Genomic DNA, 57671 nt, shown 5'->3' with positions numbered 1-57671 from the left:
GCCCTGTCGAAGGCGCTCCTGCTCGACAGCGACGACATGTCGTCACACGCGCTTCCGCCGGCCGGGCACGGGGCGACGGAGCTGCTGGGTGTGCGTGCGAGCGGACTCGACCCCGAGCGCCGGCTCGTCACCCTCGACGACGGCTCGGCGCTTCCGTACGACCGCCTCGTCCTCGCCACCGGCTCCCGGGCAAGACGGCTGTCCGAGCTGCCCGGGGAGTTCACCCTGCGCGGGCTCGACGACGCCCTCCGGCTGCGTGGCCGGCTGGCGGACCGGCCGTCGGTCGTCGTGGTGGGCGGAGGCGCGCTCGGCATGGAGATCGCCTCCGGATGCCTGGCCGCCGGCTGCCGGGTCACCCTGGTCTCCCAAGGGGTTCCCCTGATCGCCCAGCTCGGTCCGTACCTCGCCGACGTGTTCGTCAAGGCCGCGCTGGACCTGGGGCTCACCCTCGTCGAAACCGGTTCGGCACGGCTCGAACAGCGCGCGGGGGAGGCCCGAGTGGTGCTCGACGACGGCGCCGTCGTCGAAGCGGACATCCTCCTGACCGCCGTCGGCGACGTGCCCAACACGGAATGGCTCGCGGACACGGGGTTCACGGCGAAGGGCGTCGTCCCGGTCGACTCGCGAGGACTGGTCCGCCCCGGCATCGCCGCGGTGGGTGACCTCGCGGCCTTCCCCACGCCGCACGGGCTGCGCCGCGTCCCCCTCTGGAGCAGCGCGATCGAACAGGCGAAGACCGCCGCGAGGGCACTCGTACACGGCGACGACGCACCGCCGCTGCGGTTCCAGACGTACTTCTGGACCGAGCAGTTCGGGCTGAGCCTGAAGGTGGTGGGCGATCTGCCGCTGGACGGGGAACCGGCGTACGTCGACGGCGGGCCCGGTGGCGGGCCGGCGCTGATGCGTTGGTCGCACGCCGACGGCACCGGTGTGGCCGCGGCGCTCAACTATCGGATCCCCGTCCCCCGGCTGCGTCGTACTGCCCGGGCGGCCACGTAGGGTTTGGTGCATGGGCGACCAGGAAGAGGGCACCACGGGATCGGGGTTGGACCGACTGGCGTCGGTCAACCTCAACCTGCTGGTGCCCCTCCTCGCGGTCCTGGAGGAACGTTCGGTGACCAAGGCGGCGGAACGGGTCGGTCTGTCCCAGCCGGCGATGAGTCACGCCCTCACGAGGATGCGGCGGCTGCTGGGCGACGACCTCGTCGTCCGTCAGGGTGCGGGAGTCACGCTGACCCCGCGGGCACTGGAGCTGATCGCGCCGCTGCGCAGCGCCCTGCAACAGACCGCGCAGATCGTGAACTTCCCCGTCTTCGACCCCGCCAAGGACCAGCGCGTCGTCACCGTCGCCATGACGAACAGCACGGCGTTCGTCGTCGGCCCCCGGCTGATGCGGCTCGTCGCCGAGCGCGCTCCGCATGTCACGTTGCGGGTGCGTACGATCACGGTGCCGAACGAGGCCACCTTCACCGACAAGGGGGTCGACGTCGCGCTGATCTCCGAGGGACACTTCTCGCCCTACCCGCGCGAGCGCCTGTACAACGACCGCTGTGTGGTCGTGGCCTCGCCGGACTCACCGCCGGAAGCGGGCGCGCTCGACCTCCTGACCACCCAGCCGCACATCGTCGTAGACACCGATCGGCGCGTCTTCCCGTATCCGGTACTGGAGGAGCAGGGGATCCCCTATCGCGTCGGCCTGTGGATCTCCGACTTCCTGCTGGTGCCGTTCCTGGTCGCACGCGCGAGCGGCGTCGCCCTCCTGCGCCACCAGGTCGCCGCCACCATGCGGACGCTTGCCGATCTGCGGATCGAGGAGTTCCCGTTCCCGCTTCCCGGGCTGGGGATCGACATGGTCTGGAACCCCCGACTGTCTGACCACCACTTCATCGAGTGGCTCCGGGCGCTGCTGTTCGACGCGGCGCCGAAACAGGACTGACGCCCACCGCCCGGACCCGTACCGGTCAGGTCAGGTCAGGTCAGGTCAGGTCAGGTCAGGTCAGGTCAGGTCAGGTCAGGTCAGGTCAGGTCAGCAGATCCACCCAGCTGGCGCTGAGTTCGTCCAGCATCTGCTCATGGGTGATCTTCCAGTCGGCGCGGTGCCAGTTCTGGGCGACGAAGTCGAGCTGTGCCATCGCGAGAACGCCCCGGAAGTGACGCTGATGAGGCTCGAACCGCCCGGCCGCCGTCAGCCCGTCCTCGATGTCGCTGATGGCCTCCTCCAGCCATCGCTCGACCAGGTCGGTCAGTTCCGGCTCGATCACCGCGGCATCGCGGCCGATGCGGATGATCGGCCGGATGGCCGGCCAGTTGTCGGCGGTTCGCCGCAGCCACGCCTTGATCGCTTCCGGTGTTCCGTCGACGACGGTGGCGATGAGGCCCTGCGCCGTGGAGCCGTGCTCGGGGGAACCGACGCGCTGCAGCGCCTCGTTGAGCTGCTCGTCGATGAGTGCCTTCATCAGTTCGCTGCGCGAAGGGAAGTACGCGTAGAAGGTCGCACGCGTGGTGCCCGCCGCGGTCGCGATGTCGTCCACCTTGGTGGCGGCGTACCCCTTCGCCTTGAACAGCTCAAGTCCCGACTCCAGCAGCAGGCGACGCGTCATCTGCTTCTGTGCCTCACGAAGGTTCGCCATGCCGCGATCCTAACGTGCCACTGCACGCCGCAGCGTACACACCGGCTTCACACCATACGCATTGCACCGGTCCTTGACAGGCTGTAAACCGGTGGCTCACGGGAGCAGGTCGACGGAGAGCCGGTCCGGCCAGGGCTGGGCTCCGTTGAACCGGCCGAAGGGGGTGCGAGCCGCGGCGTAGAGGTGGGCGTCGCTCATGACGTGGCGCCCCCCACCGCCGACAGCGGTTCGCCGTCCGCCTCGTCGAGGACCGCCGAGGACAGCGGGATCGGTGTGAACATGGGGGGTTCCTCGTCCGGGCTCAGTGCGGTCGGGCCGTACACCCAGTCGGTGAAGGAGTAGTCGTAGGCGTCGCGCGTCCGCATGATCGCGTTGCGCCGAAGCCGGGACTCTCCGTCGAGGTGCCACAGCTCGCCCCAGGCGCGGGCCGTGGTCTGCACCCGGCGGCAGTGCTCCACCCGGACCGCCTCGTACGCCACCAGCGCCGCGTCCCAGTCCGGTCGGGTGCCCGCCACAGCGGCCTCGGCCAGCCGGGCATAGTGCGAGGCGAGTACCCAGCCGTCCTCGATGGCCATGATCGCGCCCTGTGCCATGTACTGAAGGGGTGGATGCGCGGCGTCGCCGAGCAGGGCGATACGCCCGTGCACCCAGGTCTCGACCGGGTCGCGATCGAGCATCTGCCACCAGCGGTCCCGCCACATCAGCGGAATGCCCTTGCGTACGGTCTCGGAGGTCTGCTCGAAGGCGGCGTCCAGCTCGTCGGGGGTTCCCCAGTCGGCCTGGCCGGCCAGGGCCTTGGGCGACTGGAACACGGCGACCTGGTTGAACATCTCGCCGCCGCGCAGTGCGTACTGCACGAAGTGGCAGCGGGGGCCGACGTGGACCGTGACGTCGTTCTCCGCCACGCCGTTGCCCCGGACCTGCTCGATCGGGACGGCCGCGCGGTAGGCGACGTAGTCGGAGCTGACCACGTCGTCGCCGACCAGCTTGCGGCGGGCCACGGAGTGCAGTCCGTCGGCGGCGATGACCAGCGGCGCCTCCTGCGTGCTGCCGTCCTCCAGACGGATCAGGGCGCCGCTGTCCGTGTGCGCGTAGTCGACGACCTTCTGGTCGGTCAGCATCTCGACGCCGGCGCGTTCGCAGGCGCGCAGGAAGATGCCGTGCAGATCACTGCGGTGGATGACCATGTACGGGAAGCCGTAGCGCCGTTCGAGGTCGCGCAGGTCCAGCCGGGTCAGTTCCCGGGAGTCGAGCGCGTCCCGCATCACCATGTTCTCGGGGACGACGCCGAGCGTCCTGGCCTCGTCGAGCAGGCCGTACTCGGCGAGGATGCGGGTGCAGTTGGGCGCGATCTGCAGACCGGCGCCCACCTCGCCGAACTCCTTGGCTCGTTCGAGGACGCGTACGCGCAGTCCCTGGCGGGCCAGGGCGAAGGCGGAACTGAGGCCGCCGATGCCGCCGCCGACCACGAGGACGTCGGGCCGCCCGGCGGGGCTGGATTCAGGTTTCATGATCTGTTCCTTCGTTGCGGGGCGGGCCCCGGGTCAGAGCCAGGCGCCCAGCGCGGGGGCGGGCGCGCCGTCCGCGGTGAGCGGGCCGGCGCCCCGTCCGGTCAGGTAGGCCGCGATGTCGTGCAGCTCGCCCGCGACCGGGACGGCTTCGCCGTCGCCCGGCAGGTCCCAGGCGGCGCCGGTGGCCGGTGCCCGCAGGGTCACGGCCGGACCGGGGGCCGCTGCGCGCTTGGTGACGACGTCGTCGCACAGGGCGGTGAGGAAGTCGGGCGGCAGGTCGGCGAAGGACACGCCGTTCGCCAGGTCGGCGGCGTGCACGCACACTTCGCGGGAGCGCAGCCAGGGCACCTCGGTGGCCGGCACGGTCCGGCCCTGCGCGGTGACGACCTGTGCGCGCCACTGCTCCTCGCCGAGCGCGGCCATCCCCTTCTCCAGCGCGTCCGCCGAACCGTGCAGCCACGCGGTCAGCTCGGCGGCGGGGAGGGCACGGCCCCGTTCGATACCGGCGGCCCGTTCCCCGGGCGAGGCGTACATCGGTGTGGGTTCGCCGGTGGCGGCCCAGTGCACCAGGTGGGACAGCGCCTCGGCGTTGGCGGCGACGTGCGCCGCCACGTGGGCCCGGCTCCAGCCGGGCAGGGCGCTCGGCGCGGCGAAGCCGTCGTCGTCGAGGCCGGCGGCGGCCTTGAGTGTCAGCTCGGTGCCGAGCAGGGCCCAGCGGCGGGCGTCGTCGAAGGTCCGGCGCATCAGGACGCGTTCTCCTTGACGACCCGGTTCTCCAGGCGGCCGATGCCCTGGATCTCGGCGACGACGGTTTCGCCGCCGAGGAGGTAGCGCTCGGGCTTGCGGGCGTGGCCGACGCCGCCGGGGGTACCGGTGGCGATGATGTCGCCGGGGTTGAGACGGACGATCGTGGAGACGTACTCGACCAGGTCGACCGGGTCGAAGAGCAGGTCGCCGGTGGAGTCGGACTGCATGACCTCGCCGTCGACGAGCAGACGGACGTCCAGCGACGGGCGGACCTCGCCCGGCAGCTCGTCGGGGGTGACGAGGTACGGGCCGACGGGGGTGCTGGAGTCCCACATCTTGCCCTGCAGCCACTCGCGGGTGCGGAACTGCCAGTCCCGGCAGGTGATGTCGTTCAGCACGGTGAAGCCCGCGACGGCCCGCTCGGCCTCCGCCCCGCGGGCCCGGCGCACCGGCGCGCCGATGACGACGGCGAGTTCGACCTCCCAGTCGAAGCGGTCCGTCTCGTCGGGGCGCACGACGGCGTCGCCCGCGCCGATCAGCGAGTCGGCGAACTTCGCGAACAGCGTGGGATGTTCGGGCAGGTCGCGGCCCATCTCCTGGATGTGGTTGCGGTAGTTGAGTCCGACGCACACCACCTTGGACGGGGCGGGAACGACGGGGGCGAAGTCGGCCGTGGCGGCCTGGTACGTCGTACCGGTCGCCGACGCGGCCAGTTCCTGCCAGCCGTCCTGGCGGAGCAGGGTGCCCACGTCGGGGAGGCCGAGGTCGACCAGGACGTCGCCGTCGAGCCGTACGGCCCTCGTCGTACCGTCGGTGCGGATGGTCGCGAGCTTCATCGGGTGGTTCCTTCCACGTGGGTGCGGTCGAGCCGCAGTGCTTCGAAGACGGGCGAGTCGCTGAACCGGAACAGGTCCAGAGCGCCGGAGTCGGAGTCGGTGGCGCCGGCCTCGGAACGGATCGAGAGCGGCTGCCAGGAGGGGACGACGAACAGGTCTCCGCGGGTGACCGACCAGGTGGTTCCGCCGACGGTGACGGTGCCGGAGCCGTCGAAGACCTGGTAGACGGAGGAGCCCGTCTCGCGTACCGGCGCGGTCTCGGTGCCGCGCGCGACCCGGTGCATCTCGGCCCGGATGGTCGGCAGCACGTCGGCGCCGGTCGACGGGTCCGTGAACCGGACGGCGGCGTGGCCGGGCTCCACGGTGCCGTCGTACCCCTCCGCCTCAAGGGCCAGCTGGTCGGACAGGGCGCGGTCGGTGTGCTCCCAGCGGTAGGCGAGGAGCGGGGAGCCGGGGCCGGGGGTGCCGGCCGAGACCGGTCGCAGGCCGGGGTGGCCCCACAGGCGCTCGGCGCGGGAGCGGTCGGGGGTGATCCGTTCGGCGTCGCCGATCTCGTCCCGGCCGAACTCGAAGAACTGTGTCTCGGTGGCGTACTGGAAGGGGATGTCCAGCCCGTCGATCCAGGCCATCGGCTCGGCGGTGGCGTTGTGGTGGGCGTGCCAGTTCCAGCCGGCCTGCGGGAGGAAGTCACCGCGTCGCATGGCCACCGGGTCGCGCCCGACGACCGTCCACACGCCCTCGCCCTCGACGACGAAGCGGAAGGCGTGCTGGGTGTGCCGGTGCTCGGGGGCGTCCTCGCCGGGCATGAGGTACTGGATGGCGGCCCACAGCGTCGGGGTGGCGAACGGCCTCCCGCCGAGGGAGGGGTTGGCCAGTGCGATGGCCCGGCGCTCCCCGCCGCGGCCGACGGGGACCAGGTCGCCGGCCCGCGCCGCCAGCTCCCGCAGCCGGTCCCAGCGCCACAGGTGCGGCACGGAGCGGGAGCGCGGGTGGGCCGGCATAAGGTCGCCGATCTCGGTCCAGAGCGGGACCAGCAGTTCCTGTTCGAAACCCCGGTACAGCTCTTCGAGCGCCGGGGTGACCGCGGGCTGCCCCTCCGCGGAGACGGCCTGGAGCCGGACCGGGGAACCCGTGGCGATGTCTTGGGCAAGGGAGGAGTGAGTCACGCCCTCAGCCTGTGCCGTTTCTTCAGAGAGGACATGTAGATTCTGGAGAGCAGAATCAGTGCCTGATCTGGAGGCCGCCGTGGACAAGCCGCTCAAGACGCCGCCGCCGTATCCCCTCGCCAGCGTGGACCACGCGCTGCGGGCAGCGACCATCCTCCAGATGGAGGGCGGCACGACCGTGTCGCAGATCGCCGAGCGGCTGGGCGTCGCCCGGTCGACCGCCCACCGCGTCCTGGCCATGCTCGTCTACCGGGACTTCGCCGTGCAGGACGAGGACCGCGTCTACCGGGCGGGGCCGGTGCTGGAGCTCGCCGCGCACTCCCAGTCCCTCGTGTCCCGCCTTCGCGCGGCGGCGCTTCCGCATCTGCACCGGGTCGTCGACCTCCTGGACGAGACCACGAACCTCATCGTGCGCACCGGGGACACGGCCCGGTTCATCGCCAGCGTGGAGTGCCGGCAGGCGCTGCGGGTGGGTTCCCGTGAAGGCATGGTGTTCCCGGCGCACCGCACGACAGCCGGGCTCCTGATGCTCGCCGACCTCTCCGACGCGGAACTGGACGAGGTCTACTCCCCCGAGCGGTACCACGACCGCCCCGGCGATCGCCCCGATCTCCCCCGGCTCCGGACCGAACTGCGGCGACTGCGCCGCAACGGATTCGCGGTCAACCAGGAACGGTCCGAGCGCGGGCTCGCCGCCGTCGGCGTGCCCGTCCGCGATCAGGGCGGCGCCGTCCTGGCCGGCCTGTCGGTCTCCCTGCCCAGCGTGCGCTACGACCCGCGCCGCCTTCAGTCCCTGGTCGCCACTCTGAACGCCACGGCGCACGCCCTGGAGCGGGATCTGGCCGATCTGCACTGACCCCCTGGTTCGACAGCATGGATGGTGTGCGTACACGGGGTGAACATGCTTACAGCAAAGCTATTCACTTTCAATCACGCACATTTCATTGACGTGACGTAAAACGAGTGCCATTGTCCACGACATCGCACCCGGCTCACGCCGCGCCTCCCCCCTCGCGCCCGCAGAGCCGAGGCCATCCATCTGTCGAGGCTCCCGATCACGGGACGCCCCTCTTCCTTTCCCAGCCAGGGAGAACAGCAATGACGCTCAACAATGGGACGGTCGCGTCCCAGGGCCCAACCGCGGGGGCCGCCCGGACACCGGGCTACGCGGGAACACTGGCTGCCGCCTGCGGCGCGGTCTTCGTGGCCCAGGTCGCGAACGCGCTGCCGGCCTCGCTGAACGGCCTCTTCCAGGAGGACCTGCACACCCACGGCTCCCAACTCACATGGATCACCGCCGCGTTCATGATCGCCGTGGTCTGCTTCGAGTTCACCTTCGGCGTCCTGGGTGATCTCTTCGGGAGGCGAAGGCTCATCGCGGCCGGCACCGCCCTGGTCGCCGTGGGCAGCACCGTCGCCGCACTCGCGCCCACCGTGCAGGTGCTGTGGATCGGTGCCGCCCTCAACGGGCTGGGAGCCGGTGCCATGTTCCCCGGCTCGCTCACCGCGATCACCGCCACCACCCGGACCTCGCGGGAGCGGGCGCACGTGGTGGCGGTCTGGAGCGGGTTCCTGTCCGCCGGCGCCGCCGTGTCCCCCCTGCTCGGGGGCATGTTCGCCAAGATCGGATCGTGGCGCGGCTCCTTCTGGGTGCTCGTCGGACTCGCCCTGGTGAGCATGGTGCTCACCCTGACGCTGGCCACGGAGTCGAAGGCGCCCGAGGGCCGCAGGCTCGACGTACCCGGCCAGATCACCTTCGGCATCGGCCTCATCCTGGTGCTGTACGGCGCCGTCGAAGGGCCCGAGTCGGGCTGGACCACCCTCCCGGTCATCCTCGCCTTCGGCATCGGCGCGTGCTTCCTCGCGGGGTTCGTCCTGGTGGAGTTGGGGGCCGCTTCCCCGATCTTCGACCTGACCCTGTTCCGCAACCGGGCCTTCACCGTGTCGTCCGTGGTCGCGGTCATCGGCATGCTCGCCTTTCTCGGTGCCTGCTTCGCGACGAGCATGTGGCTGGGCCCGGTGCAGCACCAGGACCCGATCCGCGTCGCGATCCCCTTCCTCCTTCTCCAGGGGCCCGCCTTCCTGCTCATCCCGGTCATCTCGCGGCTCCTCCACCAAGTGGCCGCGTCCTGGCTGCTGACCTCGGGTTTCGTCCTGATGGCGGTCGGCTGTCTGCTGTGCGCCCGACTGGACGTCACCGACCCGGGACTCGGCGCGTTCGTCGGGCCCGCCCTGCTGATCGGCGTCGGTTTCGCCCTGACGGTCAGCTCGGTCACGGCCGTGGCGCTGAACAGCGTGCCCCCGCAGCTGGCAGGCATGGCGAGCGCCACCACCAACATGCTGCGCGACCTCGGCTTCGCCCTCGGCCCCGTCGTCGTCGGCGCGGTCGCCCTCAGCAACGCCGGGTCGGCGTTCTCGGCGAACCTGTCCCACGCGGACCTGCCGGCCGGCCAGCTGGCGGCGGCACGCGCCATCGCCGAGGCCGGAGGACCCATCGCCGTGAACAGCCTTCCTCCCGGCACCCCTGGAGCAGCGGCGCACGGCCTTGCCCTGGACGCACTGGGCAGCGGATTCGGCACCGCGTTCCTCGTGTGCGGTGTGGCGGCGGCGGTCGCCGCGGTGTTGACCGCCTTCGGCATGATCGGGATCCGTCCCCGGGGCGCCGCGAACCCGGCGTCCGCGGCGGTGCCGTCCGGACGCGACGGCACACCGGAACCGGCCTCCGTACAGGCGGCCCGGCCGCAGGGTTACTGAACAGAGCCGTGCACACGGCAGGGCACCGGCCGCAGCGGCCGGTGCCCCCGTGCTCCCGACCACGTCAGGAGCACCCGTTGCGCGGCCGGCGAGAGGCCGGACCCCAGATCCCGGCCGGCGGTCTCTTCCCGGCGTCATGTCCGCCGGCTCGGGCGGCGGGCCTGCGACGCAGACCCGCCGCCCCGCTGCCCCTTCGCGGTCCCGCGAGAGAGCCGGCGACGCGAGCCGGGGAAGGGGCTCAGGCGGCGTTCACCGTCCACTTCTGGTTGGCGGTTCCGGCGCACGTCCAGATCTGGAGTCGGGTGCCGTTCGCCGAGGAGTTGCCCGTGGCGTCCATACACTTGTCGGCCTGTATGTTCACGATGTCACGGGCCGCGGGAACGGCCCACCGCTGACCGGCGCCTCCGGTGCAGTCCCAGAGCTGCAGCTGGGCGCCGTCGGCGGTGCTGTTGTCCTTGACGTCCAGGCATTTGCCGAGGGCACGGATCGAGCCGTCGGCGCCGACGGTCCACTTCTGGGCGGCGGTTCCGTTGCAGTCGTAGAGCTGTACGGCCGTTCCGTTGGTGGTCGAGGCACCGGCCACGTCCACGCACTTGCCGCCCAGCCCCGTGATCGAGCCACCCGCCCCGCCCGCGCCGCCGTCACTCGTGGTGACGTGCACATAGTCGATGACGAGCTGTTGCGGGAAGGTGGTGTTGCCGTCGGGGTCGCCGGGCCAGTAGCCGCCGACCGCGAGGTTCATGATGATGAAGAACGGCTTGTTGAACACCCAGCTGTTGCCGCCGAGATCGGCCGGTGTACGACGCTGGTAGACGTTGCCGTCCACGGACCAGGTGATGGAGTCGGGCGCCCAGTCCACCGCGAACGTGTGAAAGGCATCGGCGAACGCCTGCCCGCCGGGCAGGGAGTAGCCCGCGCCGATGCCCGCCGAGCCCGAGTACCCGGGACCGTGGATGGTGCCGTGGACCGTGCCCGGCTCGAAGCCGACGTTCTCCATGATGTCGATCTCGCCGCTGTTGGGCCAGCCGACGCTGCCCAGGTCGTCGCCGAGCATCCAGAACGCCGGCCACATGCCCTGACCGCGCGGGATCTTCATCCTGGTCTCGACGTGCCCGTACGTCGACGTGAACTTGCCCGACGTGTTGAGCCGCGCCGAGGTGTACTCGCACCTGCCGTACCAGCACTGGTAGTTGCCGGGGTTCTCCCTGCGAGCGGTGATGACCAGATTGCCCTGGCCGTCGAGGGCGGCGTTGCTGTTGCCCGCCGTGTAGTACTGGCGCTCGTGGTTGTTGACGTTGTCGCCGGTCTCGGTCTGCCACTTGCCGCTGTCGACCGCGGATCCGGCGGGACCGTCGAAGTCGTCGGAGAAGGTCGTCGCCGCGGGGGCGACGTGCGGCGCGGGAGCAGGTGCGGCGCCGACGGGGGCCGCGGTCATCACACCGGAACAGCACAGCAGGGCAACGACGTACAGCGCCAGTCGGCGCCGGCGGGGGGTTCGCACAGTCATCACATCACTTCGCGTGGGGGATCATGCACATGCCAGATTGCAGGGTGAACCAGCACCCGAGTGAGGGCGCGATACCGCTTGTCGATTCACTTCTTGATTTAAGTGACGGTGCGATAGGGCGTCAAGAAGCTGGTACAGACCTTTTGTTGAGGGAGTTGCCCGCGGTTCTCGTTCGGGTGTTGAACACCCGTCGATCCGGGCTCGCCTCCAGGACTCCTGGGCTGCGCGGCCCCTCGTTCGCGGGAACCGCGCCGCCCATCGCGCTGCCGGTTACGGGATCCCCGCTCCACCGCCAGGGCCTGATGGCCTGACGCGCCACGCGAATGGCGGAGGATCGGGATGCGGGCTCCGTGCCACTGGACCACGTCGGCATGTCACGGACCACGTCGGCACGTCACGGAGGCCAATCGGCTCACAGGCAGGTTTCCGGCCGCGCGAAAGAGGCTACCCAGCATGCGCGGTGGTGGGGCCGGTCGCCACTGCCACCCGGAACCGCGGAGGCGCCATGTCACGGCTGGAGAACCCACAGTGGAGTCCACCTGAGGAGTCTGTGCCCGAGAGCCCTCGTGTACTCATGGGTTGCCGGATCCGGGAGATCTTGGTGACAACCGATCACAAGAAGATCGGCAACATGTACCTCGTCACCTCGTTCGCCTTCTTCCTGCTCGCCGGAACGCTGGCGATGATCATGCGCGCCGAGCTGGCACGACCGGGCCTGCAGCTCCTGGATCCGGCGCAGTACAACCAACTGTTCACCGTACATGGCACGGTCATGATGCTGCTGTTCGCGACGCCCACGTTCGCCGGGTTCGCGAATGCCATCATGCCGCTGCAGATCGGCTCGCCCGACGTGGCCTTCCCGCGGCTCAACGCACTGACCTACTGGCTGTTTCTCTTCGGAGGTCTGATCGTCGTCAGTGGGCTCGTCGTTCCCGGCGGTGCCGCCTCCTTCGGCTGGTTCGCCTACGCCCCGTTGAACAGCGCCATCCGCTCGCCCGGGGCCGGCGGTGATCTCTGGGCGATGGGGCTGGTCCTGAGCGGCATCAGCACCACTCTGGGGTCCGTGAACTTCATCGCCACGATCATCTGCCTGCGTGCCCCGGGAATGACGATGTTCCGCATGCCGATCTTCACCTGGAACATCCTCTTCACGTCCATCCTGGCGTTGCTGGCGTTCCCCGTACTGACAGCGGCCCTGCTGACGCTGATGGCGGACCGCAAGTTCGGTGCACACGTCTACGACCCCGCCAACGGCGGAGCAGTGCTCTGGCAACACCTGTTCTGGTTCTTCGGACACCCCGAGGTCTACATCGTCGCGTTGCCCTTCTTCGGCGTGGTGACCGAGATTCTCCCCGTGTTCAGCCGCAAACCCGTCTTCGGCTATGTCGGCATGGTGGGTGCCACCATCGCCATCACCATGCTCTCGGCAACCGTCTGGGCCCACCACATGTTCGCCACCGGGGCCGTGTTGCTGCCCTTCTTCTCCCTCATGTCGTTCCTGATCGCGGTGCCGACCGGTGTGAAGTTCTTCAATTGGATCGGCACGATGTGGAACGGAAGCCTCTCGTTCGAGACCCCGATGCTCTGGGCCCTGGGCTTTCTCGTCACCTTCCTCCTGGGCGGCCTGAGCGGTGTCCTCGTCGCGTCGCCGCCTCTGGATTTCCACGTCACCGACAGCTACTTCGTCGTCGCCCATCTGCACTACGTCCTGTTCGGCACGATCGTCTTCGCCATGTTCGGCGGCTTCTACTTCTGGTGGCCCAAGATGACCGGCAAAATGCTCGATGAGCGTCTGGGCAGAATCCACTTCTGGACGCTGTTCGTCGGATTCCAGATCACCTTTCTCGTCCAGCACTGGCTCGGTGAGATCGGGATGCCCCGCCGGTACGCGGACTACCTCGCTGCCGACGGCTTCACCCTGCTCAACACCATCTCCTCGGCGGGCGCCTTTCTGCTCGGGCTCTCCACGCTGCCGTTCCTCTACAACGTCTGGAAGACCGCCAGGTACGCACCCAAGGTGAGTGTGAACGATCCCTGGGGCTACGGCCGTTCACTGGAATGGGCGACTTCGTGCCCCCCTCCGCGGCACAACTTCGAGGCGTTGCCAAGGATCCGTTCGGACTCGCCCGCTTTCGATCTGCACCACCCCGAGGCGCTGAGGCCGACAGCGGCAGAACGCGGCGGAGGCACGTCCATCCCGGACACGCTCGGGGGGCGGAGCGAGTGAAGCCGGAATCCCAACTCTTCGCAGGCGTGGCCGTGTTCTTCCTGCTCACCGATGTCGCCTACATCTGGTTCGCGCGCGAACCCGCCGGCACCGCGGCCCTCACCGTTTCCTTCCTCATGTCGGCACTCATCAGCCTCTTCTGCGGCGTGAACCACCGCAGGAAGGGCACGAGACCGGAAGACCGCCGGGACTCGGAGATCCAAGAACGCTCCGGCCTCGTGGACTTCTTCCCCCCGCACAGCACCTACCCTGTGGTCGTCGCTGTGGGCATGGCGCTGATGGGCCTGGGCGTGGTCTACGCGCTCTTCCTGTTCGTCATCGGACTCGGAATCACCCTCGCCGGGGTCTACGGCATGACGTTTCAGTACGCGGGGCGGGACGACTGAGCACGGAAGGGCGGGGCGCCCGGAGCGGTCTTCTCGGCGCGGCTCCGCGGGAACCGTGAGCGGGCCCTCCGGTGTTCCGGACACCTCGGCGCCCCGTTCAGCGGGTCCAGTGCACACCAACGGCGGCACTCCCGCAGGTGTGGCGGGTGACGGGGCGTACGCCTACTGCTTCTCCGTCTCGCTGACCGGTTCCTTGAGCCTTTCCGAGATCTGTGCGCGGTGCTCTGCCGATGTGGGCATTTCGACGCGATCGCGGTAGTACCACCTGCTCAGCAGGGAGCGGACTCGCGCCCGGCGAGGTGCTCGGCTGTCCGGAGCGTCAAGCGGCCGGGGAACGTCCCTCACCAGTGCCCGATAGCGCCGGGCAGCATCGAGTGGCCGGTGGCTGTCACTGATCGCACCGTAGACGTTCTGCCCGACCCGGCCCGTCTCCTCCCCGCGTTCCAGGACCTGACGCTCGCGTGCCTGCAAGGCGAGGCACACACGTTTGGTGACGAGGTAGGCGATCACCGGCCCGACCACCAACGCGATCCTGAGCACCCATGTCAGTGTTTCCACCGAAACCCGGAAGACAAGTGCCGTGACGTCGTTGCCGCCCGCGGCCAGCAGTACCGCGTAGAAGACGACGGCCCCCACGCCCAGGCCCGTGCGCGTGGGCCGGTCCCGGGGCCTGTCGCACAGATGATGTTCCATCCCGTCCCCCGTGATCCACTTCTCGAAGACGGGATACAGGTAGAGGACCAGGAAGAACACGCCTGGCAGCAGCACCGCCGGGATGAGCACGTTCCACGAGAGAGTGTGTCCCGCCACCTCGTTCTCCCAAGGCGGCATGAGCCGCAGGGAGCCTTCCAGGAACCCCACGTACCAGTCGGGCTGCGAGTCGGAGGAGACCTGATCGGCGCGGTAGGGGCCGTAACTCCAGACCGGGTTGATCTGCGCCGTGGCGCCCAGCCAGGCGGTGACACCGGCGACCATCAGGCTCAGCCCCGCCGACTTGGCGACGAAGTGCGGAAACATCGGCTGCCCCACCGCATTGCGGTTGGTCCTCCCGGGAGCCGACCACTGAGTGTGTTTCAGGTAGACGACCATCACCAGGTGGAACAGCACCAGGCCGATGAGAAGACCAGGGACGAAGAGGACATGGACGACGTAGAGGCGCGGGAGGACGGAATGGCCGGGGAACGCGCCGCCCCACAGGAAATGACTCAGGTACGTACCCACGACGGGAAGGGACAGCACGATGGTGTTCGCGGTACGCAGACCGGTTCCGGACAACAGGTCGTCAGGCAGCGAGTAGCCGCAGAAGCCCTCCAGGAGAGCCAGGAGGAACAGCGTCACGCCCACCATCCAGTTGACCTCCCGCGGCCGGCGGAACGCACCGGTGAAGAACACCCGGAGCATGTGCACCCCCAGGGCCGCGACGAAGATCAGAGCGGCCCAGTGGTGCATCTGCCGAATCAGCAGCCCACTGCGCACATCGAAGCTGATGTGCAGCGTCGAGGCGTACGCCTGTGAGGCTGTCAGCCCCTGGAGGGGACCGTAGGAGCCGAGATAGGTGCCCGGTTTCATGCTGGGGTCGAAGAACAGTGTCAGAAAGCTGCCGGTCAGCACCAGAACGATGAGGCTGTACAGAGCGAGTTCGCCCAGCAGGAACGACCAGTGGTCCGGGAACGCCTTGCGCATCACGCCCTGGGCGACCTGTGAAAGAGGTGTTCGGCGGTCGGCTGCGGCATAGCCCGCCTGGGCGATCCGACGCGTCTTCTCCTTGAGCATGCGTCTGCGTCTGGGGAACAGAAGCACCGGTCGACTCCCTCTTCGGCTTGCGGGTGGCACACCGAGAGGCGCGCCCACGGCACACACCGCACCACTGGGCACTATGGGGCTTGTCCGGCACACACTCCCGCATTACGCAGAACAGGGGCACGGCCTTCCCACGATCGCGCCCGACGAGCACCACGTGGACCGCCGCCCGCTCCTCCGGACACGCACGACGGCCGCCGCGCCGACGGCGAGCGCAGCGGCGGACCGGGCCGGCCGGGCATTGCGGCCGGCGAGGTTCACCCGGAACAGACAGCCACATGCGCGCGAAGCCTCCGGAGGATCCCACTCGGCAGGGCGAAACAGCTCCCTCCTGACCCCCGGCTCGAAGAGGCCGGAACCCTCGAAATGGCCGGAACCCCCGAGAGGGCCGGAACCGCCGGCGCGTGCTTCGCGGCGGAGAGGAGATGCGGGAGCCCACACGCGGCGAAGATGCGGGAGCCCGCTCCCGGAGCGAGCATCGATGGTGTGGGTGAGTGCTCCGTTGCGTGTCCCGCCGCTCTCCGGATTCGCGCGGAGCATCGAATGGCTCGCGAGGGGAGAGGCATGGCCGACGACCGGAGCGGGCCGGTGCTTCCCCGGCACCGGGGCCCGCTGTCCGCCGCGACGTGCGGCTCTCTCCGGGGACGGTGCACGTTGCCGGACACTACGGTGGCGAGCCGGGCCGACCCTTACGGTGACGACCTTCAGCTGGCGTTGTACACCTGCTACGAATTGCATTACCGGGGTTTCGACGGAGTCGATCCCGGTTGGGAGTGGGATCCCTCGCTTCTCGCGATCCGCGCCGTGTTGGAGGAGCGCTTCCTCACCGCTCTGCGCCGTGACACGGACGTTCAGCAGCCACTGGACGATCTCCTGGCCGGGCTGCTGATCGAGCCTGTCGACGGGGGCGGCGCACCGGAGTTCCTTGAGGAACGGGGCACGTTGGAACACCTTCGCGCGTACGCGAAACAGCGTTCCCTCTACCACCTGAAGGAGGCGGATCCGCACGCCTGGGTGCTGCCACGCCTCAGCGGTCGCGCCAAGGCAGGCATGGCCGCCGTCGCATTCGACGAATTCGGCGGCGGGAGGGCGGACCGTGTGCACGCCCGGCTGTTCGCCGACCTCATGTCGGATCTCGGCCTTGAAACGGAATACGGGCACTACCTGGACACCGGCCGCGCCGAGATGCTCGCCCTGGTGAACGCCATGTCGCTCTTCGGGCTGCACCGACACCTGCGCGGTGCCCTGGTGGGGCACTTCGCCGCTGTGGAAATCACCTCGTCCCCGGCCTCCCGGCGCCTTGTACGCGCCATGGAGCGAACCGGTGCCGGGCCGTCCGCGGAACGCTTCTACAGCGAGCACGTGGAGGCCGACGCCGTGCACGAGCAGATCGTACGGCGTGATGTGATCGGCGGACTCCTCGACGAGGAACCGGAGTTGGAGCCGGACATCGCGTTCGGCATCATCGCGACATCACACCTGGAGGACCGCCTCGGTACCCGCCTCCTCGCGGCCTGGGGCGCGTGAGGGACGCGCCGGCGCGTCGCCGCGCGTCCGACCGGACTGGAGCTCGGCCGACCGCTCCGAGCGGCAACCGGGACCATCCGAAGAGACCGTGGAACAGCGGTCCGGTCCTTCCGACGGGAGCAACCAGATGCACCGGATGAACCAGATGGCTGATGAACTCGTTGAGTCCTCGGGACCGCTTCTCGTCACGCTACCGGGGGTCTACGCACCGCAGTGCGACACATGGTTGCTGATGGCAGCACTCGACCGCGAGAACATCGGCCCCGGGACGGCTGTTCTGGACATCGGAACGGGAAGCGGGGCCCTGGCCGTACGGGCCGCTCAGCTGGGCGGAGAGGTGACGGCCGTCGACATCGCGCGCCGGGCGGTCGCGACAGCGCGCCTCAACGCGATTCTGCACCGTCGCCGCATCACCGTGCGCCGCAGCGACCTGACCTCCGCCGTGCGTGCGCACTCCTACGACCTCGTGCTGTGCAACCCGCCCTACGTGCCCGCTCCCGCGGCGGGCGTTCCCGGGCACGGCGCCTCTCGGGCCTGGGACGGCGGAGCCGACGGCAGATCGGTCGTCGACCGCGTCTGCGCGGGCGCGCCTGCGGTGCTGCGCCGCGGCGGGGTGCTCCTGATGGTGCACTCCGGACTGTGCGACCCCGGCGCGACGCTGAAGCGTCTCGGCCTCGTGGGCCTGGAGGCGACCGTCAGCCACCGTGTGCGCATCCCGCTCGGACCCGTTCTGCTCTCAAGAACGCGCTGGCTGCGCGAGCGGCACCTGTTGGAGAACGAGGAAACAACCGAGGAGCTGGTGGTCATCCGTGCCGAACGAACCTGATGCCCCGCGGCGTGTCACCGTGACCGAACGCGGCCCCCTGCTCGTGGAGGGGCCGGTGGAAGTGACGGGATCCGACGGCGCCACCCATGTCTCGGACCGCTTCGTCGTCGCGATCTGCACATGCCGACGCAGCCGCATTTTCCCCTGGTGCGACACCAGTCATCGCCGCCGCACCGGGCAGCACACGGCCTGCCCGGACGGCTCGGCGCCGGACCCCGCGTCGGACCCGAGGCGGGGCGACGGCCACCGACGGTGACCCGTGGGTAAGCATTGCCCCCTGCCGACCGGGCGAATCCGCTTCCTTCGAAAGGAACCGAAAATGTCCGACAACGATGTGAGCAAGCGAAAAGTGCTGGCGATAGTCTCGAACTACGGCGTCGAACAGGACGAACTCCTGGTCCCCCTGGAGCACCTGCGGGGCTGGGGCGCCGACGTGGAGGTCGCCGCGGTGTCGTCAGACGATGTCCGCACGCTCGTGGGTGACAAGGAACCGGGCCGCACCGTGCCGCCCGACAGCACGCTGGAGCACGTGGATCCGACAGACTACGACCTGTTGCTCGTGCCGGGCGGCACCCTGAACGCGGACACGCTGCGCGTGCAGGAAACCGCCGTCGAGATCGTCCGTTCCTTCGCTTCCTCCGGCCGTCCTGTGGCAGCCATCTGCCATGGCCCGTGGGCCCTGGTCGAAGCCGGTGTGGTCGAGGGAAAGACCATGACCTCGTATCCCTCCCTCAAGACGGACATCCGCAACGCCGGCGGCGAATGGACCGACGAACCGGTGGTCACCGACGATGCGCACGGCTGGACCCTCATCACCTCGCGCCGCCCCGGCGATCTGGAGCCGTTCCTCCGCGAGGTGGATGCGGCACTCGCCGTCGCCCGGTGAATCGACGGCCCGGTCCTCGGGGCACCCGGCGTGGTAGCGGCCCGCATGAACCCGTATGGTGCGAATGATCGAAGATCGAACGGGGCACATCCATCCCGTGAACACGCGTAGGAAATTCCTGGGAGCCGCCACCGCAGTCGGCACCATGGCGTTTGTGGGCGACCCCCCTGCCGCAGCCGCGGGAGAGGGCGATCCAGGACCGGACTCGACTGCCCCGGAACTCCGGGCCCGCAACGCGATCTATGCGGTGGACAACGAAACGCAGAAGAACTACGACGCGCTCCGGGACGAGTTGATCAAGCACCTCAGCCCGGTCATCGTCATTCAGAATGACGACAGAGGTGGCCTCTACACCCTCATCCACAAGGGGGAGCAGGAGTCATTGCACCCCGTGTCCGAGATCTTCGAGCTGGCCAAGTCGATCGCGCACGCTCCGCTGGGCATCTACTCGATCGTCGCGCCGTACCTGAGCCGCCGGATCCCGAACCTCCCCGGCTCCGCCCGCCTCGACCAGCACGACGTGGACATGGTGGCGTTCAAGGAGCCCGGAACAGTCGACTGGGTCGGCCCACTTCAGGCATTCGCCACCACCCTGACCACCGCTCGGCAGCAACTCGGCACCGCGCACCTGCCGCAGGAGCTGGAGGCGTCGAGCGCGCGGATCCTCGACGCCGCGCTCACGTTCACCCGCGACTCCGTGCAGCGCGGTTCCTTCGACATGAGGTCGTTCGAGAGCTTTACGGCCGGTGTGAACGACGCTCTCGGTACCAACATGAGGTATGCGACTCGGGCGCAGATCGACGGCGTGCACGACCTCATGAAGCGGTGGCGGGACCAGGTCGGCACGAAGGACTGGCCCGGCCTGTACATCGTCGTTCTGTCGATCTGGACGACGTCCGCCCTGAACCAGAACTCGATTGTCGTCAAGCAGTTCATGGACCCCGCGACGGCGGAATCGCACCTCATCGACCTGCCCACGGCCCAACCGCCCGCCGATCCGGTCTTCGTCGCTCTCGACAACGTGGCCCGGATCGTGCAGGACAACGTAGCGGCGGAGATGGTGTTCCCCGTCGACCGGAGACTGGCGGACGCGCTGAAGGGGCCCGAGGACCTGCTGGCGCAGGAGATCCTGCACCAGCTCGCCTGCCCGCGTCGGAACAGGACGGCGAGCACGGCCAGGCACTGCGGCGACACTGCCGGCAGAACTCCGGCCGCCGGGGAACGACCCGATGCGCGGCCCCGTGTTCAGATCGACGAGTCACTCACCGCACGGGAGGCCGGCCGAGCGCAGGCCGGGCACAGCCCGCGGTAGGTGATCTCGACCTCGGACACCGTGAAACCGAACCGTTCCACCGGCGGAAGGTCGGCCAGCGGGTTGCCGCTCGGGTGGACATCGCGGATGGTGCCGCAGCCGGAGCACACCAGGTGCTGGTGCGGGTGATGGGCGTTGGGGTCGTAGCGCTTGGCCCGGCCGTCGGTGGAGACCTCTACGACCTCGCCCAGGGTGACCATCTCGCCCAGGGTGTTGTAGACGGTCGCCCGGGAGATCTCGGGCAGCCGCTGTGCCGCACGGGCATGCACCTCGTCGGCCGTGAGATGCACGTGGTCGCCGTCGAGGACCTCGGCAACGACGCGCCGCTGGGAGGTGATCCGCCAGCCACGCCCTCGCAGTCGCTCCAGCAGGTCGCTCATATCGGTTCACCTCTTCGGGTTCTGCGGGATTCCCCAATTTACCAGCTGACGTCCGGGTTCTGATGGGATGTTGATTTGGTGCACTTCTTGACTTGGACTCCGTCCATCGTAGGATCGGTTTGGGCGACAGCCAAGGGACAGGAAGACGTCAGTACGGCATGAGACAGAGATGTGAAGGGGCCACCGCCGAGGAACTGCGCGGTGCCGCACCGCGGGTGACGGTTGCCCGCAGGGCACTGCTCAAGGTGGTGGGGGACGGTGATCACCTCGGCGTCGAGGCGATCGCCCCCGGGGCGCGCGACCGCGTGGGCCGCCCGGTCTCCCTTCACGTCGCGCGTGGGCCCGTCCACGCGTCCGCCGCTACGGGACTCGTACGCCGCATCGAACCAACACGACGAGCCGGCCCGGTTCGAGGGACGCATCGGTGGCAACCACCGCGTCAGGTACCGGTCGTTCGCTGTCGTGGCCGCCGTCGTCCGCGCGGTCGGCGAGGCGCGCCACTCGACCGCGTCGGACGGCCACGGAATCTCGATCGGCGAGACCGTGGCCATCCACTGGGGCCTGCGCCCCGGCTGTTGCACCGCCCGCAGTTCCTGAGCACCGCGATCCGCCCAGTCCCGGAAGGATTCCCATGTCTGAGAACCATGACGCAACCGTCCAAGACGCCGCAACGGAGGGCGGAGGCGGTTGCCCGGTCGCGCACAGCCGCGCCCCGCACCCGACTCAGGGCGGCGGAAACCGCCAGTGGTGGCCGGATCGGCTCAACCTGAAGATCCTTGCCAAGAACCCTGCCGTGGCCAACCCCCTCGGTGAGGAGTTCGACTACGCCGAGGCGTTCAAGAGCCTCGATCTCGCCACCGTGAAGCGGGACATCGCGGAGGTGCTGACGGACTCGCAGGACTGGTGGCCGGCCGACTTCGGTCACTACGGCCCGTTCATGATCCGGATGGCGTGGCACAGTGCGGGCACGTACCGGATCAGCGACGGCCGCGGCGGCGCCGGCGCCGGTCAGCAGCGCTTCGCTCCCCTCAACAGCTGGCCGGACAACGGGAACCTCGACAAGGCCCGACGTCTGCTGTGGCCGGTCAAGAAGAAGTACGGTCAGAGCATCTCGTGGGCCGACCTCCTGATCCTCACCGGCAATGTCGCCCTGGAGTCGATGGGCTTCGAGACCTTCGGCTTCGGCGGCGGCCGGGTGGACGTGTGGGAACCCGACGAGGACGTCTACTGGGGCCCCGAGACCACCTGGCTCGGCGACGAGCGCTACACCGGCGACCGGGATCTGGAGAGCCCGCTCGGTGCGGTCCAGATGGGCCTCATCTACGTCAACCCGGAAGGACCGAACGGCAACCCGGACCCGCTCGCCGCGGCCCGCGACATCCGCGAGACGTTCCGGCGGATGGCGATGAACGACGAGGAGACGGTCGCCCTGATCGCCGGCGGCCACACCTTCGGCAAGACCCACGGCGCGGGCCCGGCGGACAACGTCGGCCCCGACCCCGAAGGCGCCCCGCTGGAGGAGCAGGGCCTCGGCTGGAGGAACTCCTTCGGCACCGGCAAGGGCGGCGACGCGATCACCAGCGGTCTTGAGGGCATCTGGACGAACACTCCGGTGACCTGGGACAACAGCTTCTTCGAGATCCTGTTCGGCTACGAGTGGGAGTTGTTCCGGAGCCCCGCCGGTGCGAACCAGTGGAGGCCGAAGGACAACGCGGGCACCGGCACTGTCCCCGATGCCCACGACGCGTCGAAGACCCACGCCCCGACGATGCTGACGACCGACCTGTCACTCCGGTTCGACCCGGCCTACGAGCAGATCTCGCGACGTTTCCTCCAGAACCCCGACGCGTTCGCCGACGCCTTCGCCCGCGCGTGGTTCAAGCTGACCCACCGCGACATGGGACCGATCGTGCGCTACCTCGGCCCGGAGGTGCCGTCCGAGACGCTGCTGTGGCAGGACCCCCTTCCCGCGCTGACGCACGAGCCCATCGACGCCGAGGACATCGCCTCTCTCAAGGACCGGATCCTCGCCTCGGACCTGACGGTGTCCCAGCTCGTGTCCACCGCGTGGGCGTCGGCCTCGTCCTTCCGCGGCAGTGACAAGCGCGGCGGCGCCAACGGTGCGCGCATCCGCCTCCAGCCGCAGAGCGGGTGGGAGGTCAATGACTCCGACCAGCTGGCGACGGTGCTGCGCACCCTGGAGGGGATCCAGGAGACCTTCAACGCCGCCCGGGCAGGCGGCAAGCAGGTCTCGCTCGCCGACCTGATCGTGCTCGCCGGCGCAGCGGCCGTCGAGCAGGCCGCCAAGGACGCCGGGTTCGACGTCGAGGTGCCCTTCACGCCGGGCCGCGTGGACGCGACGCAGGAGCAGACGGAGGTGGAGTCGTTCGCAGCCCTTGAGCCGACCGCCGACGGGTTCCGCAACTACCTCGGGAAGGGCAACCGGCTGCCGGCCGAGTACCTGCTGCTCGACCGGGCGAACCTGCTGACCCTGAGCGCGCCCGAGATGACGGTCCTCGTCGGTGGCCTCCGTGTCCTGGCCGCGAACCACCAGCAGTCACCCCTCGGTGTCCTCACCGCGACCCCCGGGGTCCTGACCAACGACTTCTTCGCCAACCTGCTCGACCTGAACACGACGTGGAAGGCGACGTCCGAGGACGCGAACACGTTCGAGGGGCGTGACGCCACCACGGGCGAGGTGAAGTGGACCGGAAGCCGTGTCGACCTCGTCTTCGGGTCGAACTCCGAGCTGCGGGCGCTCGCGGAGGTCTACGCGAGCGACGACGCGAAGAAGAAGTTCGTGGCCGACTTCGTCGCGGCGTGGGGCAAGGTGATGGACCTCGACCGGTTCGACCTCGTGTGATCAGGGCGTCCAGGCCGGTCGGCGCGCACCGACCGGCCTGGAGGGCCGCCGTCGGCGTTGTCTGTGGTCGGGGGCCTTCTCGGTGGCGGTGTCGGTGATCTGCCTGCCGCCGTTGGGGTTGGGGTGCCGACCCTCCGGCACGCGGGCCGCGCGTTCACCCAACGTTTCCCCGCACGTTTCCAAGTGTCGCTCCAAAGGCTCCCGTTGGGGTGAATCAAGGCCATACGATGCGTTTGCGAAGCACGCGCCGCGCACAGGGACACAGGGGGAGGCGCAATGTCCGGGAGCCCGCTCGACGGCACGTCAGCCGCCATGTCGCGCGGACCGTGGGGCACGCTTCCCGAGGGTGTGGAGCTGTACCACCTGAGGCCGGACGGAGACATCGGGCTGACCGATCGCGAAGGCACCCGCGCGCTGGGTTCCGAGGGGGAGCTCCTCCGCTTCATCGATGACGGGCAGTTCGCCCACTATCTGGTGGGCGATGCGGCGACCTCCCCCGAGCGTCCCTCGAACGCCACGGTCAAGATCGGTGTCGTGGAGCCGCGCAGCGCCTTCACCCCGCATGCCCACGGCGGTGAGCACTTCGTTCTCAGCCTGGGGCACGCGGCATGCGGCCTCTATGACGCGGCTCGCGACCGGGTCACCGAAGTCCTTCTGAGCCCCGGGGAGTTGATACGTATCCCCGAGATGATGCCGCACTCCTTCGCGAACAGGAGCACCGATCCGCTGACGATCCTCGCGGCCAACACGGGTTACGGGATCGACCACGAGGACTACGCGATCACCGCCGGGGAGGCCGAGCGCCGCGCCGCGAACGACGCCCCGATGTCCGGGCGGGTGGCCGTGGCCACCGATTACCGCGCACTCGCCGCCGCCCTGCGCGACATCGAACACCTTCAGCAGAACCGTGGCATCGCCACCACCACCGTCCGAGAGCGTCTGGCCGCACGTCTGCGCCGTGCGGCGGCCGCGCTGGAGGTCCGCAGGTGATCTGTCCTCACTGCGAGAAGAACCTGCTTCGCAAGGAGCGCCCCAACAACACCTGCTCCCGCTGCCGACGGGCGTACGCACTCGACCCCAAGACCAACTCCCTCGGACTGAGCGACCTGCGCGTGCGCAGGATCCTCGCGAAGATGACGGAGGAGGGCAGGATCGCGGTGGCGCCCGACCAGTTGTGGTACGCGCTCTCGCGCACACACCTCAGGAAGAGCACCTTCGCGTCGGGATGTGCCGCGCCGGCGCTCGTTGTGGGCCTGGTCCTCGGCTTCGTCGGCGTGCTCAGCGGCACCACGCCCCTCCTTGTCGGATCCGGCATCCTCGTGCTCGTCTCCGTGGGCCTCGCGTGCGCACGGGCCGCCGGCGCGGGTCGGGGCATCCCGCCCATGAGCCGTGCGGAATTCCGCCTGAAGGCGCTCATGCCCTGGCACCACGTCTACGGAGGGCTGCCGCCCGGGGTCGTCGACGACACCGCTCCCGTGTCCCCCCGGGCCCGTACCCGTGAGCTCTCCGGCGCTCGTCCCGGCGCCCTACTCCTGTGCCCCGACCGCTCCGTCATCACGTTCCTGATCGCCAACGGCCTGCCCGACCGCTACGGGATCGCGCTGGTCAAGGACCTCTCCGCGGTCCACGCACAGCGCCCCCAGGGTCCGGTGATCGTGCTCCATGACGCCGACGCGCGGGGAGAACTCCTCGTCCGGCGCGTCCGCGAGAGTCTGGGGCAACGCAGGGTGGTCGACGCCGGACTGCCGCTGCGCACGCTCCGCCGTGGCCGGGCCGTGCCCTGTCGTGACCGGAACGGCCGGCCCGACCAGGAAACCATGGCGCGGCTCACCGCCCTCGGCGAGTTCACCGGGGAGGAGCTGAAGTGGCTGGGAAAGGGCTGGGGGTACCCACTCGTCGGCGTGCCTCCCGCCCGGCTGCTCGCCGCTGTCACCCGGGTCGCCGAACAGGTCACCGGGGACACCGACCCGGAACGGCGGCGCGCCGCGTCCGTGGGGTTCATGACCTGGCCCGGCTCGACGGCCCAGGACCGGGCGGGTGAGCGGTGATCCGCCCCGGCCTCGCTGCCTCGCTCACGGCCGGGGGGCGTACCGGCCGACCCGGCGCCGGCACGTCCCGGAAGAAGGGCACCCGTTCGGTATGACCCCGCGACGCCCACCGGTTCCCGAACACGGGGCCTCCCTCGCCCAGGCTCCCCGAATCGGCCGTACGTCCGGCATCCGCCTGCTCGATCGCGCGATCAGCGGTGCCGCCGTACGTGCCGCGGGCCCCGGCGGAATCAGGTTCACGGAACGCCAGCTCTACTACGAAACCTGCCGGGTCCTGAGTCCGGCCGCGACCCTGCTCCCCCGCATCCCGCGGACCCCGGCCCCTCCCCTGCGTCTGCCCACGTTCACGCGCGCGCTGGAGGCGCGGGGCAGGGCGACCGTGGAGGGCCTGCTCCCGCCGATCCCGTCGGCGCCACCACCGCCCCGGGCCGCACGCGATCCCCACGAACCCGACCTCTACGCCTACGGGCTGCCCCGCCTTCTCGTCTGCCAGGACCGCTCGATCGCCCGCATGCTGCTCGCCAACCATGTCCATCTGGAAGCGGCCTGCCCCGTCCTCGCGGCGGCCGAAGCCCTGCCTCTCGCCCCGCACCTCGTCGCGGCGCTGGAGCGGGCCGAGGGCGCGACGGTCCATGTGCTGCACGACGCGAGCCCGGAGGGCATCGGACTCACGCCGCGGATCAGGGCGGCGCTCGGCAGCGTCACCGGCGTACGGGTGGCGTCGATCGGACTCGTACCCCGCCACGCGGCCGCCCTGCGACTTCCCAGCGGTCGCGGCCCGGCGCCGGATCCGCCTCTGGAATCCTGGCCGTCCGCGCTGCGGCCCCAGGAGGCCGCGTGGCTGGCCCGGGGACGGTTCGCGCAGGTCGCCGCCGTGCCACCACCCCGCCTCGTGCGTACGGTGCTGCGCCTCGTCCGGGGCTCGCGACCGCCCCGGAACTCGTTGTGGACGGAGCTGCGCGGGCTGCGGACCGCGGGATTCCTGACCTGGCCGGCCCCGTGATCCACCGCGTCACCCCGCCCGTGAACCGCGACGTGACCCGTTCGAGCGAACCCGGGCTCCCGAGGCCACGACCGCCCCACAGACCCGAGGAACGCAATCGATGATCCGACCTCAAGAGATCGGCTACTCCGACGAACTGCTCGCCGACGGCACGGTCCACCGGCGCTACGAGGACGGCCGGGAGGAGTGGCGCCGCCGCGAAGGTGCCCGTCACCATCTCGTGCGCTGGCACGACAACCGGAGCGCCTCCGGCATCGACGAACTCCTGGGCAACCGGGTCATCAAGCGCACGTTCGGCGACGGCACCGTGACGTATGCCCGGGACATCGGATACGGCCGCACCCTGTGGGGCCGTGGCGAGACGGTGACGGTCAACCGGACCTCGTTCGGCGGCCGGATGGGCGCCGTCCTCGCGGGTCTCGGGGTGGCGGGCCTCGGTGTGGCGGGCCTCGCCGTCACCGCCGCCCAACTGCCGCCGCTGAGCATGAGCCCGGAGGAGGAAGAGGAACTCCGCCGGCAGCGGGCACAGGGCGAGTCGTCGTCGGGCGGGAGCGGTGATTCCGGTGACGGCGGGGACGCGGACTGGGACGACGGCGAGGACTCCTGGAGCGATGACGACTTCGGCTGAACCGGGCCCGTCGGCACGAGCCCGGAATCCGGGCCGGCGACAGCAGCGATACGAACCGGTCGACACCGAGGAATGGAGCTCTCCATGGCGCGCTTCTGCGCTTGCCTGGCCCCGACGACCCGGCAGGCCAGGGCCCACGTCGAGGCGATGGGCGCGACCACGGCCGGCCGGGCACCGGTGGACGTCCCCGGAGCCGATCTGGGGCTGATCACGGGCGAACCCGGCCGCGCCGAAGGCCCGTTCACGGGGGACGGCCTCACAGCGGTGGGTGAGGTCACCCTCCACAACCGGCCGGCCCTCCTGTCCGCGCTGCACGCCGAGGGAATCGTCGTACCCGCCCGCTGTTCCGACGGCGAACTGCTGCTGCGCTGCTGGGCGCGGCTCGGTGGCGCGGGGGTGGCGCTCGCCGAGGGCATGTTCGCGCTGGCCGTGCTGGACGGTTCGGACCTGGTCCTGATCCGCGACCAGGTGGGGGCCCGGACACTCTTCTACGCCCGCGCCGAAGGAGCCTGGGCGGCCTCGACGTCGCTGAGGGCGCTGCGGCGCTGGCCCGCCCTTGGCACGTCGATGAACCTGTCCGCGGTCCGTTCGTTCCTCACCTTCGCCTATCTGCCGGGCGAGGAGACGCTCCTGGCCGGCGTGCGGGAGATCCTGCCCGGTCGGGTGCTGCGGCTGGCCAAGGACGGAACGGTCACCGAGACCGTGCACTGGGAGCCCCGTGAACGCCTCGCACAGCCCGTCCCGCAGGATCCGACGGAGCATGTCCTGGCCCTCCGGGCGCTCCTGGAACAGGCGACGGCCGACAGGCTTCCGGAGGCGGAGCCGGCGGCGGTCCTGCTGTCCGGCGGGATCGACAGCTCCCTCGTCACCGCGCTCGCTTCGAAGCTCCACAGCCATCCGGTGCACACGTACTCGATCAGCTTCGGCGACGAACTCCCGAACGAGCTGGGCTACTCGGGCCTGGTGGCCGCGCACTGCCACACCCGGCACCGGGTCCTGAACGTGTCGGGGAGGACGGTCGCGTCACGGCTGGAGGAGGCGGCCTCACTCCTGGACAGCCCGGTGGGTGATCCGTTGACGGTCCCGAACCTGCTGCTCGCAGAGGCCGTGGGCGAGGACGGCGCCTCGGTGGTGCTCAACGGCGAGGGCGGCGACCCCGTGTTCGGCGGCCCGAAGAACCTCCCGATGCTGGTGCAGGAGATGCATCGCGAACCCGATGCGCCCTGGGACGAGGACCGGGCGACGGCGTATCTGCGCTCGTACCGCAAATGCTGGACCGACCTCCCGACGCTCCTGACCCCGCAGACGCTGGACGCGCTGCGCGACGCCCCGCGCCCGCAGCGGTTCGTGGAGCCGTATCTGACGCCGGGCGTCGGCAGTCCGTACCGTATGAGCCACCTCCTCAACCAGCTTCTCCACTGCAACCTGCGGACCAAGGGCGCACACCACATCCTGACGAAGGTGGAGCGCCTGACCGCGTCGCAGGGCGTCGAAGGCCGGTCGCCGCTCTTCGACCGCCGGGTCGTCGACCACGCCTTCGCCACGCCGGCGACGTACAAACTCCGTGGCTCTGCGGAGAAGTGGATCCTCAAGGAGGCCGTGCGCGACCTCCTCCCCGGCACGGTCGTCGACCGCCCGAAGAGCGGGATGCGGGTACCGGTGCAGCAGTGGCTGTCGGGCCCGCTGCGCGATCTCGGGAACGACCTGTTGCTGAGCCGGCAGTCGGCCCACCGGGGTCTGTTCCGCCCGGACACGATCCGCGCCTGGATGGAGGGCAAGGGCACACTCCTGCCCCGCCAGGGCGGCAAGTTGTGGCTCGTGCTGACGCTGGAACTGTGGTTGCGGGCGTACGCGTTGTGAGGAACGAGCGGCAGGAAGCCATGATGAACACCGAACTGACCGACCCTCGCACGGCACGGCCCCGGGGCACGGCTCCCGTGTCCCGCGCGTCCGAGGTGACCGCGGCCGTCGCGAGGGCCCGTGAGGCGCTCGGCACGTGGAGCGCCCTGCCCCCGAAGGACCGGGCCCGGCGGCTGGGCCGGCTGGCGGATCTGATCGAGGACAGCGCGGCGGAGTACACGGCTCGTGAGCGGGCCGGGACGGGCAAGCCGGATGCGGAGACGGCGGGCGAGATCGAGCAGGTGGCGGACCTGTTCCGCTTCTACGCGACGGCGGCACGGACCCGGACCGCCCCGGCGGCGGGCCGGCTGGTGGCCGGGCACGAGAGCTGGGTGCGCTGGGAGCCGATGGGCGTGGTCGGCGTGATCGTCCCCTGGAACTACCCGCTGATGATGGCGGCCTGGCGCTGCGCCCCGGCGCTCGCCGCGGGCAACACGGTGGTGGCGAAGCCCGCGGAGACGACTCCGGACACGCTGGAACTGCTGGCGGAGCACGCCGCACGGACCCTGGGAGAAGGGGTGCTGCAGTCGCTCCCGGGAGACCGGCGGACGGGTCGGCTGCTGGTCGACTCCCCGGTGGACATGGTCGCCTTCACGGGCAGCGTACGGGCGGGGCTGGACGTGACGGCGCGGGCGGGGACGCGCCGCGTCAGCCTGGAACTGGGCGGCAACGCCCCCGCCGTCGTGCTGCCGGACGCCCCGGCGGACACGTATGCGTCGCTCGCGCGGGCGGCCACGTACAACGCGGGCCAGAGCTGCGCGGCTCCGGCCCGGGTCATCACGCTCACCCGGAACTACGAGTCGACAGTGGCCCGCCTGACGGAGGCGATGGGCGCCCGGCTGGCCGGCCGCGACTTCGGCCCGCTGAACAACCCGGACCAGGTGGCGCGTTACGACTCCCTCGTCGCCTCCTCGTCGGCGCAACGACGGATTGCGGCAGGGATCTCCGCGCCGCCCGGCGAGGAGCACGGCCACTGGCGCGCGGCCCTTCTTCTCGCGGATCTCCCGCACGACGACCCGACGATCACCGAGGAAGTCTTCGGCCCGCTCCTCACGGTCCAGCACGCGGACACCGTGGAGGAGGCACTGGCGCTGGCGAACAGCGTCCCGCAGGCCCTGGCCGCCAGTGTCTGGACGACCGGTCTCGGGACGGGGCTCGATCTCGCGGCCCGTCTCGACGCGGGCGAGGCCTGGGTCAACTGCCATCTGGTGCAGACGGCGGAGCTCCCCCACGGCGGCCGTGGATCGTCCGGCCACGGCACGGACCTGAGCGCCCTGGCGCTCCAGGAGTACCAGCGGCCCAAGACGGTGACGGTGCGGCTGACTCCCGGGTGAGCCGCCCGGGGTTCCGCAGCGGCCGGTGTGCGTGTTCCGGGCGGGGCAGGGCGGCCGGAGGTCACCGCTGTCCGCGGAGATCCGGCGACGCCGATCAAGCCGACGCGGCAGGTTCACCCGCTCGTGTGACCGGGCCGCGTGGGTGCACCGCAGCCCATACGCTTCGGGCATGCCCTGGAACTGGATGCAGATCAGACTTCACCCGACGTCGCCCGACAGGCCCGGCTACGGCGAAACAGCCATCGGTACGGGCGACTTGACGTATGAGCAAGCACGCGACGAGGTGTACGCCATGCTGCGTTCCCTGGCACGGCGCACCGGACCGACCGCCACCGTGTTCGACGAGGCGGCCGATCTGTGGAACAAGGGCGTTGACGACGACACCCTGGCCGCCGGCCTCCTGGTCTCACGGGTGTACGAGTACGGGCGGCTGTCCGGCGAGACCGCGTTGCGGGCGGCGCAGGTGCTGATGGAGGAATTCAGCATGAACACCACCGGGGAGCCGCACCGCGTGGTGATGTCCCCGAACTCCCCCGGCGGCCGGTAGTCGACCGGGCCCGCCGGAACTCTCCGATGCCGTGCGGCCGAAGGGGCAGATACCGCTCCCGCAGGACCGCGTACGGGATGCGGGGGAAGACCGTCGCCGAGAGCCCCCCTCGGCGACGGCTGCCCGGCACCGCCCGACGGTACGGTGCCGAGGCTTCGTCAGGTCCGCTTGAAGAACTCGACCTCCCCGACCGCGATCGGCCGTCCCTTGCCCTGACCGGCCGCGTCCCGCAGCACGATCCGGACGGACACGACATCGCTGATGCCGGTCCGTAGCGTCTGCGGGCCCGGCTTGTCGGTGAGTGTCATCACCTTCTCCTGGACCTCTTCGTCCGCCGTCGTGACGATCAGGTCGGCGCGGGTGGGCCTGGCCCCCTGCCTGAATTCCTCGGGCTCCTTCGACACACCCGTGTGCACCACGACGCCGACCAGCCGGAACGGCTTGTCGAATCCGCAGGTCAGTGACGCACCGAGCGCGGGTGCCCCCCAGTACGTGTTGGTCAGTCCGTCGATGGCGTCGGCCGCCGGATGACCGGGGGTCCGGGAGCTCGCGGTGACCTCGGACGGGCTGATCTCCGCCGTCCCGCCGAGCTTGTCCCGCACGTCCTCGACGGCACGGCGCCCGGCCGGCACGAGCAGGAAGCCCGCGCACAGCAGCCCGACGACGACCAGGACCAGCAGGACGCGCCGCAGCACGCGGCCCGAACCGCCCCCCACCCTGCGGCGGAACGGCCACACCGTGCGCCACCAGGGCAGCGCCTTCGGCTGCTCACGGGCCTGCAGCGGTGCGGCGCAGCGCCGGCAGAAGCGGCGGCCCGGCAGGTTGGGGGTGCCGCACACCGGGCACGGGGGGCCGTCCGGCGCCTCGTCCGGAGCCACGGGTCTGACGACGGGGCGTCTGGTGATCGGTGCGGCGGGCCGCACCGCGACCACGGGTGCGTCCCCTTCCAGCAGTTCCGGCAGTTCCGGCAGTTCCGGCGGTGTTGGCGGTGTTGGCTGTACGGGGGCAGGTTGCGCCGGTCGCGGGGGCTGTTCCGGGGGCGGTGGGGAGCCGGCGGGCGGCGGTCCGGCGGGCTCCGGTGCGTCCGGCCGCGTGGATGCCGCGGGTGGCGCGGGGCGCGGAGAGGGCGGGGCCTCGGCCGCCGGTCCCGCGTTCTCCGGGTCGGTACCGGTCGGGGGAACAGCCGGAGCACCGGTCGTGGGCTCGGCTGCCGGACGTGCCGGGTCGGCCGGACCGGCGGGTTCCGCGGCGGCGGAAGGGGTGCGCGGCGCCCGGGAGGACCAGCCCAGGTAGGTACCGCAGTTGCCGCAGAACTCGTCTTCGTCGCCGTTGGCGCTACCGCACGCCGGACACGAACGCATCGCGTCAGCCTCCTGTCTCGTCTGGCGGGCCCGGCAGGATCTCCACCCGGCACGTGAGGTGAACGGGGCACGAGGCTGTGACGACGTCCAGGACGCGGCTCGCGTCCACCGGCCCTCCCCGCACCGACCGGACCCGCACGAGCAGTTCTCCGCTCGGAGCCGGTGGCAGCGCGGTGCCCGGATCGGACGACCAGGTGACGCCGCCGCCGTCCTGGATGTCGGCGTGCACGCCGCAACAGAGCCGGAGGCGGTCGATCAGGCCGCGGCGGGTGCCGCGCCACCGGTGCAGTTCGACGGCACGGGCGACGACGGACCGCCGCAGCTCCTCGGGCCACGCCGGATCGATGCCGACGCCCACCCAGGACGCCAGCCAGGGCAGGAAGTCGGCCGGTGCGAGCGCGGGGTCGAAGTAGGCCGGGAGGTTGTCCAGGGTGGACAGGACCGGCGCGAGAACGGTGTCGAGGCCCGCCGTGAACCGCTGGGCCAGGTCGTCGTCGGCGTACAGCGCGGGCAGCAGGCCGCCGATCGGATAGCGGCTGGCGAGCCCGGGGACCGCGGCCCTGGTCATGAGCCCTCACCGGCCCCGTGAGCCGTGACCACGACCTGGTGCTGGTGGGAGAAGACCAGCGCGCTCGGGGCGACGTCGATCCGCTCCGCTGCAGCCCCGCGCCGTCCGGTGATCGGGTCCGCGGGAAACAGCCGGACCTCATCCACCAGGCCCACTCCTCGTACGCCCTGGAGCACGGCGAAGACCTCGCCGAACTGCACGGGCCTGCCGAACGGCCAACCCGTTCCCTCCATTCCGCCCCGCAGGGGGTCGATGTGGCGGAACAGCGCCGCGAGCGCCTGGGCGCGGACCCGGTCCACGTCGCCATCGCTCGCCACCAGCCGGGCTACGACGGTGACGCCCTGGTACGCGGGAGGCTCCACCACGAGCCGGGTGCCGACCAGCCGCCGTTCGTCGAGCCGCGCCGCGACCGCGGCGAGCACGGAGTCCGGCGGGATCAGCTGTTCGAACCGCAGTGGGCCGCCTTCGTCGGCGACCGCGTCGGGCACCACCAGGACCCGTACCGCGCCCGCTTCGCCCGCGACGGCGGGCAGGCACCGGACCCTGCGCAGCGAAGGCGCGGCCTCGCGGGCGATGATCTCGTAGTCCTCGGCTGTGACGGCCCGTTCCTGCACCCTGAGGATGTGGGGCGCCCGGACCTTGGCGTTCTCCACGGTTTCGCCGTCGACGCCGCCCCGGGCCGCCTCGCGGTTGTCGACGCCCGCCACGTACGGCACCGAGCTGCGCAGGACGGAGATGGCGTGCCGGGCGACGTTCCCGGCCGCCCCGCCGCCCGTCCGGTAGCGGGGAACCCGCAACTGCGCGCCCTTCTCGGGCACCGCACCGTAGACGCGCATCGTCCCGTCCGGTTCGCGTACCTCCGGCGGGAAGGCGAACTGGCCGGACACGGCGTCGATCCGCACATGCCGGTCGCCCGGCGACGAGGCCCCGAAGTGCTCCACCGGGGTCCAGACCTGCCAGCCCTCCGGGGAGGACACCTGGACGACGGGCGGCTCCCCGTCCAGCAGCAGCGGCGCCCGGCTCACGGAGAACCTCTGGCCGGCGACGCCTTCGGAGACACCGAGGGGAACGTCGAGGACCGTCTCCGCGTGTTCGACGCCGATCGTGCCGCCGACGGTGAACACCTCGGCCTCCCGGATCGTCGGCGACTCGGAGTAGAACGGCTGACCCGGTTCCGGCGCGGTGACCCGGCAGCGGAGCCATCCCGCGCGGGTTCCGGCGGCCACCGACGCCGTGTGCCCGGCGGGGACGAACACGATCACCTCACCGGGCCGGTTGAGCCCGCCGGTCGTGTCGGTGCCGGTCCGGCAGGTGACCCAGCGGGCTCCGTCCCAGGCCTCCCACACCAGCGGCGGTTGCCGTGGGTCGACGCCGACGCCCTCCACGCGGCTGTCGAGGCGTACGGCGACGATGCACCGGGGGACGGCGGTGGGCAGGCCGAACAGCAGGGCGTCGCCCGGCTCCGGCCGGGGCTGGAAGCACGGGATGTCCTTGCCCGCGCCGAGCGGTGCGGTGCGGTCGGTCTGATCGCCCGACGCCGGCGCGGTGACCAGCCGGACGAGCGAACTCGGCACGATCGGAAGGTCGTCGGCGGTCGAGAACACCACCGCTTCCTCGGCTTCGCCGCGCGAGGTGGCGACCTCCGTGCCGACCGGGAGCAGCACGGTCTCGGGCTGCGGCGCGGACAGCCAGAAGTCGACGTCCGCCCGCGCGACTGTCGGCGGGAACAGGGTGACGCCCAGCAGGTCGAGGAAGGCCGAGTAGTTCTTGTCCGGCACCCGGTTCAGCCGATAGAGCAGTTGGTCGACCATGTACGCGAACGTCTCGATGAGCGTGACTCCGGGGTCCGACACGTTGTGGTCGGTCCACTCGGGAGAGCGCTGCTGTACGTACCGTTTGGCCTCGTCGACGAGCTGTTGGAAGCGCCGGTCGTCCAGGTTGGGTGAGGGCAGGGCCATCAGCGCGACCCCGCTTCTTCGGAGCCCTCGGAGGACGGGATGGTGTAGAAGGGGAAGACGAGGTTGCGCAGGTCGTTCGTGGCCCGCACGGTGTAGTGCACGTCGATGTACAAGGTTCCCTCCTCGACGGCGTCGAACGCGACCACAACGTCCGTCACCGCGATGCGCGGCTCCCAGCGCTCCAGCGAGGTACGGACCTCGTGTGCGATGCGTCCGGCGGTGGCTCCGTCTCCGGGCGCGAAGACGTAGTCGTGGATGCCGCAGCCGAACTCCGGGCGCATCGGCCGCTCGCCCGGCGCCGTGCCGAGCACCAGCCCGATCGCCTCCTCGATCTCCTGGTCCCGCGCGACCATGCCGATGCCGCCCGTGGCGCCGACCCGCAGGGGGAAGCCCCAGCCGCGTCCGATGAACCCGCCGTCGCTCACATCGGGCCCCCGATCAGGACGTTCGGCGCGCCGCTGATGATCTGCGCGCCGCAACTGGTGTTGTCCCGCATGCGGGCGGCCGGCAGCCCGCCGATCAGCACCTGGCCGGTGACCGCGGCGGCGGGGTTGGGCAGGATGACGTTCCCGGGCCCGAGCGCGGCGTGCGGGGGGACCACGCATACGTGCAGGCTGCCGACGACGGCCGCCGGCCTGCCGCCGATCAGCACGGTGGCCACGGCCACGGCACCCGGTGGCGGGGTGCCGATGAGACCGCCGTGAACGGTGGAGTCGCCCGTCCGGGCTGCAGGGGGCATGGTCGCTGTTCTCCTTGCTGCGAAAGGAACTTCCGCCGCCGTACCGGCGGCGTGGGGGCGTCAGTTGATCCGGATGAGCCTGGCCTTGAGGACGGCGAGCAGTCCGCCGTCCACGGTGACGCCCGTCTTGCCGTTGACGGTCACCGAGCGTCCCTTCACCTCCACGTCACCCGTTCCGGCGTCGAGCGTGATACCGGACGCTGAGAGGACCACGGAGCTCAGCACCCTGGTCCCGCCGGGGGCGAACACCTTGAGCGCGATCTCGCTCCGCTGCTCGTCGAGCGTGACGTCGAGCCGCTTGTCACCGCTGGCCAGTCGGACACCGGACGGGCCGCGCGGGGCGTCCAGCAGCTCGATCCGGTTCCCGGAACGGGAGACCAGCGAACGGCGGTTGACCTTGCCGGTGGTGGGGTCGACCAGCGGCACGTCGTGGGGCGACGGCTTGTCGACACCGTTGTAGAGACCGCCCAGCACGTAGGGGCTGTCCAGCAGCCCCTGTTCGAACCCGACCAGCACCTCGTCGTTGACCTCGGGACTGAATACCCCGCCGCCGCCCTGCCCGCCCCACTGCACCGTGCGGACCCAGTCGGTCACATAGGTGTCGTCGAGCCAGGGGAACTTCAGCCGGACCCAGCCCCGTTCGGCCTTCCCCTCGCGGATGTCGGTGACCACGCCGATCGCGAGTCCCGGCATGCGGGGGCCGCGCGAGGGTGCGTTCGAGCCACTGGTGAGTCCGGCCATCGAGCGGTCGGGCGCCGTGCTCACCAGCACGGTGGTGCGGTAGCCGCCGTTCGGTTCGAGGACGTGGTGGGTGGCGGTCGCCGTGTAGCGGCCGGCGAACGCGGGGCCGACGTTGCCGAGGGTCACCGGCTCGCCCGCCCGCAGGTGGGGATTTCCCACGGCGACCGCCTCGATCTCGCCGAACCCGGAACTCACCGAGGCGGCCACCGATCGGGCCACGGCACCGGCCTCGGCCTGGGTCCGGTACGGGGTGTCGGTGACCGTCATCCGGGCGTTCGCGCCGAACGCGCCGGCCACCGCCGCCGGGCTCATCCCGGGCGACACCGTGTCGCTGCGGACGGACTGTTCGCGGGCCACCAGGCGTGTCTTGGTGTCGACGTTCCAGCCGCGCACCTCCACGCTGTCCGCCCCGTCCGCACCGGTCAGCACGGCCCGCAGGGCCAGCAGGTTGCGGCCGTACTCCAGGACCATCGGGTGCCGGGTGGCGGGGGTGGCCGGGGAGGGCGCCGACGCGGCGGGCTTCGGCTTCACGAACTCCAGCAGCCCCTTGTCGTCCACCCGCACGTGTGCGCCGCTCTCCCCCGCGAGGTACTGGAGGAACTCCCAGTCCGAGACGTTGGGCTGGGTCAACTGCTTGTACGTGACGGGCGCCGCCTCGATCCTGCCGCAGGCCAGGCCGGCGCCCGCGGCGACCTTGCGGACGATGTCCGCCGTCTTCATGTTGCGGTAGGCCACCACCTTGCGTCCGCGCTGGAGCCGGTGGGCCTTGGAGAAGGCCCTGACGACCGTGAACGAACCGGTGGTGTCGCTGTCCAGTTCGACCGCCGTGACCTCACCGGTGAACAGCCGCTCGCGCACCCGTTCCTGCACCGTGACCACGGAGATCTTCAGCGCGGTGCCGATGGTGAGACCAGTGGCGGTGAGCAGCTTGTGATCGGGGTCGCGGTACATCAGCACGGCGGTGTCCGGAAGCCCGACGTTCTCGTCGACCACGCAGCTCACCAACTGGGCGGCCCACACCGGGGGCAGCTCGCCAGGAGCCTCGACGATCGGATCCGCGGCGAAGGAGCGGCCCGGGGCGGTCACCGGCCGCCCTCCGGAGTGCCGTCTTCCAGTCCGGGCACGACGAGTTCGCTGCCGGGGATCAGCTGCATGGGGTCGTCGATGTCGTTGGCGTGGGCGATCGTGCGCCACGCGGTGGCATCGCCGTACTCCCGCCAGGCGAGCAGCGGCAGGCTGTCACCGGCGACGACCCGGTGGCTGCGACGCGCCTCCCGTGAGCCCGACGTCGGGTTCTGGCCGGGCCGGTCGACGGTCGCCTCCTCGATCGACAGGGAGCAGGTGGCACGCAGCGGCTTCCCGTCGATGTCGAACAGCGTGTACGAGACGGAGAGGCTGGACAGCACGCCGTCGAACGAGGTCGTCGTCGACGTTCCCCAGTCGAAGCGCACCCAGGGGCTTGCGGGCGTCTTCCGGGCCAGGCTGCCCAGGGTGGGCACACAGGCCGTCATCAGCTGTTCCACCGCCTTCTCCACCGAGTCGTCATGGGTGGCCGTGGCGTCCAGGAAGACCTCCAGGGACAACGCCCGGGGCCCACTGCCCACGAATTCGGGCAGCGCGGACTGCTCGGCCATGCGGGAGGGCGTACGCCGCCACTCGGTGTTCTTGCTCAGTGAGAGCTTCGCGGGATTGAACTGCAACGTGAGCCGGGCAAGGATCCCGCCAGGTTTGGCGCCGACGGTCGCCGGCGGTTCCATGATGATCAACTGGGCGCGAGCACGGCTCGTACGGACAGCGGGTGACATGGTGTCCCTCCTTCCTGGCCTTCTCCGGAATCTGCTGCTTGTCCGGGAACTTGACGAGTCATCAGGACGGCTCCAGGCCCTCGTGCGCGATCTCCAGCGTCTCGATCGCCGCCTCGGAGCTGGCCGGGTCGAAGGACGGTCCCTGCCAGCGCACCGGCACGATGCCGTGGACCTGCCAGCTGATGATGCGGCTGAGGTCCGGGCGCAGCGCGACGATCTCGCCGTCCTTGCGCTCCACCCGCTGGATCGTGTCGTTCAGCCACCGCGTGATCTTGAGCGTGTCCGCGGTGACGGGGCGGGTCAGTGTGATGTTGGTCCAGGTGATCCGCCCCGGCAACTGCCAGGTGAAGCCGTTGTTGCCGCCCTCCGCGTACTGCTCCAGCTCCACCTCGGCGCCCAGCCCCGAGCAGGTGTGGAAGGCCCCCAGGTCACTGCCCCCGATCACGAGCTTGAAGAACACACTCGTCGCGAAGATGTTGTCCGTCATGTGCTTCTCTTCTTCTCTGCTGTTTTCCGAGTTCCGTACGGGCAGTGCCCCGCCGTCAGCGGCGACCGTCGTACAACCGTCCGGCGCGCTCCCGTCCTCTGCGCAGGTCCGCCCGGATCAGCCGGCTCACCGGATCCAGCAGACGGCGGGCCAGTTCCTCGATGTCCGCCCCGTTGATCCGGCTCGTGGCCGGAGCCTCCGAGTCCGCCGGTCCGGTCCTCGCTGATGGTGCGGCGGGCTTCGCCGGAGCCGCCTTCACCGGCACGCCGGCGATTCCGGCGTCGGCCGCCCTGCGCTGCACCGTCCGGGCCGTGTCGGCCGGGCCGCCGGTTCCGGAGGCCGGAGCGGGTGCGCGTTGCGGAACCCGCACCGCAAGGCGCGGTGGTGCGCCGGGGGCGGCACCGTCTCCGGCCACCGGCGCGGTGACCGCGGGGCCTGCCGATTCGGGCACCACCGGCATCGCCATCCGCTGTACGGGCACGGCGGCCACTCCCGGCCGTGCCGAGGCGGACGGATGCGGGCGCACGACCGGTACCGACGGAGCAGCGGACGGCACGGGCTCCTTGAAGGAGGACGCGGACGGGGCGGACGGATCCTGTCGTGGTGCCGGGGACGGTGGCACTGCCGCACCCTCGTGTGCCGAGCGGCGCACGAGCCGCAGGGAGGAGTCGTCGGCCGGGGGCCCGCCGCCTGCCCGGCCGGCCCCTGGACCGCGGCCGGGAGCACCGGCGGCCGCCGGGCCCGCGGGCATCGTGTTCCGGGCGATGCCGGGTGTCGGGTTGTCCTGTGGGGAACGCTGGACTGTGCCGTCGCGCGACGGCCTCCTGGGTGCCGGTCCCGAGCCGGACGCACGGGTCAGGCGGGGCGAAACGGGTTCGGCGGGGCGGGCTCCCGGGTGAGGAGTCGTCGGCCGGGCCGCCGCGCCCGATGCCGTCGGGTGCGCCGCGGGCCCCGGACCCGGGCTGCCCGGTTCCGACGCTCCGGACCCCGGCTGCCGCACGTCACGACGCCACGTGGCGGCCACCACCGGCCGGGCGGTGGCCGCTGCCGTCGGCCCCGAGAAGCCCTCGCCCGAGCCGGTTCTCACCGTCAGGGCCCTGCCCGCGAGCAGGGTGCGCGACCGCTGGACGGTGGGCGGCTGCGTCCCGCTGCCGGTGATGCGTCCGGGTGCGCCGCGCCCCTCCCGTTCCGTGGCGATCCGCCGGACACGTACCGGTCCGGCGGGAGCCGCGGGGGACGGGGCGGCCGCGGGCGTACCGGTGGTGCCCACCGCTCGCTGGACGGCCTGGGGTCGTGCTGCGGACGGGGTGGGTCCGCTCGCGGGCGTACCGCTGCTGTCCGCCGCCCGCTGGACAGTGTCGGGTCGCGGTACGGAGGCAGCGGGAGCGGGCACGGGGGTCGAGCGCACCGGCATCGGTGAAGGCGCGTTCACGGACGTGGCGTTCACGGGCGTGGCGGGCGGGAGCGTGGCGGGCGGGGGCACGACGGGCTCCCCCGCCGACGTCCCACCGCGCCGCGCGTCCGTGGTTCCCGGCTGTGCCCTACGGCGGTCGCCCAGCAGCGGCGCGTCGTTCCGGACTCTGGCCGTCGGCGGAAGGGAAGGGAGGGGGAGGCCGATCCCTCCACGGGTGCGCGCGTGCGAGCCGGGTCTGTCGGGCTGTCCCGGCCGCGCGGCCTCTGGAGGGGCCGAAGGTTCCGACGGTCGGCGCGCGCCGGGGTGCTGCCTCCGTTCCGGCCCGGAAGGCGGTTCCTGCCGCGGAGTCGATTCCGGCGCGGACGGGTTCGGCGAGGGAAGCCGGGGCGTCGTGGCCGTCTTCGGGCCCTGGGCCTCCGCAGTGGGTTGCTGACGCGCGGACGGCCTCGCCCCCTCCGTGGAGGGGGCGGACACCGAGGGGGCAGCCGCGTCCGGTGCCTGCCGCTGCACGACGGGCATCCCTGCGGCCTGGTGGCCTTGCGGGCCGGTCGGTACCGCCCCGCCCTGCGCGGCCGGGCCCAACGGCGCGGCCCCGGCGGGCAGTTCCCGCAGCGGGCTGCCCAGAGCGGGGCGCACCGTCTCGGCGGCGGGACGGTCGGCGGCGCGGTGGGGTGGAACAGCGGGGATCGCCTGGTCGGGGCCGCTCGGACGGTCGGGCGCGGGCTGCCGCGCGGCGGCCCCGGTGACGGGCGTGGCCGGTGCGACGGCTGCGGCCGGCGGGATCCCTGTGATGTGCCGCAGGGGTATCGCCGGACGCCGGGCGACGATCAGGGGCGGTGCGGTCCGCCTCGGACGTACGACGGCGGGCCGGGTCCGCCGCAGGTCGGCCTGAGTTGCTGCGGTGTCCGCGGGATGCTGCGGTGCCGACGCGACGGACGGCGCGGGGCCCGTGGCTGTCGCCGTGCCCGTCGCGGGGGCCGTGCCGGTCGTGGCCTGCCGCTTCGGTGACGCGTGCCGGGAGGAGTCGGGGGGCGTCGTGCCGCTCGAACGCTGGACGGGGGTGGGGCGCGGCTGCCGGTCGGAGGCGCCCCGGCCGGCCGCGTCGCCCGCCGTGGCGGGTGCCGGGTTCGCCTGCCCGTCCGCACCGGTCCGGGCGGCCCGCAGGAGCAGCGGCCCGCCGGGGGACGTGGGACGCGCGCCGCCCGGACGGGCGACGCCGTGGATCAGGCCCACCGGTGCGGACGGCATGACGGCATGGCCGAGTTCGCCGCCGAACGCCATGTTCTGCCACGAGGCGAGGCCGGACCGGAACCGCAGGCCGTCGCTCACCCCGATCGAGGACCGGGCGACGGTCACCGTCGGCGGCGCGACCCGCTGCCAGCCGCCGTCCCACGGTTCGGTCCGGCTGCTGCTCGGCTCGGTCTCCGGCACCGGACCGGGCTCGGCGCCGGCTTCGGCACCGCCCCCGGAGGACGCGTCGGGCTGCCGCCTGTCCCCTCGGCGGAACCGGTCCATGAACCCCACACGATCACCCGCCCTCGTTGACGCGGGTGTTGATCCGCGCTATCTCCCTCACCCACTGCTGGCGCTCGCCGTGGGTCAGGTCGAGAATGTCCTCACGCTGCCAATGGAAGTGGTAGGCGACGTACGCGATCTCCTCCCACAACCGGGAAGGCGCGTACGTCACGATTCCCCCAGGCGCTCACCCGAGAGGTCCACCTCGAACGATCCGTGACACAGCGGACAGGTCACCGCGGCGTGCGTGTGGCCCTCGCTGTTGATCCGGCGGTAGAAGTCCTGGAGGAACGCCACATCCGTGGCGTACATCCGCTCGACCACCCCGGCGTGCACATCGGTGATGGTGCCGAGCTGGGTGATCACCTGACTCAGCAGCACCACACTCAGGTACGCCGGGTTCTCCTTCACCCGCAGGTCGATCTGCGGGCGCAGTTCGTCGCGTGCCGTGGCGAGCCGCATCGAGCCGCGCCGGTGCACCTGGCCCTCGTCGTCCACGTAACCGCGCGGGAGCTCGAAGTCGAACTCCGTGCGCAGGTCCTGCCGTTCCCGCTCCCGGGCCGGCGACGGCGCGGGAGCCTCCTCGCGTGCGGCGGGCGGGGCGGACGCGAGAGTGTCGAGGACTTCGTCGAGCCCGCCCGACGTGACGGTCCTGCGCCTCATTCGACCACGATCTCCTCGAAGGTGATGGTGACCGCCTCGGTGGCCGCGCTGGACTCGCCGGCCTTCAACGAGGGGCCCTCCCATTTACTGGCCCACCCCTGCATCAGCTGGATGCGCCGGACCGTCTCGCCCTTCGAGTCCTTGATCTCGATGGTCAGGTTCTGACGCGCGGTGTCGACGGCCCCGTTGTTGAGCGTTTCCTTGATCCAGTTGGTGAACTCACTGCTCTTGTCGAGCCCGCGGGTGATCGTCACCTCGCCCGCCTGGCGTGCGCCGGGCTGCTTGCGGATGATCTGCTTGCCCTCGGCGGTCACTTGACGGACCTCGACGACTTCCTCCTCGACGGTCAAACCGCTGATCTCTTGGATCGACTCGACGAGATAGCCGCCGAGCTGCACGCCGAAGACGTGGGTGGAAAGAGCGTCGCCCTCTGCCATGACTCTGTGTCACCTGTTCCGTTCGTGGAGGTTCTGGGTCACTCGTTGACGAGGCTGGTGCTGTCGGAGAACTGCGCGAGGCGGAAGATCACGAACTCCGCGGGCTTCACCGGGGCCACGCCGATCTCGCACACGACCTGACCGAGGTCGATCGACTCCTGCGGATTGTTGTCGCGGTCGCATTTGACGTAGAACGCCTCTTCGGCCGTACGGCCGAAGAGGGCGCCCCGGCGCCACTCCTCCGTGAGGAAGGCGGTGACGTTGCGCCGGATGCTCGACCACAGGCGGTCGTCGTTGGGCTCGAAGACCACCCACTGGGTGCCCAGGAGGATCGACTCCTCCAGGTAGTTGAAGAGACGGCGTACGTTGAGGTAGCGCCAGGCCGGATCGGACGAGAGCGTCCGTGCGCCCCAGATCCGGATGCCACGCCCGGGGAAGGCGCGGACGCAGTTGACGCCGATCGGGTTGAGCAGGTCCTGCTCTCCCTTGCTGAGGCGGAGTTCCAGGTCCAGCGCACCGCGGATGACCTCGTTGGCGGGGGCCTTGTGCACACCGCGCTCACCGTCGCTGCGCGCCCAGACGCCCGCGACGTGGCCGCTCGGCGGCACCAGCTGGTTGTGACCGGTCGCGGGGTCGAAGACCTTGAGCCACGGGTAGTAGACGGTCGCGTAGCGCGAGTCGTAGCCGGCGTCGTCGTTGCGCCAGGTCCGGACCCGCTGCGCGCTCATGCCCGGCGGAGTGTCCAGGACGGCGACCCGGTCGCCCATCTGCTCGCAGTGCGAAATGACCGCCAGTTGCACGGCTTTGACGCCCTCGGCGTCGATGTCCCCGCGCTGGTGGGCACTCATCAGGTCGGGGACGGCGACCATGGTGATCTCGTCGATCGCTTCGAGGCCCGCGAACCCCGTGCGGGCCTCGGCGTCGCCGACGTAATCGCCCGGGTCGACCCGGGCGACGCCCGTCCCCGGGGCTGCAGTGGCGGGCGCGAGGGCGAGGCTCTGGTTCTCGGGGCGGCTCTGGACCGCGCCGGGCTGCTCGGTGACCTGGATGAGCTTGGACTGGCGGGCCTGGGTGACCAGATACCCCTTGACGCTCTTGCGGGTGGAGGCGTCGAAGGTCTCCACCACCTTGCCGGCCTGCCGCACCAGCAGCCGGAACCGGTCCTCCGGAGGGTTCTCTCCCTCGGCGTCGGTGACCTCCACGGAGAGGTCTCCCCCGGCACCGGGCCGCACGGAGACCAGGAAGCCTCCGATGACGGCGGACGGGGCCGCTTCGGACGCGGAGTCCCGCGTCGGGTCCTGGGCCGGGCCGCCGATGCGGACGATGTAGGCCGCGCCGCCGCCGTTGGCGAAGTAGCCGTACACCGCGGGCGTCAGGTACGTGTCGGGGGTGAAGGTGCCGAAGGTCTGGACGTACTGGTCCCAGCTCGTCACCAGCGTCGGCCGGTGGAAGGGGCCGGTCTGCGCGAATCCCACGAAGGCTGCGACCGCGGTGCCGACTCCCTCGATGGGCCGCGCTCCGGACTGCACCTCCTCCACGTATACACCGGGGGTGAGATACGACGGCATGCTCGCTCCTTCGGATGGTCAGTCGTTCGCCCGCTCAGTCTTGCCCGCCGGCGACGGCGGACAGTAGGCCTCAAAGTCCTGGACACGGGGCAGGGACACTGCCTTCCCAGTCACCTGGACGCCGGGAATCACTTCCCCGCGGGGACCGTTCGCGGCATCCGTCGGGTCGGCGGGAAGTCCGAACGCGTCCGGAGCCCTGCGGCGATCCGTACCGGACGCCCCGCGCCGCTCCACCACGGGTGGCAGGACAGTCCTCGACCGCGCGGCGGACACCGGCTCCATGGAGGGTGCCCGCCCTGCGCTCCGACGGGGGTTCTACGGGGTTCTACGGGGTTCTACGGGGATGAGATTCTCTGGATTCGGCAATGGAGCATGCACGTTTTCTCCACCGCAGCGGGGATTCCCGAAAACGCCCGCGCGCCTCCGCAGCAGCCGAGGCGATGAATACCAGCCAGAATGCTCACTGTTCGACTACCCGCCCAGGCCGGTTTTCCACTGCCCGGACGGACCCCTTGCCCCTCCCCGTCGACCCGCCTCACGTTCGGTCTCGTGGACGGCAGGGGCGACTATCGGACGGGGTGGTTCGCATTCGAACAGCCGGAGATTCTCCGGCCGTTTCCGGACGCGCGGGGATTCTCGAAGTCTGGACTTTCGGGAGGTGCGGAGGTAAGGAGCCACCGGCGATCGGTGAGCCGGATTCCCCCTGGTCGGGACTTCAAATGTTCACATCCCCGGCACGGAATACCGGAAAGCTGGCACTATTGTCTCTATGGTGCGACATCGCTCAGTACACCGCTGACATTGAGCACCTGGTGGCATCCGGAAGCCTGCGTTCCGGTCGCCGGAGTACCAGGTTTGGAACAGGTCACGGAAGCGGTGACAGTGGCGTTCTGCGGAATCTGGATGGGGGTGACCCAGTGATAGTCCTGGTTGCGGAAGGTCTCCAGCGCGATGGTGGTGATCTTCCGCTCCCCGAAGGAGATGGTCAGCAATCCTTCGTCGCCCTGGAAGTTCGCCACGACAATGTCCGTGACACCGAATACCTTCCCTTCCGGAACCCTGTACGCCCCTTTCTTCTCGGCCCCGGACGCCGTCTGCACGTCGATCGTCGCCGAGCTCTGCTGCGCGCCCCCTGCACCCACGCCCCCCGTCGAGCCGGAACCACCCGTACCGGAGCCGGGCGGGGCCGACTCGCCGGGTTCGGCTCCCTGCCCCTTCCCCTGGCCACCCGAGCCGCCCGTCGACGCGCCGCCCTGCCCACCACCGGTGGCCTCCTGCTGCGCCGCCTCGGTCGCCGCCTGCTTCGCGGTGCTCCGCACCGCGGGCCGGACCAGCGCGAACCATGCGAGCAGCAGCGCGAGCAGTGCGGCCAGGACGATCAGCAACCACTTGGGCAGGATCGGCAGTTGTGCGAACTCACCCTGCAGCGCGGCGGGTCGGCCGGACTGCTCGCCGTCGGTGTCCCCTTCGGTGCGTTCCGCGGCCTCGACCTCGAACGGCCAGGTGGCCGGCCGGCCGAACCAGATCAGCTTCCGGGCCCGCACCCGCAGGCGTGCCTCGGCGGACTCGCCCGGCTCCAGGCGTCGGCGTTCCGGCGCGAAGGCCAGGCGCAGTTCCTCCCCGGCCTGCTTTCCGGTGAGGACGACGTCGACCGGGGTGTTTCCCCGGTTCTGCACCGAGGTCCGGAACCGGGCGCCCAGCCATCCGCGGCGGCGGTGCGGGTCCAGCTCCGCCCGGAGCTCGTGAAAGGGCTCGACCACCACCGTGGCCTCGGGCACCACCACCGACTCCGGGTGCTCCGTCGGCAGAACGCGCACGCCCAGGGGTATCTCGCCGGCCCGGACCTCGTGGGACCGGGGCGGCGCGAGTCTCACCGTCACCACCTCGGAGGTGCCCGGGTAGAGGGACACGCGCGCGGGCTCCACAGTGCCCCAAGCCGCGCAGTCGCCGACCACTTCGAGTGTGTATGCCTCGACGATGTCACCGTCGTTGCGCACGGTCAGTGTGGTCGTCGCTTCGACGCCCGGCGACACCGTCACCGTGGGCATTTCGAGTTCGGCAGATGTGGTCACGATCCGACGCTAAGCCGGACCCGCGGTCCCGCAGCAGAGGCGGGAGGGCAACGAGCGGGCAGGGCTGGTGCCCCGACAGCGCAACGGCTCGGTGCCCCAAAGACCCCTCCCCGGGCCCGGTCCCCCTGACCGACGCGGGTGTGAGCGAGATCCGCAACAGGCATATCGGGTACCGACGGAAGCACCTGAGGAAGACGAGCGCAGAGCGATGACGATGACGACGACAGACATGACGAACAGAGCACCCGAGCGGGGCCGCACCGGCAGGCCCGCCGCACCGGAGCGCTCCGCCGAGGGCAGCGCCAAGGCCACCCCCGGGGGCAGGATCTCCGTGGCGGTGTACGCGGAGGATCTGATCCTGCAGACCGGCATAGTCCACCAGTTGCGCCTGCGGCCCGAGATCGAACTGGTAGCGGAGTCCGAGGCGGACCGGGCCCAAGTCTCCTTAGTAGTGGTGGACATGGTGAACGAGCCCGCCGTCCAGCTCCTGAACCGTCTGCAACGCAACACCTCGACCCGCACGGGGCTCGTGGTCGGTTTCTTCGAATCGGGCGCGCTCCAGACCCTGATCGAATGCGGTGTCGCCGCCGTGCTGCGGCGCGGGGAGGCCGATCAGGACCGCCTCGTCCACCTGGTGAAGGCGATAGCGAACGGAGAGGGGGTACTGCCGGGCGACCTGCTCGGGAGGCTTCTCGACCATGTCAGCAGCCTCCACCGCACGGTGCTCGATCCCCGGGGGCTCTCGCTCTCCACCCTCACGGCGAGGGAGGCGGAGATGATCAAGCTGGTGTCGGAGGGCTTCGGCACCGCCGAGATCGCGCAGAAGACCTCGTACTCCGAACGCACCGTCAAGAACGTGCTGCACGAGATGGCGACGCGACTGGATCTGCGCAATCGTGCCCACGCCGTGGGCTACGCCATGCGCCACGGGCTCATCTGAGTCCCGTCGCGGGCTCCCGCGCGGACGACGTGACAACGACGTCACCGCGCGGGGGCACGCGGACGTTCCCTGTCGTGCCGCGAAGGGAGGGCAACCCCGAGCGCCGCGGGGGAGCACGCGGACGGTCCCACACGAACGCCGCGGACCCGTCGGCGTCCTCCCGGTCGTCTCCCGGCCGGTATCCGCCGCGGGATCCGCTCCGAAAGTCCTCATGGGGCAACGGTATTGCCCTCACCGTGCCCTTCCGTTCCTGGGTTCCGCGACCGCGCCGACCTAGCGTGGCGCCATGCGCACACACGAGAGCGCCGAGCGGACGCACCACACGCCGCCCGCCTCCTCCGTACGGAACAGCTCCGGCCCCCGCACCCTCGCGGGGCTGCAGAGCACCCTGGGCAATACGGCCGTGTCGCAGATGATCACGGTGTCCCGGATGATGACCGAGGGCGAGTTCAAGAAGAGCACGTCGTCTCTCACGTCGCGCGACCGCTCGCAGATCACCGTGGTCGACAACGCGCTCAGGGCGTTCTACGCCCTGCCGGACACCGACCAGCGCGGCAAGCTGTTCGCCCTCAAGGGCATCGTGCGGGCGTGCCACGAGTACACGGTCCGCAAGCCGGACGGGTCGCGCGCCGAGGGCACCGAGCAGCTCCGTCAGCAGGCCGAGGCGGCGCAGGGGCAGCTGGACCTTGAGTCGATCTTCCAGGGCCTGCTGACCGAGATCGACGGCATGGAGAACCCGGACCACGACACGCAGGCGCTGGCCACCAAGTCCCAGGGAACGGCCCAGGTCCTCCCCGCGGAGCGTTTCCAGAACATGATGAACGGGTTCGTCCAGAAGCTGGGGGCGCTCCGCGTCGACGAGTCGCTGCCCGAGCTGACGCGGACCGTCATCGATGAACTGATGAACGTGGTGCACCTGGTGGCCGTGATGCGGTACCCGCTGGCCAGGTCGGGCATGACGCTCAATCCGGCCACCGACGGCGGCGACCCGACGTTCACCTTCAACGTCGATACCCAGGCCCTGGGCGGCACCTCCTTCCTGCTGGGGCACATCGCGCACGAACTGACGCATGTCGCCGCCCAGCAGGCGTTCGACAGCAGCCCGGTGATGGAGCTGGTGCAGTCCGGAACGACCGATGCGGAGGTCGCGAAGCTGGCGGCCGAACGCAAGCAGGTGCTCGGCGATCTGCGGCAGGAACTGGCCGAGAACACCGAGTTCAACGGATTCCAGGAACGGATGCTGAGCGAGAAGCTGGTCTACGGCGCTCAGCCTCACAAGCTGGAGAGTTACGCGAACAACTTCGCGAGGCAGGGCAAGATCACCGACGAGCAGCGGGAGCGCCTGGTCCGCTGGGGCAAGGCGGCCGGGGACGCGTCCGGCACGCTGGTCGAGTACGACACCGTGCTCAACCAGATGCTGATCTACCTGCACATGTGGGAGACCAGCCAGGACAACCCCTTCTATGTGAAGCTGCGAGCGGCGGCCGAGACGGCGTACAACCGCCGGAGCCACGCCCGTCGGCGCACGGACCAACCGACGGATCAGCCGGCGGATCAGCCGGCGGACACGTCGTCGTAGGTACCCCTCGCGGTCCACCACTGCGCGTACGTCCGCCCGTTGGTCCAGCGGGGCCGTACGCCGGCCTCTCCCCAGGCTGCTCCCGGCAGGTCGTGGCCGGGCCCGAACCGGGTTCCGGTGGCGGGAGCCCCGGGAATGGACGGCGAGAACCGCCGCAAAGGGCACCCACTCCTTCCCCCGCTCCGGGTACTCCGGGCCCTGTCCTTGTTCCCTCGCGCGCAGGATGCTTGAGGGGGCGAGTCGTCAACCAGACTGTGAGGTGGGCCCGTGAGCGGCACTGCTGGGCCGGCGAGGCATACCCGGCTGCGTCGGCTGACGGGCGTCGTGGTGCTGCTGACGCCACTGCTGGTGGCGGGTTCCGTGTCCGCCCCACAGGATGCGCCGAGAGCCGCCGTCGTGGCGGACGACGAGCCGGCCGATGCCGGACGCATCGCCTTCGCCGGCACGGAACACCGCAGCCTCGGCCGGGCCACCGACCCGGCTGAGAGCGTCCCGTTGTTCGGCTCCGGCCCCGTCCACTACGACCAGGATCCCTCCGTACGCGGCGAGTCGCTCGTCTTCACCAGCCTGCGCGACTCCGTGCGGCCCCAGGTGTACGTGCGCGGCGCGGACGGGTCGGTGCGCAGGCTCACCACCGACCGGAACGCCGCACACCCCGAACTCTCCCCGGACGGCCGGACCGTGGTGTTCGACTCGGCGGAGCCGGGCCCCGCGGGCACAGTGCAGCGCGACCTGTGGTCGGTCGGCGTCGACGGCTCCGGTCCGCGGCGGCTGACGGACACGGCCACCACCGACGAGACCTCCCCGACGTTCTCCCCGGACGGCACCCGGATCGCGTACTCCGCTGACAGCGATCCCGTGCGGGGCCGGCAGATCTACGAACGTGCCCTGGCCGGTGGCGCGGTGACCCGGATCAGTGACGGCCCGCCGGGTGCGGCGACCGAGCCGGTGTGGAACCCGGTGGACGACGACACCCACCGCGCGCTCGTCGCGTACACCCTCGAAACGGACGAGGAGACCGGCCCCCGGCTCCGGGTCACCGAGGACACCGAGGGCACCGGAAAGGACCGCCCCCTGCTGGCCGGTGTCCAGGCAAACTGGGACGCCCGCTCGGCCGCCTGGCTCCCGGACGGGAACGACCTGGTCTTCCTCAGCCCCGACACGGTCTGTGGCTGCAACGACTTCGACCACGTCTACCGGACGACCGCCCACTCCGACACCGAACCGCGGATGGTGCTCTCCGAGGACCGCGCGGTCGAGTCGCCCACCTGGATCGGCTCCACCGGTTCCGGGACCGCCGTCGTCGCGCGGACGAGCGCCCTGTCAGCCGAGGTCGTCACGCTCCAGGACGTCCGGCAGGACGGTTCGGACCCGCGGGATCTCGGGCTCACCCTGCTGCATGAGGATCCGCAGGCCAGGACGAACACCGACCCCGCCGTCGATCCGCTGTTCAACCCGTCGGAGGGCTACGACCCGTGGACCGAGCGGCAGACCTACACCCCGGACGGCCGGCACATCGCCGTGACCCGCTTCGAGGACGGTGACGACGGGCGGATCGAACGGATCTGGCTGGCCGACGCCGACGGTACGCACGAGGAGGCGATGCCACTCGCCGGACGCGGTCCCCGCGACTGGGACACCGACCCCACCTTCTCGCCCGACGGCTCCAAGCTGGCGTTCACCAGGACCTCGCCCGGCGGGGTCGGCGACGCCGCGGGGCCGAGCCGGGTTCTCATCGCCGACGCCCGCACCGGAGCGATCCTCGACGAGATCGTCCCGCCGAGCGGGCAGCCGGCGGGCGGCGACGCCCAGCCGACCTGGTCGTCGGACGGCACCACGCTCGCCTTCACGCGCAACCAGGTGATCGGGGGCGTCGGCGGTAACAAGCACATCTGGACCGTGCCGGTCGATGCGCTGAACCAGCAGCAGGACCTGAGCCGCACCGCCTGCCCCGGTGCGTGCGAGGTGATCGACGACAGCCCCGCGTTCTCCCCCGACGGCGGCTCGCTCGCCTTCAACCGCAAGGACGGCGGAGGCCGGGTCAACGAGCGCGCGGGAATCCTCGTCACGTCGCTGGACAGCGGCGAATGCCAGGTCGTGCTTCCGACCGTCCAGCGCGGCAACCCCGCCGCGTGCCGGCAGAACATTCCGGACACCTCGCAGACCGGTCCCTTCCAGCCGCGTGACGTGGCCTGGTCGTCGGACGCGCGATGCCTGGTGCTGAGTTCGCGCCGGGCCCTGTCGCCCAACTCCCCGGAGCAGCTGTCCGTTCTCGACCTCGCCACCGGCGAGCTGACCCCCTACGACAACGGGCTCACCGGTCGGCAGAAGGAACCCACGTTCCAGCAGTCGGTCGACCTGTCCCTGACCGCGCCGCCCACCGGGCCCGCGGTGGAGACCGGTTCCTCCGTATCGGTGACGGTCACCGTCACCAACCACGGCCCCGCGCCCTCGCCCGGCACCACGTTCACCGCCGACGTCCCGCCCGGGGTGCGCCTGGAGGAGCTCACCACCGCCACCGGGCCCTGCGCGACCGGGTCGCCGCAGTGCGACCTGGGCGTGCTCGGGCCGGGGGACAGTGTGGACGTCACCGCCCGGCTGACGGGCGTGACACCGGGCGACCAGCGGATCGGCTGGTCGGTCACCGGAGCCGTGCTCGACCTGAACCCCACGGACAACGCCTCCGAGACGGTCGTCCCGGTCCAGGACGCGCCGCCGGCACCGACCCCGTCCCCGTCGCCCCCCGCACCCTCCCCGCCGCCCGCCCCCGCGCCGCCCGAACCCGAGGCGGGGCCCGGCGTCGTGGTGCGGGCACAGCCCAGCCCCGGCTACGTCGGCGGGCGCGTGGTGGTGACGTACACCGTGCGCAACGGCCGAAACGCCCTCGCCACCGGCCTGCGGCTGAGGCTCGGACTGCCCGCGAGGATCCCGGTGGCCTCGCTTCCGCCGGGCTGCGCCGCCGGCGTGTGCACGCTGCCGGACCTGGCGCCGCGTGCCTCCACGGTCGTTCGCGTCGTGCTCGCGCCGGACCGGGCGCTCCGGACGACCATCACCGGAACCCTGACCACCACCGGTACCGACGCCGACACCGGCGACAACGTGTCCAGGATCCCGCTGCGCATCCTCCAGCCCCGCATCGTCGCGGTGCCCGCCGTCGGCAAACCGGGGTTCGTCACCTCCGTCCGGGGCAAGGACTTCCCGCCCGGGGCGCCGGTGACGCTCACCTGGAAGCCCGGGATCACAGCAGCCGCGCCGGCCACCGTCCCGCGCCGGAACGGGACGTTCATCGCGCAGCTGCTGATCCTGGTGAAGGACCAGACGGGGCCGCGCACCATCACGGCCAAGGGGCCGGGGTTCAGCCCGGTCACGACGCCCTTCCTGGTGGTCAGCGGCACGATCGTCCCGCCGGACGAGGTGGGGCGCAGGTGATCCACGAAGTCGACGAAGGGCTACGCCTGTTGCTGGTCGACGCCGGCCTCCAGGAGAGCGGGGTCGACCTGGTCTTCGACGCGCCGACGAAGGAGTGGGCCGCACGCCGCAACGCCCCCACGGTCAGCGTCTTCCTCCATGGCATTCGTGAGGACGCGGGCCGCCGCCGCACCGGCACGGCCGAGGAGCACGACGGCGAGGGAGTGGTCACCGGACGGCGGACTCCGCCCCGCTGGTTCGAGCTGACCTATCTGGTGACCGCCTGGACGAACCGTCCGCAGGACGAACACCGCCTGCTGTCGGAGGTGTTGCGCTGCCTCGTACGCTCGGACGTGCTCCCTGCCCGGATGCTCACGGGCAGCCTCGCCGAGCTCGGGCTGACCGTGGAGATCGAGGCGGCCTGCCCGGGCACCGACCGGCCGTCCACCGTGGACGTGTGGTCCGCGCTCGGCGGTGAGCTCAAGGCCGCGATCGACCTGAGGGTGTGGGCACCGCTGGCCGGTGAACGTGTCTCCGCCGGACCGCCGGTCACCGAAGGGCTGGTGGTGCGGGCCGCACCCGCACGGGACGGCGACGGGACGGGACCGGGGCGCCGACTGCGCTACGACGGGGCGTCGGACCCCGGCGACCAGGGCTTCGCCGCGGAACGCGAACGGCAGTTGCCGCCCGGCCGACGCAGGCGCGGGGGCGCGGCCCGATGACCATGACGCACGGGAGCCCCGCCGTTCACGAACGGCCGGTGTCCTTGGGCACGGCCGTCGAAGACCTCTGGGAGCGGTTGAAGCACGTCGAGGACCGGGTGCGGCACGCGGTGGCGGCCCGGCGGGCCACCGACCCGGACCCGGACGATCCGTACCGGGGGCAGTACCTCACCCCGCAGGCGGTCGAGCGGGTCCTTGAGTCCCGTGACGCGTTCACCCCGGTACCGGCCCCTGGTTCCGGTGCCGTTCCGGACTCCCCGCCCGGGAGCCGGATCGGGCAGCTCGCCGAGAACTTCGGTCTGGTACCGCTGGACGTCGAGCTGCTGCTGGTCGTGATGGCACCGGACATCGACGTCCGGTTCGAGCGGCTCTACGGCTATCTCAACGACGACCTGACCCGGCGAAGGCCGACGATCGGCCTGGCACTCGAACTCTGCGGGCTGTCCGCCGCGAGTTCCGGCCGCTTCCGGTTCTCGCCGTCCGCCCCGCTGATGGCGGGCGGGCTGCTGGAGGTTCTGGAGGCCGAACGCCCGCTGCTCTCACGGGTGCTGCGCGTCCCCGACCGGATCACCGCGTATCTGCTCGGCGACGACGAGACCGACGGGAGGCTGCGCGGCCTCGTCCGCGTCGCCGGACCCGGGTCGGAGCGCGACACGGGGCCGGAGGCCCTGCGGGTCGCGGCGGCACTGGGCACGGGCAGCGGCCTGGTGCATCTGCTCGACCGGGGTGGCGACCCGCGCGGGCTGGCGGTCGACGCGCTGCTCGCCGCGGGGCGCCGTCCGCTGGTGGTCGATGCCGCGGCACTCGCCCTCGCCCCCGCGCCGGTGGAGGTCGCGCGGACACTGGCGACCGAGGCACGGCTCAGCGGCGGCGGTCTCGTGCTCGGACCGCTCGAAGCACTCGCCCCCGAGCGCCCCGAGGGGGCCCGGCTGCTCGGTGGCCTGTGCGGAGCGGTCAGCGGCGCTCCGCTGATCGCGTACGGGAAGAAGAACTGGGATCCCCTGTGGTCCGCGGAGAGCCCGGTTCCGGTCCGGGTCCTGCCCCTCGGCCCCGCGGACGTGGCACGGCAGTGGCGTCGGGAGCTCGCCTCGGCCGGCTCCGCTGTCGGGCTGCACACCGGTGACACATCGGCCGGTGAGCGGGCCGTCGAAGCGGCCGTCTCCTACCGGCTCGACTCCGAGCAGGTACGCAAGGCCGCCGCCGTCGCCTCCCGGCTGGCTGTCCTGGAGCAGCGTCCGGTGGGTGCGCAGGACCTGCGCGCGGCGGTCCGTGCGCAGAACGGTGCCGGGCTCGAACGGCTCGCCCGCCGCATCGAGCCCGCGGTCGGCTGGGACGACCTCGTGCTGCCGGCCGCGACCCGGCACCAGTTGTCCGAACTCGCCCTGCGCGCACGCCACCGCGAGCAGGTGCTCGGTCAGTGGCGGATGCGGCCGGGTGGTGGCCGTGGGCGGGGGGTGGTCGCGTTGTTCGCCGGGGAGTCCGGCACCGGCAAGACCATGTCCGCCGAGGTGGTCGCGTCGGAGCTCGGCATGGAGCTGTACGTCGTGGACCTGTCGACCGTGGTGGACAAGTACATCGGTGAGACCGAGAAGAACCTTGAGAGGATCTTCGTCGAGGCGTCCGACGTCAACGCGATCCTGCTGTTCGACGAGGCGGACGCCGTCTTCGGGAAGCGCTCGGAGGTCAAGGACGCGCACGACCGCCACGCCAACGTGGAGTCGGCGTACCTGTTGCAGCGGATCGAGTCCTTCGACGGTATCGCCGTGCTCACCACCAATCTGCGGGCCAACCTCGACCAGGCCTTCATCCGCCGCCTGGACGTGGTCGCGGAATTCCCCATGCCGGATGCCCGGCAGCGCCTGGCCCTGTGGGACCGCTGCCTGGGGACGGCGATCCCGCGCGACGCGGAACTCGACCTGGACGTCTGCGCGGCACGCTATGAACTGGCGGGAGGGTCGATCCGTGCCTGTGCGGTGACCGCTGCCTATCAGGCGGCGGAGTCAGGAGGACCGATCGGGATGGAGCAGGTCGTCTCGGCCGTCCTCGCCGAGTACCGCAAACTCGGCCGGCTGGTCCTGGAGAGCGAGTTCAGTCCCTGGCTGGGGGGTGCACCCGGACGCGGCAGAGGGTAGAGCCTCAGGAGCACCCGGGCCGCACCTCGCCCATCGGTGAGGTGCGGCCCGCGGCTCATGTCACCCGGTGCCCCCTCCACGTACCGCACGGCCCGGGCGTCCGCGCCGGTCGTGGTCCTTGTCGTCCTTGTCGTCCTTGGCGGTCACGGTCCAGCGGCCGAAGTCGTAGACGAGGGAGTGGCCACCGACCGAGGCGGTGAACGTCGAACCCAGCTTGTCCTGCCGCAGCCACGGGGTGTCGAAGAGCTTGTACGCGTCGTAGTCGATCGGTGCGCCGTTCACGAGATGGGTGGCGCCGGGTGCCTGGGACGCGGAGTCGAAGGTGATGTCGAGGTCGTCCCCGCTCAGGCTGTGATAGACGAGCCGCGGGTTCGTGTCGTCGAGGTGGCTCACGTCCATTCCGGTGGTGCCGGTCAGGGCGTTCGCGAACGCGTCGAGGTCGGCGTACGCGGACGCGTCCGCCGATTCCAGCACCCAGCCGTTGCTGTCGGCCTGGCTGCGCAGGATGTCGTAGCTGTAGCTGAGGCCGGCGGTCGGGTGGTTCTGTGCCGTCGTCTTCACCTTGTTCGCCGGGTCGTTCGGTGTCTGGTGGTACCAGGTCCCGGGCTTCGCCAGCTTGTACGCGAAGTACATGGGCCCCGTGTCGGCGATCGTCCAGCCGTCGACCTCACGCCGTTCGCGGATCGAACCGTTGGTGGGGAACAGCGCGTTGATGTAGTTGGAGGTCTGGTCGCCCGAGGACTTGTAGACGCCGACGGCCGTGGGGCCGTTCTGCATCACCCGCTGGTTGGCGGGCTGGTCGTAGGCGCCGATCGAGGCGTTGCCCTGGTCGACCGACAGCCGGAACAGCGGATTCGCGGCGTCGGACCGCCAGCGGAGCACGACCGGCAGGTCCTCGACCCAGTTGTCGACCCGACGGTACTGGACCTCGGTGCCGAGGCCCCAGGTGGGTCGGACGTAGCTGGTGCGGTAGATGTCCATCGCGTCGCCGCTGGAGTTCTGGAGGTTCGCCTTGTGCGCGGTGTAGGACTTGTCGGTCTTCCGTCCGATCTCCACCGCCTGCTCGGGCGGCGTGTACGTCGTCCCCGGCCAGGCCACGAGACCGGCGTACTCCAGGTTGGGGCGGTACGCCGAGGGGGCCGGGTTGTCGGACTCGCCGACTCCTTGCTGTGCGCGGTGGGCGCCGAAGTACGTCCAGGCGAGCACCGAGTGGTCCGCGGGCCGCCAGGTCGGATCGTTGACGGAGGACAGGTCGCCCTTGGCGCGGCTCTCCGACGAGATCATGTAGCCGTCGATCCAGTCGTTGGCCCATTCGAACCACATCACGTCCATGGCCATCTTCACCTGGTGACGGAACGAGGCGTCGTCGGCCCACTGGTAGAGGGCGTTGAGGCAGAAGTACGTCATGAAGGTGTACTCGGGGCTCTGGTACTCGGCCCAGCCGCGGCGCACGCCGGCATTCACCATCTCCAGGACGTTCGCCTTGTTGGCGGCCTTCAGCCGGGCGCCGGAGTTGCCGTTCAGGTCGGCGAGGTCGGGGAAGTACTGGCCGACGAGATAGCCGGTGGCGTAGTTGCTCATCCGCAGGTTCTCGGTCTGCGGGAGCTTCTGGTAGGCGTACGAGGCGAAGTAGCCGCGCACGTGGGCGAGCATGTCAGGGCTGAACTGGTCTCCGGCCATGAGGTAGGAGTACATCTTCGCCATGGTCTTGTACTGCTCGTAGTCGTAGAGCTGGAACTGGGCGTCCAGCTTGGCGAGGTTGGCCGCGGTGTTCTCGTGGTCGGCGAGCTGCGCCGTGTACTGGGCCACGTTGACGGCGCCGCTCTCCTCCTTCATGGCCTTCGTCTTGTCCCACAGCCACTGGGTGCGGGACTGCGTGGTGCCGGGGTGGGGGGCGGGCGACTCGGGCACGTACGGGCCGGTCGATGTCCTGAGCGGTGTGCTCGGCGCGCTGGTGTTGCCGCTCGCGTCCCTCGCCCGCACCGTGAAGTCGTATCGCGTGGCGGGCATGAGGCCGCCGACGACGGCCGAGGTCGTGGTGGAGCTGACGGAGGCGACCTGGTAGCCGTCGCGGAAGACGTCGTACCCGCTCACGCCGAGGTTGTCGGTCGACGCCTGCCAGCCGAGCGAGACACTTCCGGCGGTCACGCCGGCGGTCAGCGAGGTCGGGGCGGAGGGGGGCTCCGTGTCGGTGATGCCCCCGGCCACCTCGTAGACGCCGAGGTTGTCGAGGGTGATCGCCTCGTCGGTGCCGCCGGTGTCGACACGTACGGAGAAGCCCAGCTCCACCGTGGAGACGAGCCGCTGTCCGCCGTTGGGCACGATCGTGAAGCGGTACTGCGGGATGTCGGTGTCGTCGACCCGCGACAGGGCGCCGGAGGTGCCGGTGTACGCGGAGGTCGTGGTGATGCTCACCGCGGGCACCGGGAACCGGGGGACGAGGTTGTTGTCGAAGTTGCCGAACTGGATCTGTGCGTAGATGTCCTTGGCGACGGGCTTGTCGCCGGCCGCGCTCCGTGCCAGGTCGTACTGGAGGACGAACTGTCGGGCGGGGCTGCCGACCGGCTCGCTGTAGACGGCGTTGACGCGGTCCTTCAGGGCGCCGGTGGACCACCGGTGGTAGAAGTAGCTGGAGAGGTTGGCGCCTTGGGAGGCGTCGCGGAGTTCGAGGGCGTTGTCGCCGTCGATCTGCACGATCTGCTGGGTGCCTCCCGTTGTCTGGCCGGCCAGGGTGAGCGGGCTCTG

The 57671-nt window shown here is 70.8% G+C and carries 47 protein-coding genes and 1 pseudogene (2 of these 48 only partly in view); 25 read left to right on the top strand and 23 right to left on the bottom strand.

From position 1 onward, the window contains the following. A protein-coding gene (locus tag ACFVUT_RS02225) for an NAD(P)/FAD-dependent oxidoreductase (protein ID WP_389642844.1) crosses the window boundary here: on the top strand, window positions 1-999 show its 3' portion. 144 nt of this gene lie to the left of the window's left edge; 999 of the gene's 1143 nt are visible here — the last part of the coding sequence; its start codon lies beyond the left edge, outside the window; it ends in the stop codon at window positions 997-999. Window positions 1000-1009: 10 nt separating this feature from the next. After that, window positions 1010-1936 (top strand): LysR family transcriptional regulator, encoded by a 927-nt coding sequence (locus ACFVUT_RS02220; RefSeq protein ID WP_389642841.1) that lies wholly within the window; start codon window positions 1010-1012, stop codon window positions 1934-1936. Between the two features lie 85 nt (window positions 1937-2021). On the opposite strand, the gene ACFVUT_RS02215 is transcribed toward ACFVUT_RS02220, so the two are convergent. The 5 genes from ACFVUT_RS02215 to ACFVUT_RS02195 all read right to left on the bottom strand — a co-directional run bounded on the left by ACFVUT_RS02215 (window position 2022) and on the right by ACFVUT_RS02195 (window position 6890). Beyond that, window positions 2022-2630, bottom strand: coding sequence for a TetR/AcrR family transcriptional regulator (locus tag ACFVUT_RS02215; protein WP_389642838.1), 609 nt, complete (start codon window positions 2628-2630; stop codon window positions 2022-2024). 194 nt (window positions 2631-2824) lie between these two features. Next, window positions 2825-4141, bottom strand: coding sequence for an FAD-dependent oxidoreductase (locus tag ACFVUT_RS02210; protein ID WP_389642835.1), 1317 nt, complete (start codon window positions 4139-4141; stop codon window positions 2825-2827). Between the two features lie 33 nt (window positions 4142-4174). Continuing rightward, the gene (locus tag ACFVUT_RS02205; RefSeq protein WP_389642832.1) at window positions 4175-4885 is read right to left on the bottom strand and encodes a maleylpyruvate isomerase family mycothiol-dependent enzyme; all 711 of its coding nucleotides are present in this window, start codon (window positions 4883-4885) and stop codon (window positions 4175-4177) included. Then, window positions 4885-5724, bottom strand: coding sequence for a fumarylacetoacetate hydrolase family protein (locus ACFVUT_RS02200; RefSeq protein ID WP_389642829.1), 840 nt, complete (start codon window positions 5722-5724; stop codon window positions 4885-4887). Before ACFVUT_RS02200 ends, ACFVUT_RS02205 begins: the two co-directional genes overlap by 1 nt. Continuing rightward, the gene (locus ACFVUT_RS02195; protein ID WP_389642826.1) at window positions 5721-6890 is read right to left on the bottom strand and encodes a cupin domain-containing protein; all 1170 of its coding nucleotides are present in this window, start codon (window positions 6888-6890) and stop codon (window positions 5721-5723) included. The genes ACFVUT_RS02200 and ACFVUT_RS02195 overlap by 4 nt, the downstream gene beginning before the upstream one ends. Window positions 6891-6969: 79 nt before the next feature. On the opposite strand from ACFVUT_RS02195, the gene ACFVUT_RS02190 reads away from it, so the two are divergent. Further along, a complete protein-coding gene (locus ACFVUT_RS02190; RefSeq protein WP_389643601.1) occupies window positions 6970-7746 on the top strand; it encodes an IclR family transcriptional regulator in 777 nt (258 codons plus the stop codon). Between the two features lie 242 nt (window positions 7747-7988). Continuing rightward, entirely contained in the window at window positions 7989-9644 is a 1656-nt protein-coding gene (locus ACFVUT_RS02185) for an MFS transporter (RefSeq protein WP_389642823.1), read from the top strand. A 238-nt stretch (window positions 9645-9882) separates the two neighbouring features. Here ACFVUT_RS02185 and ACFVUT_RS02180 read toward each other — a convergent pair whose 3' ends face one another. Further along, window positions 9883-11079, bottom strand: coding sequence for a family 16 glycosylhydrolase (locus tag ACFVUT_RS02180; protein WP_389643598.1), 1197 nt, complete (start codon window positions 11077-11079; stop codon window positions 9883-9885). A 646-nt stretch (window positions 11080-11725) separates the two neighbouring features. On the opposite strand from ACFVUT_RS02180, the gene ctaD reads away from it, so the two are divergent. After that, on the top strand, window positions 11726-13378 hold the full coding sequence (ctaD, locus tag ACFVUT_RS02175) for a cytochrome c oxidase subunit I (protein ID WP_389643595.1): 1653 nt from the start codon (window positions 11726-11728) through the stop codon (window positions 13376-13378). Next, on the top strand, window positions 13375-13764 hold the full coding sequence (locus ACFVUT_RS02170; protein WP_389642820.1) for a cytochrome c oxidase subunit 4: 390 nt from the start codon (window positions 13375-13377) through the stop codon (window positions 13762-13764). Before ctaD ends, ACFVUT_RS02170 begins: the two co-directional genes overlap by 4 nt. 162 nt (window positions 13765-13926) lie before the next feature. Here the strand turns inward: ACFVUT_RS02170 and ACFVUT_RS02165 are convergent, their stop codons facing one another. After that, window positions 13927-15537: a cytochrome bc complex cytochrome b subunit gene (locus ACFVUT_RS02165; protein WP_389643592.1), complete on the bottom strand. Its 1611-nt coding sequence runs from the start codon at window positions 15535-15537 to the stop codon at window positions 13927-13929. Between the two features lie 591 nt (window positions 15538-16128). Between ACFVUT_RS02165 and ACFVUT_RS02160 the strand changes: the two genes are divergently transcribed. The 5 genes from ACFVUT_RS02160 to ACFVUT_RS02140 all read left to right on the top strand — a co-directional run bounded on the left by ACFVUT_RS02160 (window position 16129) and on the right by ACFVUT_RS02140 (window position 20115). Next, window positions 16129-17091, top strand: a complete 963-nt coding sequence (locus tag ACFVUT_RS02160; protein WP_389642816.1) for an iron-containing redox enzyme family protein — start codon at window positions 16129-16131, stop codon at window positions 17089-17091. Window positions 17092-17218: 127 nt separating this feature from the next. Then, window positions 17219-17917: a HemK2/MTQ2 family protein methyltransferase gene (locus tag ACFVUT_RS02155; RefSeq protein WP_389670896.1), complete on the top strand. Its 699-nt coding sequence runs from the start codon at window positions 17219-17221 to the stop codon at window positions 17915-17917. Beyond that, the gene (locus ACFVUT_RS02150) at window positions 17901-18173 is read left to right on the top strand and encodes a CDGSH iron-sulfur domain-containing protein (RefSeq protein ID WP_389642810.1); all 273 of its coding nucleotides are present in this window, start codon (window positions 17901-17903) and stop codon (window positions 18171-18173) included. The genes ACFVUT_RS02155 and ACFVUT_RS02150 overlap by 17 nt, the downstream gene beginning before the upstream one ends. Before the next feature lie 63 nt (window positions 18174-18236). Further along, window positions 18237-18803, top strand: a complete 567-nt coding sequence (locus ACFVUT_RS02145) for a type 1 glutamine amidotransferase domain-containing protein (RefSeq protein WP_389642807.1) — start codon at window positions 18237-18239, stop codon at window positions 18801-18803. Window positions 18804-18948: 145 nt separating this feature from the next. Further along, window positions 18949-20115, top strand: coding sequence for a hypothetical protein (locus ACFVUT_RS02140; RefSeq protein WP_389643589.1), 1167 nt, complete (start codon window positions 18949-18951; stop codon window positions 20113-20115). On the opposite strand, the gene ACFVUT_RS02135 is transcribed toward ACFVUT_RS02140, so the two are convergent. Beyond that, window positions 20049-20495, bottom strand: coding sequence for a Fur family transcriptional regulator (locus tag ACFVUT_RS02135; protein WP_389642804.1), 447 nt, complete (start codon window positions 20493-20495; stop codon window positions 20049-20051). The genes ACFVUT_RS02140 and ACFVUT_RS02135 overlap by 67 nt on opposite strands. 158 nt (window positions 20496-20653) lie before the next feature. Here ACFVUT_RS02135 and ACFVUT_RS02130 point away from each other — a divergent pair. From ACFVUT_RS02130 to ACFVUT_RS02090, 9 genes and pseudogenes are all read left to right on the top strand, one after another. After that, window positions 20654-21092, top strand: a pseudogene (locus ACFVUT_RS02130) (transcriptional repressor). Between the two features lie 34 nt (window positions 21093-21126). Beyond that, window positions 21127-23358: a catalase/peroxidase HPI gene (katG, locus tag ACFVUT_RS02125; protein WP_389642801.1), complete on the top strand. Its 2232-nt coding sequence runs from the start codon at window positions 21127-21129 to the stop codon at window positions 23356-23358. A gap of 276 nt (window positions 23359-23634) precedes the next feature. Then, window positions 23635-24348 (top strand): cupin domain-containing protein, encoded by a 714-nt coding sequence (locus ACFVUT_RS02120; protein WP_389642798.1) that lies wholly within the window; start codon window positions 23635-23637, stop codon window positions 24346-24348. Further along, window positions 24345-25406 carry a hypothetical protein gene (locus ACFVUT_RS02115; RefSeq protein ID WP_389642795.1) on the top strand — a complete coding sequence of 354 codons (1062 nt, stop codon included), beginning with the start codon at window positions 24345-24347 and terminating at the stop codon, window positions 25404-25406. The genes ACFVUT_RS02120 and ACFVUT_RS02115 overlap by 4 nt, the downstream gene beginning before the upstream one ends. A 91-nt stretch (window positions 25407-25497) precedes the next feature. After that, window positions 25498-26409, top strand: coding sequence for a hypothetical protein (locus tag ACFVUT_RS02110; RefSeq protein WP_389642792.1), 912 nt, complete (start codon window positions 25498-25500; stop codon window positions 26407-26409). Between the two features lie 100 nt (window positions 26410-26509). Further along, window positions 26510-27037 carry a hypothetical protein gene (locus ACFVUT_RS02105; protein WP_389642790.1) on the top strand — a complete coding sequence of 176 codons (528 nt, stop codon included), beginning with the start codon at window positions 26510-26512 and terminating at the stop codon, window positions 27035-27037. 84 nt (window positions 27038-27121) lie between these two features. Then, the gene (locus ACFVUT_RS02100; RefSeq protein WP_389642787.1) at window positions 27122-28897 is read left to right on the top strand and encodes an asparagine synthetase B family protein; all 1776 of its coding nucleotides are present in this window, start codon (window positions 27122-27124) and stop codon (window positions 28895-28897) included. Between the two features lie 23 nt (window positions 28898-28920). Further along, complete coding sequence (locus tag ACFVUT_RS02095) at window positions 28921-30270, top strand: aldehyde dehydrogenase family protein (RefSeq protein WP_389670894.1); 1350 nt, start codon at window positions 28921-28923, stop codon at window positions 30268-30270. Window positions 30271-30439: 169 nt separating this feature from the next. Beyond that, window positions 30440-30817, top strand: a complete 378-nt coding sequence (locus ACFVUT_RS02090; protein ID WP_389642781.1) for a hypothetical protein — start codon at window positions 30440-30442, stop codon at window positions 30815-30817. A 158-nt stretch (window positions 30818-30975) separates the two neighbouring features. Here ACFVUT_RS02090 and ACFVUT_RS02085 read toward each other — a convergent pair whose 3' ends face one another. The 14 genes from ACFVUT_RS02085 to ACFVUT_RS02020 all read right to left on the bottom strand — a co-directional run bounded on the left by ACFVUT_RS02085 (window position 30976) and on the right by ACFVUT_RS02020 (window position 46121). Beyond that, window positions 30976-32178, bottom strand: a complete 1203-nt coding sequence (locus ACFVUT_RS02085; RefSeq protein WP_389642778.1) for an NADase-type glycan-binding domain-containing protein — start codon at window positions 32176-32178, stop codon at window positions 30976-30978. Window positions 32179-32182: 4 nt separating this feature from the next. Then, window positions 32183-32746 (bottom strand): phage tail protein I, encoded by a 564-nt coding sequence (locus ACFVUT_RS02080; protein WP_389642775.1) that lies wholly within the window; start codon window positions 32744-32746, stop codon window positions 32183-32185. Further along, entirely contained in the window at window positions 32743-34704 is a 1962-nt protein-coding gene (locus ACFVUT_RS02075; protein WP_389642772.1) for a putative baseplate assembly protein, read from the bottom strand. The genes ACFVUT_RS02080 and ACFVUT_RS02075 overlap by 4 nt, the downstream gene beginning before the upstream one ends. Next, the gene (locus ACFVUT_RS02070; RefSeq protein WP_389642769.1) at window positions 34704-35129 is read right to left on the bottom strand and encodes a GPW/gp25 family protein; all 426 of its coding nucleotides are present in this window, start codon (window positions 35127-35129) and stop codon (window positions 34704-34706) included. The genes ACFVUT_RS02075 and ACFVUT_RS02070 overlap by 1 nt, the downstream gene beginning before the upstream one ends. Next, a complete protein-coding gene (locus tag ACFVUT_RS02065) occupies window positions 35126-35443 on the bottom strand; it encodes a PAAR domain-containing protein (protein ID WP_389642766.1) in 318 nt (105 codons plus the stop codon). The genes ACFVUT_RS02070 and ACFVUT_RS02065 overlap by 4 nt, the downstream gene beginning before the upstream one ends. A gap of 60 nt (window positions 35444-35503) precedes the next feature. Continuing rightward, complete coding sequence (locus ACFVUT_RS02060) at window positions 35504-37270, bottom strand: VgrG-related protein (RefSeq protein WP_389642763.1); 1767 nt, start codon at window positions 37268-37270, stop codon at window positions 35504-35506. Further along, the gene (locus ACFVUT_RS02055) at window positions 37267-37989 is read right to left on the bottom strand and encodes a LysM peptidoglycan-binding domain-containing protein (RefSeq protein ID WP_389642760.1); all 723 of its coding nucleotides are present in this window, start codon (window positions 37987-37989) and stop codon (window positions 37267-37269) included. Before ACFVUT_RS02055 ends, ACFVUT_RS02060 begins: the two co-directional genes overlap by 4 nt. 61 nt (window positions 37990-38050) lie before the next feature. Continuing rightward, entirely contained in the window at window positions 38051-38476 is a 426-nt protein-coding gene (locus ACFVUT_RS02050; RefSeq protein ID WP_389642757.1) for a phage tail protein, read from the bottom strand. Window positions 38477-38531: 55 nt separating this feature from the next. Next, complete coding sequence (locus ACFVUT_RS02045) at window positions 38532-41405, bottom strand: hypothetical protein (RefSeq protein WP_389642754.1); 2874 nt, start codon at window positions 41403-41405, stop codon at window positions 38532-38534. Window positions 41406-41418: 13 nt separating this feature from the next. Further along, entirely contained in the window at window positions 41419-41577 is a 159-nt protein-coding gene (locus ACFVUT_RS02040; protein ID WP_365240539.1) for a DUF6760 family protein, read from the bottom strand. Then, the gene (locus ACFVUT_RS02035) at window positions 41574-42068 is read right to left on the bottom strand and encodes a hypothetical protein (protein WP_389642751.1); all 495 of its coding nucleotides are present in this window, start codon (window positions 42066-42068) and stop codon (window positions 41574-41576) included. Before ACFVUT_RS02035 ends, ACFVUT_RS02040 begins: the two co-directional genes overlap by 4 nt. Beyond that, entirely contained in the window at window positions 42065-42505 is a 441-nt protein-coding gene (locus tag ACFVUT_RS02030) for a phage tail protein (RefSeq protein WP_389642748.1), read from the bottom strand. Before ACFVUT_RS02030 ends, ACFVUT_RS02035 begins: the two co-directional genes overlap by 4 nt. A 38-nt stretch (window positions 42506-42543) precedes the next feature. Continuing rightward, window positions 42544-44073, bottom strand: coding sequence for a phage tail sheath family protein (locus ACFVUT_RS02025; protein ID WP_389642745.1), 1530 nt, complete (start codon window positions 44071-44073; stop codon window positions 42544-42546). Between the two features lie 767 nt (window positions 44074-44840). After that, window positions 44841-46121 carry a hydrolytic protein gene (locus tag ACFVUT_RS02020; RefSeq protein WP_389643586.1) on the bottom strand — a complete coding sequence of 427 codons (1281 nt, stop codon included), beginning with the start codon at window positions 46119-46121 and terminating at the stop codon, window positions 44841-44843. 238 nt (window positions 46122-46359) lie between these two features. Between ACFVUT_RS02020 and ACFVUT_RS02015 the strand changes: the two genes are divergently transcribed. The 5 genes from ACFVUT_RS02015 (at window position 46360) to ACFVUT_RS01995 (ending at window position 54926) form a co-directional block, all read left to right on the top strand. Next, a complete protein-coding gene (locus ACFVUT_RS02015; protein WP_389642742.1) occupies window positions 46360-47085 on the top strand; it encodes a response regulator transcription factor in 726 nt (241 codons plus the stop codon). Between the two features lie 286 nt (window positions 47086-47371). Beyond that, on the top strand, window positions 47372-48664 hold the full coding sequence (locus ACFVUT_RS02010) for a hypothetical protein (protein ID WP_389642739.1): 1293 nt from the start codon (window positions 47372-47374) through the stop codon (window positions 48662-48664). 267 nt (window positions 48665-48931) lie between these two features. After that, window positions 48932-52093, top strand: a complete 3162-nt coding sequence (locus ACFVUT_RS02005) for a hypothetical protein (protein WP_389642736.1) — start codon at window positions 48932-48934, stop codon at window positions 52091-52093. Beyond that, entirely contained in the window at window positions 52090-52794 is a 705-nt protein-coding gene (locus ACFVUT_RS02000; protein WP_389642733.1) for a DUF4255 domain-containing protein, read from the top strand. The genes ACFVUT_RS02005 and ACFVUT_RS02000 overlap by 4 nt, the downstream gene beginning before the upstream one ends. Continuing rightward, window positions 52791-54926: an ATP-binding protein gene (locus tag ACFVUT_RS01995; protein ID WP_389642730.1), complete on the top strand. Its 2136-nt coding sequence runs from the start codon at window positions 52791-52793 to the stop codon at window positions 54924-54926. Before ACFVUT_RS02000 ends, ACFVUT_RS01995 begins: the two co-directional genes overlap by 4 nt. Window positions 54927-54986: 60 nt before the next feature. On the opposite strand, the gene ACFVUT_RS01990 is transcribed toward ACFVUT_RS01995, so the two are convergent. Next, window positions 54987-57671 carry the 3' portion of a fibronectin type III domain-containing protein gene (locus ACFVUT_RS01990; RefSeq protein ID WP_389642727.1) on the bottom strand. 138 nt of this gene lie beyond the right edge of the window, so the window shows 2685 of its 2823 coding nt (coding positions 139-2823); the start codon falls outside the window, past its right edge; its stop codon occupies window positions 54987-54989.

Source organism: Streptomyces sp. NPDC058051 (genome assembly GCF_042885475.1).
Taxonomy (GTDB): Bacteria; Actinomycetota; Actinomycetes; order Streptomycetales; family Streptomycetaceae; genus Streptomyces.
This window is presented reverse-complemented; position numbering and strand designations above follow the sequence as displayed.

Bases quoted from the DNA above. Each gene is read 5' to 3' on its own strand.
- ACFVUT_RS02205 (WP_389642832.1), bottom strand. From the start codon at position 4,885: ATGCGCCGGACCTTCGACGACGCCCGCCGCTGGGCCCTGCTCGGCACC.
- ACFVUT_RS02025 (WP_389642745.1), bottom strand. From the start codon at position 44,073: ATGCCGTCGTATCTCACCCCCGGTGTATACGTGGAGGAGGTGCAGTCC.
- ACFVUT_RS02215 (WP_389642838.1), bottom strand. From the start codon at position 2,630: ATGGCGAACCTTCGTGAGGCACAGAAGCAGATGACGCGTCGCCTGCTG.
- ACFVUT_RS02050 (WP_389642757.1), bottom strand. From the start codon at position 38,476: ATGACGGACAACATCTTCGCGACGAGTGTGTTCTTCAAGCTCGTGATC.
- ACFVUT_RS02015 (WP_389642742.1), top strand. From the start codon at position 46,360: ATGACGACGACAGACATGACGAACAGAGCACCCGAGCGGGGCCGCACC.
- ACFVUT_RS02090 (WP_389642781.1), top strand. From the start codon at position 30,440: ATGCCCTGGAACTGGATGCAGATCAGACTTCACCCGACGTCGCCCGAC.
- ACFVUT_RS02185 (WP_389642823.1), top strand. From the start codon at position 7,989: ATGACGCTCAACAATGGGACGGTCGCGTCCCAGGGCCCAACCGCGGGG.
- ACFVUT_RS02180 (WP_389643598.1), bottom strand. From the start codon at position 11,079: ATGACCGCGGCCCCCGTCGGCGCCGCACCTGCTCCCGCGCCGCACGTC.
- ACFVUT_RS02155 (WP_389670896.1), top strand. From the start codon at position 17,219: ATGCACCGGATGAACCAGATGGCTGATGAACTCGTTGAGTCCTCGGGA.
- ctaD (WP_389643595.1), top strand. From the start codon at position 11,726: ATGGGTTGCCGGATCCGGGAGATCTTGGTGACAACCGATCACAAGAAG.
- ACFVUT_RS02065 (WP_389642766.1), bottom strand. From the start codon at position 35,443: ATGCCCCCTGCAGCCCGGACGGGCGACTCCACCGTTCACGGCGGTCTC.
- ACFVUT_RS02075 (WP_389642772.1), bottom strand. From the start codon at position 34,704: ATGGCCCTGCCCTCACCCAACCTGGACGACCGGCGCTTCCAACAGCTC.
- ACFVUT_RS02110 (WP_389642792.1), top strand. From the start codon at position 25,498: ATGACCCCGCGACGCCCACCGGTTCCCGAACACGGGGCCTCCCTCGCC.
- ACFVUT_RS02055 (WP_389642760.1), bottom strand. From the start codon at position 37,989: ATGTCACCCGCTGTCCGTACGAGCCGTGCTCGCGCCCAGTTGATCATC.
- ACFVUT_RS02145 (WP_389642807.1), top strand. From the start codon at position 18,237: ATGTCCGACAACGATGTGAGCAAGCGAAAAGTGCTGGCGATAGTCTCG.
- ACFVUT_RS02120 (WP_389642798.1), top strand. From the start codon at position 23,635: ATGTCCGGGAGCCCGCTCGACGGCACGTCAGCCGCCATGTCGCGCGGA.
- ACFVUT_RS02010 (WP_389642739.1), top strand. From the start codon at position 47,372: ATGCGCACACACGAGAGCGCCGAGCGGACGCACCACACGCCGCCCGCC.
- ACFVUT_RS02100 (WP_389642787.1), top strand. From the start codon at position 27,122: ATGGCGCGCTTCTGCGCTTGCCTGGCCCCGACGACCCGGCAGGCCAGG.
- ACFVUT_RS02035 (WP_389642751.1), bottom strand. From the start codon at position 42,068: ATGAGGCGCAGGACCGTCACGTCGGGCGGGCTCGACGAAGTCCTCGAC.
- katG (WP_389642801.1), top strand. From the start codon at position 21,127: ATGTCTGAGAACCATGACGCAACCGTCCAAGACGCCGCAACGGAGGGC.
- ACFVUT_RS02160 (WP_389642816.1), top strand. From the start codon at position 16,129: ATGGCCGACGACCGGAGCGGGCCGGTGCTTCCCCGGCACCGGGGCCCG.
- ACFVUT_RS02080 (WP_389642775.1), bottom strand. From the start codon at position 32,746: ATGACCAGGGCCGCGGTCCCCGGGCTCGCCAGCCGCTATCCGATCGGC.
- ACFVUT_RS01995 (WP_389642730.1), top strand. From the start codon at position 52,791: ATGACCATGACGCACGGGAGCCCCGCCGTTCACGAACGGCCGGTGTCC.
- ACFVUT_RS02210 (WP_389642835.1), bottom strand. From the start codon at position 4,141: ATGAAACCTGAATCCAGCCCCGCCGGGCGGCCCGACGTCCTCGTGGTC.
- ACFVUT_RS02220 (WP_389642841.1), top strand. From the start codon at position 1,010: ATGGGCGACCAGGAAGAGGGCACCACGGGATCGGGGTTGGACCGACTG.
- ACFVUT_RS02045 (WP_389642754.1), bottom strand. From the start codon at position 41,405: ATGGACCGGTTCCGCCGAGGGGACAGGCGGCAGCCCGACGCGTCCTCC.
- ACFVUT_RS02165 (WP_389643592.1), bottom strand. From the start codon at position 15,537: ATGCTCAAGGAGAAGACGCGTCGGATCGCCCAGGCGGGCTATGCCGCA.
- ACFVUT_RS02135 (WP_389642804.1), bottom strand. From the start codon at position 20,495: ATGAGCGACCTGCTGGAGCGACTGCGAGGGCGTGGCTGGCGGATCACC.
- ACFVUT_RS02105 (WP_389642790.1), top strand. From the start codon at position 26,510: ATGATCCGACCTCAAGAGATCGGCTACTCCGACGAACTGCTCGCCGAC.
- ACFVUT_RS02140 (WP_389643589.1), top strand. From the start codon at position 18,949: ATGGCGTTTGTGGGCGACCCCCCTGCCGCAGCCGCGGGAGAGGGCGAT.
- ACFVUT_RS02085 (WP_389642778.1), bottom strand. From the start codon at position 32,178: ATGCGTTCGTGTCCGGCGTGCGGTAGCGCCAACGGCGACGAAGACGAG.
- ACFVUT_RS02095 (WP_389670894.1), top strand. From the start codon at position 28,921: ATGAACACCGAACTGACCGACCCTCGCACGGCACGGCCCCGGGGCACG.
- ACFVUT_RS02020 (WP_389643586.1), bottom strand. From the start codon at position 46,121: ATGCCCACGGTGACGGTGTCGCCGGGCGTCGAAGCGACGACCACACTG.
- ACFVUT_RS02200 (WP_389642829.1), bottom strand. From the start codon at position 5,724: ATGAAGCTCGCGACCATCCGCACCGACGGTACGACGAGGGCCGTACGG.
- ACFVUT_RS02030 (WP_389642748.1), bottom strand. From the start codon at position 42,505: ATGGCAGAGGGCGACGCTCTTTCCACCCACGTCTTCGGCGTGCAGCTC.